General features: G+C 64.4%; 51 protein-coding genes, 1 tRNA gene and 2 pseudogenes. 36 read left to right on the top strand and 18 right to left on the bottom strand.

Translation table 11 applies throughout. The features are described from left to right. The first annotated feature begins 96 nt into the window (after window positions 1–96). The gene (locus tag ACW5DN_RS09760) at window positions 97–1428 is read left to right on the top strand and encodes a tryptophan--tRNA ligase (RefSeq protein ID WP_456962484.1); all 1332 of its coding nucleotides are present in this window, start codon (window positions 97–99) and stop codon (window positions 1426–1428) included. A gap of 57 nt (window positions 1429–1485) precedes the next feature. On the opposite strand, the gene ACW5DN_RS09755 is transcribed toward ACW5DN_RS09760, so the two are convergent. The 3 genes from ACW5DN_RS09755 to pdhA form a co-directional block, all read right to left on the bottom strand. Next, window positions 1486–2877, bottom strand: a complete 1392-nt coding sequence (locus tag ACW5DN_RS09755; protein WP_456962483.1) for a dihydrolipoamide acetyltransferase family protein — start codon at window positions 2875–2877, stop codon at window positions 1486–1488. Window positions 2878–2945: 68 nt separating this feature from the next. Beyond that, complete coding sequence (locus ACW5DN_RS09750) at window positions 2946–3977, bottom strand: alpha-ketoacid dehydrogenase subunit beta (protein WP_456962482.1); 1032 nt, start codon at window positions 3975–3977, stop codon at window positions 2946–2948. After that, a complete protein-coding gene (gene pdhA, locus ACW5DN_RS09745; RefSeq protein ID WP_456962481.1) occupies window positions 3974–5047 on the bottom strand; it encodes a pyruvate dehydrogenase (acetyl-transferring) E1 component subunit alpha in 1074 nt (357 codons plus the stop codon). The genes ACW5DN_RS09750 and pdhA overlap by 4 nt, the downstream gene beginning before the upstream one ends. 146 nt (window positions 5048–5193) lie before the next feature. Here pdhA and ACW5DN_RS09740 point away from each other — a divergent pair, with 146 nt between their 5' ends. Beyond that, the gene (locus tag ACW5DN_RS09740) at window positions 5194–6081 is read left to right on the top strand and encodes a tryptophan 2,3-dioxygenase (protein WP_456962480.1); all 888 of its coding nucleotides are present in this window, start codon (window positions 5194–5196) and stop codon (window positions 6079–6081) included. A gap of 219 nt (window positions 6082–6300) precedes the next feature. After that, the gene (locus ACW5DN_RS09735; RefSeq protein WP_456962479.1) at window positions 6301–7920 is read left to right on the top strand and encodes a peptide MFS transporter; all 1620 of its coding nucleotides are present in this window, start codon (window positions 6301–6303) and stop codon (window positions 7918–7920) included. Between the two features lie 183 nt (window positions 7921–8103). On the opposite strand, the gene ACW5DN_RS09730 is transcribed toward ACW5DN_RS09735, so the two are convergent. After that, window positions 8104–8619: a MarR family winged helix-turn-helix transcriptional regulator gene (locus ACW5DN_RS09730; RefSeq protein WP_456962478.1), complete on the bottom strand. Its 516-nt coding sequence runs from the start codon at window positions 8617–8619 to the stop codon at window positions 8104–8106. A 142-nt stretch (window positions 8620–8761) separates the two neighbouring features. On the opposite strand from ACW5DN_RS09730, the gene hppD reads away from it, so the two are divergent. The 4 genes from hppD to ACW5DN_RS09710 all read left to right on the top strand — a co-directional run bounded on the left by hppD (window position 8762) and on the right by ACW5DN_RS09710 (window position 13124). Next, window positions 8762–9853, top strand: coding sequence for a 4-hydroxyphenylpyruvate dioxygenase (gene hppD, locus ACW5DN_RS09725; protein WP_456962477.1), 1092 nt, complete (start codon window positions 8762–8764; stop codon window positions 9851–9853). A 31-nt stretch (window positions 9854–9884) separates the two neighbouring features. After that, window positions 9885–11189, top strand: a complete 1305-nt coding sequence (gene hmgA, locus ACW5DN_RS09720) for a homogentisate 1,2-dioxygenase (RefSeq protein WP_456962476.1) — start codon at window positions 9885–9887, stop codon at window positions 11187–11189. Window positions 11190–11297: 108 nt separating this feature from the next. After that, complete coding sequence (locus ACW5DN_RS09715) at window positions 11298–11984, top strand: lectin (protein ID WP_456962475.1); 687 nt, start codon at window positions 11298–11300, stop codon at window positions 11982–11984. Between the two features lie 189 nt (window positions 11985–12173). Then, window positions 12174–13124: a calcium/sodium antiporter gene (locus ACW5DN_RS09710; RefSeq protein ID WP_456963028.1), complete on the top strand. Its 951-nt coding sequence runs from the start codon at window positions 12174–12176 to the stop codon at window positions 13122–13124. Window positions 13125–13140: 16 nt separating this feature from the next. On the opposite strand, the gene ACW5DN_RS09705 is transcribed toward ACW5DN_RS09710, so the two are convergent. From ACW5DN_RS09705 to ACW5DN_RS09680, 6 genes are read right to left on the bottom strand one after another with little or no spacing between them, the layout of a single operon-like run. Further along, a complete protein-coding gene (locus ACW5DN_RS09705; protein ID WP_456962474.1) occupies window positions 13141–13527 on the bottom strand; it encodes a Na+/H+ antiporter subunit G in 387 nt (128 codons plus the stop codon). Next, a complete protein-coding gene (locus tag ACW5DN_RS09700; RefSeq protein WP_456963027.1) occupies window positions 13524–13766 on the bottom strand; it encodes a K+/H+ antiporter subunit F in 243 nt (80 codons plus the stop codon). Before ACW5DN_RS09700 ends, ACW5DN_RS09705 begins: the two co-directional genes overlap by 4 nt. 53 nt (window positions 13767–13819) lie before the next feature. Further along, complete coding sequence (locus ACW5DN_RS09695) at window positions 13820–14311, bottom strand: Na+/H+ antiporter subunit E (protein ID WP_456962473.1); 492 nt, start codon at window positions 14309–14311, stop codon at window positions 13820–13822. Beyond that, window positions 14308–15861 carry a monovalent cation/H+ antiporter subunit D gene (locus tag ACW5DN_RS09690; protein ID WP_456962472.1) on the bottom strand — a complete coding sequence of 518 codons (1554 nt, stop codon included), beginning with the start codon at window positions 15859–15861 and terminating at the stop codon, window positions 14308–14310. Before ACW5DN_RS09690 ends, ACW5DN_RS09695 begins: the two co-directional genes overlap by 4 nt. Continuing rightward, window positions 15858–16226: a Na+/H+ antiporter subunit C gene (locus tag ACW5DN_RS09685; RefSeq protein ID WP_456962471.1), complete on the bottom strand. Its 369-nt coding sequence runs from the start codon at window positions 16224–16226 to the stop codon at window positions 15858–15860. The genes ACW5DN_RS09690 and ACW5DN_RS09685 overlap by 4 nt, the downstream gene beginning before the upstream one ends. Continuing rightward, entirely contained in the window at window positions 16226–19054 is a 2829-nt protein-coding gene (locus tag ACW5DN_RS09680; protein WP_456963026.1) for a monovalent cation/H+ antiporter subunit A, read from the bottom strand. Before ACW5DN_RS09680 ends, ACW5DN_RS09685 begins: the two co-directional genes overlap by 1 nt. Window positions 19055–19235: 181 nt before the next feature. On the opposite strand from ACW5DN_RS09680, the gene ACW5DN_RS09675 reads away from it, so the two are divergent. Beyond that, the gene (locus ACW5DN_RS09675) at window positions 19236–20099 is read left to right on the top strand and encodes an NAD-dependent epimerase/dehydratase family protein (protein WP_456962470.1); all 864 of its coding nucleotides are present in this window, start codon (window positions 19236–19238) and stop codon (window positions 20097–20099) included. 42 nt (window positions 20100–20141) lie between these two features. On the opposite strand, the gene ACW5DN_RS09670 is transcribed toward ACW5DN_RS09675, so the two are convergent. From ACW5DN_RS09670 to ACW5DN_RS09660, 3 genes are all read right to left on the bottom strand, one after another. Continuing rightward, window positions 20142–21029: a DMT family transporter gene (locus ACW5DN_RS09670; protein ID WP_456962469.1), complete on the bottom strand. Its 888-nt coding sequence runs from the start codon at window positions 21027–21029 to the stop codon at window positions 20142–20144. Between the two features lie 129 nt (window positions 21030–21158). Continuing rightward, window positions 21159–21635: an Mpo1 family 2-hydroxy fatty acid dioxygenase gene (locus tag ACW5DN_RS09665; RefSeq protein ID WP_456962468.1), complete on the bottom strand. Its 477-nt coding sequence runs from the start codon at window positions 21633–21635 to the stop codon at window positions 21159–21161. Window positions 21636–21654: 19 nt separating this feature from the next. Next, complete coding sequence (locus ACW5DN_RS09660; RefSeq protein WP_456962467.1) at window positions 21655–22596, bottom strand: phosphoribosylaminoimidazolesuccinocarboxamide synthase; 942 nt, start codon at window positions 22594–22596, stop codon at window positions 21655–21657. Window positions 22597–22754: 158 nt separating this feature from the next. Between ACW5DN_RS09660 and ACW5DN_RS09655 the strand changes: the two genes are divergently transcribed. The 8 genes from ACW5DN_RS09655 (at window position 22755) to ACW5DN_RS09620 (ending at window position 29863) form a co-directional block, all read left to right on the top strand. Beyond that, on the top strand, window positions 22755–23090 hold the full coding sequence (locus ACW5DN_RS09655; RefSeq protein WP_456962466.1) for a J domain-containing protein: 336 nt from the start codon (window positions 22755–22757) through the stop codon (window positions 23088–23090). A gap of 59 nt (window positions 23091–23149) precedes the next feature. Then, window positions 23150–23824, top strand: coding sequence for a ribulose-phosphate 3-epimerase (gene rpe / locus ACW5DN_RS09650; protein WP_456962465.1), 675 nt, complete (start codon window positions 23150–23152; stop codon window positions 23822–23824). Window positions 23825–23865: 41 nt separating this feature from the next. After that, entirely contained in the window at window positions 23866–24924 is a 1059-nt protein-coding gene (yegS, locus tag ACW5DN_RS09645; RefSeq protein WP_456962464.1) for a lipid kinase YegS, read from the top strand. A gap of 168 nt (window positions 24925–25092) precedes the next feature. Further along, the gene (gene trpE / locus ACW5DN_RS09640; RefSeq protein ID WP_456962463.1) at window positions 25093–26655 is read left to right on the top strand and encodes an anthranilate synthase component I; all 1563 of its coding nucleotides are present in this window, start codon (window positions 25093–25095) and stop codon (window positions 26653–26655) included. Between the two features lies 1 nt (window position 26656). Continuing rightward, entirely contained in the window at window positions 26657–27235 is a 579-nt protein-coding gene (locus ACW5DN_RS09635) for an anthranilate synthase component II (RefSeq protein WP_456962462.1), read from the top strand. Between the two features lie 5 nt (window positions 27236–27240). Next, window positions 27241–28275, top strand: a complete 1035-nt coding sequence (gene trpD / locus ACW5DN_RS09630; RefSeq protein WP_456962461.1) for an anthranilate phosphoribosyltransferase — start codon at window positions 27241–27243, stop codon at window positions 28273–28275. Between the two features lie 35 nt (window positions 28276–28310). Next, the gene (trpC, locus tag ACW5DN_RS09625) at window positions 28311–29102 is read left to right on the top strand and encodes an indole-3-glycerol phosphate synthase TrpC (RefSeq protein WP_456962460.1); all 792 of its coding nucleotides are present in this window, start codon (window positions 28311–28313) and stop codon (window positions 29100–29102) included. Next, window positions 29099–29863, top strand: coding sequence for a haloacid dehalogenase-like hydrolase (locus ACW5DN_RS09620; protein ID WP_456962459.1), 765 nt, complete (start codon window positions 29099–29101; stop codon window positions 29861–29863). The genes trpC and ACW5DN_RS09620 overlap by 4 nt, the downstream gene beginning before the upstream one ends. An 8-nt stretch (window positions 29864–29871) precedes the next feature. Here ACW5DN_RS09620 and crp read toward each other — a convergent pair whose 3' ends face one another. Beyond that, a complete protein-coding gene (gene crp, locus ACW5DN_RS09615) occupies window positions 29872–30561 on the bottom strand; it encodes a cAMP-activated global transcriptional regulator CRP (protein ID WP_456962458.1) in 690 nt (229 codons plus the stop codon). A 179-nt stretch (window positions 30562–30740) separates the two neighbouring features. On the opposite strand from crp, the gene speD reads away from it, so the two are divergent. Next, entirely contained in the window at window positions 30741–31532 is a 792-nt protein-coding gene (speD, locus tag ACW5DN_RS09610; protein WP_456963025.1) for an adenosylmethionine decarboxylase, read from the top strand. Window positions 31533–31784: 252 nt separating this feature from the next. Here speD and coq7 read toward each other — a convergent pair whose 3' ends face one another. The 3 genes and pseudogenes from coq7 to ACW5DN_RS09595 form a co-directional block, all read right to left on the bottom strand. After that, window positions 31785–32426, bottom strand: coding sequence for a 2-polyprenyl-3-methyl-6-methoxy-1,4-benzoquinone monooxygenase (coq7, locus tag ACW5DN_RS09605; RefSeq protein WP_456962457.1), 642 nt, complete (start codon window positions 32424–32426; stop codon window positions 31785–31787). Between the two features lie 202 nt (window positions 32427–32628). After that, a pseudogene (locus tag ACW5DN_RS09600) lies at window positions 32629–33297 on the bottom strand ((Fe-S)-binding protein); the annotation flags it as partial. A 381-nt stretch (window positions 33298–33678) separates the two neighbouring features. Further along, window positions 33679–33921, bottom strand: a pseudogene (locus tag ACW5DN_RS09595) (4Fe-4S dicluster domain-containing protein); the annotation flags it as partial. A 199-nt stretch (window positions 33922–34120) separates the two neighbouring features. On the opposite strand from ACW5DN_RS09595, the gene rplM reads away from it, so the two are divergent. From rplM to maiA, 5 genes are all read left to right on the top strand, one after another. Then, on the top strand, window positions 34121–34549 hold the full coding sequence (gene rplM / locus ACW5DN_RS09590) for a 50S ribosomal protein L13 (RefSeq protein ID WP_456962456.1): 429 nt from the start codon (window positions 34121–34123) through the stop codon (window positions 34547–34549). Window positions 34550–34559: 10 nt separating this feature from the next. Beyond that, complete coding sequence (gene rpsI, locus ACW5DN_RS09585; protein ID WP_456962455.1) at window positions 34560–34952, top strand: 30S ribosomal protein S9; 393 nt, start codon at window positions 34560–34562, stop codon at window positions 34950–34952. A gap of 25 nt (window positions 34953–34977) precedes the next feature. Next, window positions 34978–35052, top strand: a tRNA-Gln gene (locus tag ACW5DN_RS09580). Window positions 35053–35155: 103 nt separating this feature from the next. Further along, window positions 35156–36142, top strand: a complete 987-nt coding sequence (locus tag ACW5DN_RS09575) for a fumarylacetoacetate hydrolase family protein (RefSeq protein ID WP_456962453.1) — start codon at window positions 35156–35158, stop codon at window positions 36140–36142. A 102-nt stretch (window positions 36143–36244) separates the two neighbouring features. Then, window positions 36245–36910: a maleylacetoacetate isomerase gene (maiA, locus tag ACW5DN_RS09570; RefSeq protein ID WP_456962452.1), complete on the top strand. Its 666-nt coding sequence runs from the start codon at window positions 36245–36247 to the stop codon at window positions 36908–36910. Window positions 36911–37200: 290 nt separating this feature from the next. Here the strand turns inward: maiA and ACW5DN_RS09565 are convergent, their stop codons facing one another. Further along, complete coding sequence (locus ACW5DN_RS09565) at window positions 37201–38304, bottom strand: PilT/PilU family type 4a pilus ATPase (RefSeq protein ID WP_456962451.1); 1104 nt, start codon at window positions 38302–38304, stop codon at window positions 37201–37203. A gap of 164 nt (window positions 38305–38468) precedes the next feature. Here ACW5DN_RS09565 and ACW5DN_RS09560 point away from each other — a divergent pair, with 164 nt between their 5' ends. The 14 genes from ACW5DN_RS09560 (at window position 38469) to ACW5DN_RS09495 (ending at window position 56782) form a co-directional block, all read left to right on the top strand. Then, a complete protein-coding gene (locus ACW5DN_RS09560) occupies window positions 38469–38777 on the top strand; it encodes a DUF4398 domain-containing protein (protein WP_456962450.1) in 309 nt (102 codons plus the stop codon). Continuing rightward, window positions 38774–39367 (top strand): hypothetical protein, encoded by a 594-nt coding sequence (locus ACW5DN_RS09555; RefSeq protein ID WP_456962449.1) that lies wholly within the window; start codon window positions 38774–38776, stop codon window positions 39365–39367. The genes ACW5DN_RS09560 and ACW5DN_RS09555 overlap by 4 nt, the downstream gene beginning before the upstream one ends. Window positions 39368–39942: 575 nt before the next feature. After that, on the top strand, window positions 39943–40155 hold the full coding sequence (locus ACW5DN_RS09550; RefSeq protein WP_456962448.1) for a YdcH family protein: 213 nt from the start codon (window positions 39943–39945) through the stop codon (window positions 40153–40155). Between the two features lie 119 nt (window positions 40156–40274). Next, complete coding sequence (locus tag ACW5DN_RS09545; protein ID WP_456962447.1) at window positions 40275–41651, top strand: pyridoxal-phosphate dependent enzyme; 1377 nt, start codon at window positions 40275–40277, stop codon at window positions 41649–41651. Between the two features lie 82 nt (window positions 41652–41733). After that, window positions 41734–42918, top strand: coding sequence for a cystathionine gamma-synthase (locus tag ACW5DN_RS09540; protein WP_456962446.1), 1185 nt, complete (start codon window positions 41734–41736; stop codon window positions 42916–42918). After that, the gene (locus ACW5DN_RS09535) at window positions 42918–43751 is read left to right on the top strand and encodes an ABC transporter permease (protein WP_456962445.1); all 834 of its coding nucleotides are present in this window, start codon (window positions 42918–42920) and stop codon (window positions 43749–43751) included. The genes ACW5DN_RS09540 and ACW5DN_RS09535 overlap by 1 nt, the downstream gene beginning before the upstream one ends. Window positions 43752–43761: 10 nt before the next feature. Continuing rightward, complete coding sequence (locus ACW5DN_RS09530) at window positions 43762–44598, top strand: ABC transporter ATP-binding protein (RefSeq protein WP_456962444.1); 837 nt, start codon at window positions 43762–43764, stop codon at window positions 44596–44598. 47 nt (window positions 44599–44645) lie between these two features. Next, entirely contained in the window at window positions 44646–45956 is a 1311-nt protein-coding gene (locus ACW5DN_RS09525) for a glycosyltransferase (RefSeq protein WP_456962443.1), read from the top strand. A 43-nt stretch (window positions 45957–45999) separates the two neighbouring features. Continuing rightward, complete coding sequence (wecC, locus tag ACW5DN_RS09520; protein WP_456962442.1) at window positions 46000–47283, top strand: UDP-N-acetyl-D-mannosamine dehydrogenase; 1284 nt, start codon at window positions 46000–46002, stop codon at window positions 47281–47283. A gap of 44 nt (window positions 47284–47327) precedes the next feature. Beyond that, window positions 47328–52238 carry a glycosyltransferase family protein gene (locus ACW5DN_RS09515; protein WP_456962441.1) on the top strand — a complete coding sequence of 1637 codons (4911 nt, stop codon included), beginning with the start codon at window positions 47328–47330 and terminating at the stop codon, window positions 52236–52238. 2 nt (window positions 52239–52240) lie between these two features. Next, on the top strand, window positions 52241–53941 hold the full coding sequence (locus tag ACW5DN_RS09510; protein WP_456963024.1) for a heparinase II/III domain-containing protein: 1701 nt from the start codon (window positions 52241–52243) through the stop codon (window positions 53939–53941). A gap of 17 nt (window positions 53942–53958) precedes the next feature. After that, window positions 53959–55077, top strand: a complete 1119-nt coding sequence (locus ACW5DN_RS09505) for a hypothetical protein (RefSeq protein ID WP_456962440.1) — start codon at window positions 53959–53961, stop codon at window positions 55075–55077. After that, complete coding sequence (locus tag ACW5DN_RS09500; RefSeq protein ID WP_456962439.1) at window positions 55074–56489, top strand: MBOAT family O-acyltransferase; 1416 nt, start codon at window positions 55074–55076, stop codon at window positions 56487–56489. The genes ACW5DN_RS09505 and ACW5DN_RS09500 overlap by 4 nt, the downstream gene beginning before the upstream one ends. A 152-nt stretch (window positions 56490–56641) precedes the next feature. After that, window positions 56642–56782, top strand: coding sequence for an NAD-dependent epimerase/dehydratase family protein (locus ACW5DN_RS09495; protein WP_456962438.1), 141 nt, complete (start codon window positions 56642–56644; stop codon window positions 56780–56782). The last annotated feature ends 185 nt before the right edge of the window (window positions 56783–56967 follow it).

Below are 56967 nucleotides of genomic sequence, written 5' to 3'. Positions count from 1 at the left end.
TTTCTCGTTGCGTTGCGTTGGCGCGTGGGTGCGGGTGGCAGCCGGTAAAAACCTGCTGCGGGTAAACTGGTCGGCCGTACTCCAAGTCGACTCACCATGCAGCACACTCGCGTCCTCACCGGCATCACCACTTCTGGCACGCCGCACCTGGGCAACTACGTTGGCGCGATCCGCCCCGCTGTTGCTGCCAGCCGTATCGCCGGGGTGGAAAGCTTCTACTTCCTTGCCGACTACCACGCCCTGATCAAGGTGCAGGATCCGGCGCGGGTGCAGCGCTCGACCCTGGAGATCGCCGCGACCTGGCTGGCGTGTGGCCTGGAGCCGGACAAGGTCTGGTTCTACCGCCAATCCGACGTGCCCGAAACCACCGAGTTGACTTGGCTGCTGACCTGCGTTGCCGGCAAGGGGCTGCTCAACCGTGCCCACGCTTACAAGGCCTCGGTCGACAAGAACCGGGAGACCGGTGAGGACGACGATGCCGGGATCACCGCCGGCTTGTTCATGTACCCGGTGCTGATGGCGGCCGATATCCTGCTGTTCAACGCGCACAAGGTGCCGGTCGGCCGCGACCAGATCCAGCACATCGAGATGGCGCGCGACATCGGCCAGCGATTCAACCATCTATATGGCGCGCCGGTGGGTCGCGAGTATTTCACCCTGCCCGAGGCGCAGATCGATGAGCAAGTAGCGACCCTGCCCGGCCTCGATGGCCGCAAGATGAGTAAGAGCTACGACAACACGATTCCGTTGTTCACCCCGCGCGCGCAATTGAAGAAACTGATCTATTCGATCGTCACCGATTCGCGCGCACCCGGTGAGCCCAAGAATGCCGACGATTCCAATGTGTTCCAGCTGTACCAGGCGTTTGCCTCCGCCGCGGAAACCGAGGCGATGCGCCAGGCGTTTCGCGACGGCATTGCGTGGGGCGAGGCCAAGCAGGCGTTGTTCGAGCGTATCGATGCCGAGGTGGCGCCGCTGCGGGAGAAATACGAGGTACTGATGGCCCGGCCGGCGGAGATCGAGGCGATCCTGCGCGATGGAGCGACGCGCCTGCGAGCGGAGCGCGCCGTGCCGGCACTGGCAACCCTGCGCGAGGCGGTCGGTTTACGTGACCTGTCAAAGGCGTCTGCCGAAGCCGTCGGCAAGCTCGCGGTGAAGGGCGTGCTGCCGTCGCTCAAGCAGTATCGCGAAGGCGATGGCAAGTTTTATTTCAAGCTGGTCGATGGCGACCGCGTGCTGCTGCAAAGCGCGGGTTTCGATTCGCCGAAGGGCGCCGGGCAGTGTATTGCCGTGCTCAAGCGCGAAGGTTTCGCGGCGGCCGATGCAACCTTGATGCTGGGCGATGGTGTGACGGTTGACGAGGTCAGGGCCACGCTCGGTGAGATTGCCGAGGCCGAAGCGGCCAAGGCCGCTGCCAAGCGCGTCTAGCGCATCTGATCCGAGTTGGCGCCGGGCCCGCCGACAGGCAGGCCCGGTGCACATGCCTCAGTTCGGCGCGGACAGGTCGTCCAGCAGTGCCTTCAGGAACCGCGCCGCTTCGCCGCCGGTGGCCGCGCGGTGATCGAAGGTCAGCGAGATCGGCATCCGGCGATGAACCTCGATGCCACCCATCACCGCGACCACGTCATGGGAGAGCTTGCCGGCACCGACGATTGCGACAGTCGGCGGCACCACCACCGGCGTCGCGTAACGGCCGGCGAACATGCCGAAGTTGGACAGCGAGATGGTGTAGCCGGACAGTTCGCTGGCCGGGATCGAGCGATCCTCGACCTGCGCGCGCAGGCGCTTGATGGCGCCACGCACGCCGGTCGCATCGAGCATGTCGGCATTGCGCAACGCCGGCACGAACAAGCCGTCATCGGTGTCCACCGCGATGCCGATATCGACATGCGGGTGCATCGTGCGCACCAGCTTGTCGCCGTCGAACCAGGCGTTGAGCGCCGGCACCGCCTTGCACGCGGCCACGATCGAGCGGATCAGCCGCGCGGTGATGTCCTGCTTGCCGATCCAGGCGTGCAGGTCGGCGTCGTCGACCAGCGTGGTTGGCACCACCTTGGCGTGGGCGTCGGCCATGACCCGGGCCATGTTGCGGCGCACGCCCTTGAGCTGCTCGGGCTGGCCACTGGCAGGCACGCCCGGTGGCTGGGTGCGCATCGGCTTGCCGGCCTGCGACAGGGTGCTGCGTTGCGCCGGCGCGGCGGACGGTGCCGGCGCGCGATCGGCGGCACGCGCCACCGGGGCGGCACCGAGCTTGGCCGAACCATCGGCGGCCGCCTGCTTGACGTCGCCCATGGTGATCACGTCATCGGCGCCGGTGGCGGTGACCCGTGACAGGTCAACCTTGAGCTTGCGCGCCAGGGCGCGAACCGCCGGCATCGCCTTGACCCCGCCGGCGTTGCTGGCCTGCTCGCTACGGACCGTGTCGGAGGATTGCATCGCACCGACCACGGTACCGCTGTCCTTGCGCGGCTCGCCCTTGGGGGCCTCGCCGTTCTCCTCGATGGCGCCGCCTTCGTCGGAGGCGACCACGCGGTCGTCCGGCGCCGGATCCGGGCTGCCGACGCTCGTGTCGGGTTGCGCACCACCGTGGCCATGGCCGGTGTCCTGGCCCGCCGCGCGCTGTGGCATCGAGGGGTCAACCTCGAACTGCGCCAGCATCGCGCCGGTGATGATCACGTCGCCAGCCGCGCCGGCCAGCTTCAGTACCTTGCCGGAGACCGGCGAGGGCACCTCGACGATTGCCTTGGCGGTTTCCATCGACACCAGGGCGTCATCCAGGCGGATCGTGTCGCCGACCTTGACCGACCACTCCACGATGGTGGCGTCAGGTAGGCCTTCACCGAGGTCTGGCAGGTAGAACGTGTTCTGTGCGGTCATGAGCATTGTCTTCGTCAAGAATGATCGTCTATTCCCGCGGACGCGGGAATCCCAGTGTCTCGTTTGCCTCAGCCCGCAGCCATGGCGCGCTTCGCCGCCTCGACCACGCGAGCAACGCTGGGCAGGTACTTCATTTCCAGCCGGAACAGCGGGATATGGGTGTCATAGCCGGTGACGCGCTCGACCGGGGCGACCAGGTCGTACATCGACTCCTCCGCCAGGCGGGCGGCGATCTCTGCGCCAAAACCGGCGGTCTTCGGGGCTTCGTGCACGATCACGCAGCGACCGGTCTTGCTGACCGACTCGGCAATCGTGGCGAAGTCCAGCGGACGCAGGGTGGCGACGTCGATGACTTCGGCGCTGATGCCTTCTTCGGCCAGCTTGTCGGCGGCCTCCAGGGCCTCCTTGACCTGCGCGCCCCAGGTCACCAGGGTCACGTCGGTGCCGTCGCGCAGCACGTAGCACACGTCCAGCGGCAGCGCCTCGCCGTCGTCGGGCACCAGCTCCTTGTACTGCCGGTAGATGCGCTTGGGCTCGAAGAAGATCACCGGATCGGGCTCGCGGATCGCCGCCAGCAACATGCCGTAGGCACGCTGCGGCGAGGACGGCATGACCACGCGCAGGCCGGGCACGTTGGTGAAGATCGACTCGTTGGCCTCGCTGTGGTGCTCCGGCGCGCGGATGCCGCCGCCCCACGGCACCCGCAGCACCATCGGGCATGACAACCGGCCGCGGGTGCGGTAACGCATGCGCGCGGCGTGGCAGACGATGAAGTCGACCATCGGGTACATGAAGCCGTCGAACTGGGCCTCGGCCACCGGCTTCATGCCCTGGCTGGCCATGCCGACGGTGAGGCCGGCAATGGTGGTCTCGTCCAGCGGGGTGTCGATGATCCGCTCGGAGCCGAATTGCGCGTGCAGGCCGGCAGTGGCACGGAACACGCCGCCGTTGACACCGACGTCCTCGCCCAGCACCACGACGGCGTCGTCGGCACGGATCTCGTAGGCCAGCGCCTGGGTGATCGCCTCGATCAGGGTGATGGCGGCAGCGGTCTTGGGCGCTTGGGCGGCGTTGGTGGCCGGTTTGGTGGTGGTGCTCATGCGCGGCCCTCCCGGTCGATGGCTTGTTGGCGTTGTTCCAGCAGGTCGGCCGGTGGATCGGCGTAGAGATAGTCGAACATGGCTTCCACCGGCTGCACCGGGGTCTCCAGATAGGCGTTGATCTCGATGTCGACCAACCGTCCGCACTCCTCGATCCAGGCGGCTTCCTCGGCCTCCGACCACAGGCCCTGGTCGGTGAGGTAGGTCCGCAGGCGCAGCATCGGCTCGCGGGTCCAGCCGGCCTTGACCTCGGCGGCGTCGCGGTAGCGGGTCGCATCGTCGGCGGTGGTGTGGTCGTGCAGGCGGTAGGTCATGAACTCGATCACGCTGCCGCCGCCACCGCTGCGGGCGCGCTCGGTGGCCCGGCGCATGGCTTCCAGCACCGCGATCAGGTCGTTGCCGTCCACTTGCAGGCAATGCAGGCCGCCGGCGATACCCTTCTGGGCCAGCGTTTCCGCGCCGGTCTGGGAGCTGCGAGGTACCGAGATCGCCCAACCGTTGTTGATCACGCACAACACCAGCGGCGACTTGAATGCGCCGGCCGAGTTCAACGCGGCGTAGAAGTCGGTCTTCGACGAGCCGCCATCGCCGCAGCAGGCCACCGCGACGCGGTCGAGTTTGCGCAGCTTGAACGACAGTGCCGCGCCGGCCGCCATCAGGCACTGGGTCGAGATCGGCACGCACCACGGATAGTCGTGCGGGGCGTGGGCAAAGTCGTTGCCGCGCTCATCGCCACCCCAGTACAGCAACACCTCGCGCGGCTGTACGCCGCGCATGAACTGCGCGCCGTACTCGCGGTAGCTGGGAGCGAACACGTCTTCGGGGCGCATCGAAGCGCCGATGCCGACATGGGTCGCTTCATGCCCAAGGCTGGCGGCATAGGTGCCCAGCTTGCCGGTGCGCTGCAGCTTGATCGACTTGCTGTCGAAGGTGCGCACGAACAGCATCTGCTTGAACAATGGCAGCAGCACCTTGGGATCGCGAAACGCCTCGGGCAGCTCGCCGACGAGCTTGCCGTCCTCGCCAAGGTATTGCAGGTACTCGATTTCAAATGTCGCAGCGACCGTCATTACATGCTTCCCGGGACCATACGAAGGGCGCCAATCATACCCGGCCCGGTGAAAAAAGCCGTTGTGTGGTGCGGCAAGCGGGGTCAGGGCGTGGAGGTTGGGGCAGGCCCATGCGCTACCCTTGCCGTCCACCTCAGGAGCATGCGATGAGCGCGGACAAGAACGAGCGCCAGCTGGAAACCGGCATCCACACCGATTTGTCGGGGCGGATGAGCTATGCGGGGTATCTGCACCTGGATCGGCTGCTGGATGCGCAGCATCCGTTGTCCAGTCCGGCCGAGCACGACGAGCTGTTGTTCATCGTCCAGCACCAAGTCTCCGAGTTGTGGATGAAGCTGATGATCCACGAACTCAAGGCCGCCGCCGGGCACCTGCGCGACGATAACGTGGGCGCTTGCCAGAAGGCGTTGGCGCGGTGCAAGAAGGTGCTCCATCAGCTGACCGAGATGTGGTCGGTACTGGAAACGCTGACGCCATCGGATTACATGCGGTTCCGCGACATCCTGGGACCGTCGTCGGGCTTCCAGTCGCTGCAGTACCGCCAGATCGAGTTCCTGCTGGGCAACAAGAATGCCGCGATGCTGAAGGTGTTCGCGCACGATCCGGCGGCGGAGGCAAGCTTGCGTGAGGTGCTGGAAAGCCCCGGGCTATATGACGAAGCGCTGAGCTATCTGAGCCGCCATGGCCATGCCGTGCCGGCGCATTTGTTGCAACGTGACTGGTCGCTGGCGCATGTCTCCGATCCCGGGCTGATCCCGGTGTTCGCGCGCATCTACGAGGATTCGGCGACCCATTGGCAGGCCTACCACCTGTGCGAGGATCTGGTGGACCTGGAAAGCCAGTTCCAGCTGTGGCGGTTCCGGCACATGAGCACGGTGTTGCGGATCATCGGCTTCAAGCGCGGTACCGGAGGGTCGTCGGGCGTGGGCTTCCTCAAGCAGGCGCTGGAGTTGACGTTTTTCCCCGAGCTGTTCGAGGTTCGCACCACCATTGGCACCAAACCGGGCAAGGCGCCCGCCGCAGCCGGCCCGTAACCGGCTTTACATCGGACAAATACCCCTGACGGATTGGTGCATTGCATCATAGCCCCATTCATTTGACGGACACGCAGGGAACCGGTTACACCTACGCGCTTCCGCCCGGTGCGAGTGCCGGGTGGTTCGCTCCGTACTGCGTGCCGTGAACCGGCCAGTGCAAGTCCAGACAGACAGTCCGCAGGGCCGTCGACCACCGTTTCGGGAGTAGCAAAACCAGTGGCCAGCAATCCAGCACCGTTCGGGGAAGGCAAGACCTTCCTGGGCCATCCACGCGGTCTTTTCGTACTGTTCTTCGCCGAGATGTGGGAGCGCTTCTCCTACTACGGCATGCGCGCGATCCTGATCTTCTATTTGCTGCAGCACTGGCTGTTCGCGGAGGAAAAGGCCTACATCATCTACGGCGCGTACACCGCGCTGGTCTACATCACTCCGGTGGTGGGCGGTTACATCGCCGATCGCTGGCTCGGGCAGCGCAAGGCGGTACAGTTCGGCGCCATCCTGCTGGTGATCGGCCACGGACTGATGGCGTTCGAAGGGCCCGGACCGGCAAGCGGCCTGGGTGCGGCGGAGATGCAGGGTTCGACCTACATCGAGGTGTTCTGGCTGGCACTGGCCTTCATCATCATGGGCGTCGGCTTCCTGAAGGCGAATATTTCGGTGATCGTGGGTCAGTTGTACGGCCAGGGCGATCCGCGTCGCGACCCGGCGTTCACGATCTTCTACATGGGCATCAACGTCGGCGCGGCCCTGGGCTCGTTGCTGGTTGCCTACCTGGGACAGACCTACGGCTGGGGCTGGGGCTTCGGCGCCGCTGGTGTCGGCATGCTCCTCGGCTTGATCGTGTTCGTCTGGGGGCGGCCGCACTTGCTCGGTCACGGTGAGGCGCCCGACGCCGACGCGCTCAAGCGCCCGGTGCTGGGCATTCCCCTGGAGTGGATGCTCTACGTGTCCGGCCTGGTCGGCGTGGTGATCGTCTGGGCGCTGGTTCAGTACCAGTCCGTCGTCGGTGGGCTGCTGGGCCTTACGGGCGCGGCCGTGGTGGCCTGGTTGCTGTACAACGCGGTGTTCAAGCTGGACAAGATCGATCGCGACCGGATTCTCGCGGCGCTGTTCCTGATCGCGCTGCAACCGCTGTTCTGGGCCCTGTTCGAGCAGGCCGGTTCCTCGCTGAACGTCTATACCGATGAAAACGTCAACCGGGAGCTGTTCGGGTGGACCGTACCGTCGGGCATGTTCCAGTCGCTCAACTCGATGTATATCATCCTGCTCGCGCCGGTGTTCGCCTGGTTGTGGCTATGGCTGGCAAGGCGTGGGCTGGAGCCTTCGACGCCGGCAAAGTTTGGTCTTGGCCTGATTCAGCTCGGTGCCGGGTTCCTGGTGCTGGTGGCCGGCGTGGTGGCGACCGGGACCGGCAATCCGACCCCGGTGATCTTCATCTTCCTGATCTACCTGCTGCACACGATGGGTGAGTTGTGCCTGTCGCCGGTGGGTTTGTCGGCCATGACCAAGCTGGCGCCGGCCAGCATGGTGAGCCTGATGATGGGTACGTGGTTCCTGGCCAGCGCGGCCGGCAACTTCATCGCCGGGCTGATTGCCCAGGCGACCAGTGGCAGTGCGGCCGGAGCCATCGAGGGGGCGACGCCGGTGATGGACGTCTACGGCCGGATCGGCTGGATCGCGATCGGGGTGGGTGTCGTGGTGATCCTGATCTCGCCATTCATCAAACGCCTGATGCATGAAGACGTCAAAGACCACCACAACCAGGAGTTGGCCGGTCAGAGCGAAATCGGCGAGCCGGCCGCGGCCGGTACCCGTCCGGACAAGGAACTCAGGTAACACCAGTCTGGTCTCAGCGCGGCCGGTGAATCGGCCGCGCAATCAAAAAGAAAACGGCGACCTCGGTCGCCGTTTTTGTTGCTCGTCATCCTCGCGAAGGCGGGGATCCATGGACTTTGATAGTCACGCACGTAACGTCCATGGGTTCCCGCCTTCGCGGGAATGACGGCACTTGCTCAGACATCAGACGCTTCCCTGCGACGGCGCCGCAGCGATGTCGATTTCCATCTCGTCCAGGCGATCCAGCCACTGGAACAACTGCTTGCGTTGTCCCGGATCCATGCCGCCGAACAAGCGCTGCTCGAACTCCAGTGCCATCGGTGCCACCTCGTCGTAGACGCGGTAGCCGGCCGCGCTCAGGCGCAGTATCGAGCGCCGACGGTCGTTCTCGTGCAGGGTCCGCTCCAGCCAGTCGGCCTCGATCAGTCGCGCTACCGCCCGGCTGACGGCGACCTTGTCCATCGCGGTGCGCTGGGTGACCTGGTTGGCCGACAGGTCCGGGTACCGCCCCAGCACCGCCATGACCCGCCATTCGGTCATCGCCAGCGAAAACCGGTCTGCATACAGTTGCGCGATTGCGGTGCTGAGCCGGTTGGACAGCACCGACAGCCGGTAGGGGAGGAAATGCTCCAGATCGAGTTGTGCATGATCCAGTTGTGGATGACCGCGTTGTGCGTGGCCCGGCTGGTCGCTGTTCATGTTGCACTGCGCCTTGCTTATGGTTTCATATGAAACTATAACCTTAAGCAGCGAGTCTGATGCAAAGCCCGCACATTCCGATGCGCGAGGCGTCCCCTATATCCGGTCAATAGTCCGGCCAACGTAATTCCAGGAGTCCCCCATGAGCGCCCAGCCCAACCTTGGCATGCAAGTCACCACGTTCGAAAACCCGCTTGGCATCGACGGCTTCGAGTTCGTCGAGTTCGCCGCGCCCCAAGGTCAGGGCGAGCAGCTGCATGAGTACTTCCGCAAGATGGGCTTCACCGCAGTGATGCACCACAAGACCCGTCCGATCACGCTGTACCGGCAGGGCGGGGTGAACTTCCTGGTCAATGACGACCCCGACAGCTTCGCGGCCGACTTCGCCAAGGCCCACGGCCCGTGTGCGACCGGTTTCGCGATCCGCTTCAAGCAACCGGCCGACAAGGTCTGCCAGACCGTGCTCGGCAATGGTGGCGAGTCGGTGGTGGACAAGGCCGACACCAAGGCGGTGGATGCGCCGGTGGTGAAGGGTATCGGCGATTGCATGCTGTACCTGGTCGATCGCTATGGCGACAAGGGCAGCGTCTATGAGGACTTCCTGCCGGTGCAGGGCGCCGACCAGGACCCGAAGGGGTTCGGCCTGACCTTCATCGACCACCTGACACACAACCTGTACTTCGGCAACATGGCCAAGTGGTCGGAGTACTACGAGAAGCTGTTCAACTTCCGCGAGATCAAGTACTTCGACATCAAGGGCGCCAAGACCGGGCTGGTGTCGAAGGCGATGACCGCGCCCGACGGCGTGGTGCGCATTCCGCTCAACGAGTCCAACGATCCCAAGAGCCAGATCAACGAGTATCTGGACGCCTACAAGGGCGAGGGCATCCAGCACATCGCCTGCTTCACCGACGACATCTACACCACGGTCGAAGCGATGCGAGCGTCGGGGATCGAGTTCCTGGACACCCCGGACACCTATTTCGATGTGATCGACCAGCGCGTCCCGAACCACGGTGAGGACGTGCCGCGCCTGCAGAGGAACAAGATCCTGCTCGACGCCGACCTGGAAACCAAGAAGCGCCTGCTGTTGCAGATCTTCACCACCAATGCGATCGGCCCGATCTTCTTCGAGATCATCCAGCGCAAGGGCAATGAAGGCTTCGGCGAAGGCAACTTCCAGGCACTGTTCGAGAGCATCGAGCGCGACCAGATCAAGCGCGGCGTGCTGTAAACCGCGCGGTAAAACAAGGTAGCAATTCGCCATGAAGTCGAACGGTTATCAATCGGGGTTTGGCAACGAGTTCGCGACCGAGGCGGTGGCGGGGACGCTGCCGATCGGTCGCAATTCGCCGCAGAAGGTCGCCCACGGCCTGTACGCCGAGCAGTTGTCCGGCACCGCGTTCACCGCACCGCGCCACGTCAACCGCCGCAGCTGGCTGTACCGGATCCGCCCGGCGGCGATGCACGGGCCGTTCTCGTTGCACGAGCAGCCGCGGCTGCACAGTGACTTCCAGTCCGGGCCGGTCACCCCGGACCAGTTGCGCTGGGATCCATTGCCACTGCCCGAGCAACCGACCGACTTTGTCGACGGCTTGTTCACGGTGGCGGGCAACGGCTCGCCCAGCGCCCAGACCGGCATCGGCATCCATCTGTATGCCGCCAACCGGTCGATGCAGGGGCGGTTTTTCTACGATGCCGATGGCGAGCTGCTGATCGTCCCGCAGCTCGGCCGGCTGCGCATCGCCACCGAGCTGGGGGTGCTGGAGGTCGAACCTCAGGAGATCGCGGTAATCCCGCGCGGGCTGCGATTCCGGGTCGAGCTGCTCGATCCGCAGGCCCGCGGCTACGTGTGCGAGAACTTCGGCGCGCTGCTGCAGTTGCCCGACCTGGGCCCGATCGGCAGCAATGGGCTGGCGAATTCGCGTGATTTCCTGACCCCCAACGCGGCCTTCGAGGACATCGACGCCCCGGCTGATGCGCCGTTCGAGCTGATCGGCAAGTTCCAGGGCCACCTGTGGCGTGCGGATATCGACCACTCGCCGCTGGATGTGGTCGGCTGGCACGGCAACTACGCGCCGTACAAATACGACCTGCGCCGGTTCAACGCGATCGGCTCGATCAGTTTCGACCATCCCGACCCGAGCATCTTCCTGGTGTTGCATTCGCCCAGCGACACGCCCGGCACCAGCAACATCGATTTCGCGATCTTCCCGCCGCGCTGGCTGGTGGCCCAGGATACGTTCCGGCCGCCGTGGTTCCATCGCAACATTGCCAGCGAGTTCATGGGGCTGGTGCAGGGCGCCTACGATGCGAAGGCGGAGGGTTTCGCACCCGGGGGATGCTCGCTGCACAACTCGATGACCGGCCACGGTCCCGATGCGGCAACCTTCGACAAGGCGAGTCGTGCCGAGCTGGACAAACCCGATGTGATTACCGACACGATGGCGTTCATGTTCGAGACCCGTGCGGTGATCCGGCCCACCAGCCAAGCAATGGCTGCGCCGCATCGCCAACGCGACTACCAGGCCTGCTGGTCCGGCTTGCAGAAGCGCTTCGATCCTGGTTGAGTCCGGCACGCCGAGTCCGGCACGCGCGCGCATGGGTACGCGCGGTGCTTCGCGCCGCATTCACGCCGCCTCGGTAGCCTGCGTCCATCACTGGACGTGGAGTTGTTGATGAAGCCTGGCCTGCCGAACTCGACCGTGCTGTCGCTCGCCCTCGCATTTGCGGTCGCCTTGACCATGGCCGGCTGCAGCGCCGACCGCGATGATGATCCCGGCTTCGCGGACGCGACGACGTCGCCGGCCGACCAGGCGGCGGTACTGGATCAGCCCGGCGAGGACATTCCGCCGGCTACCGCGCCACCGGGCACCGTGATGCCCGGCGAACTGCCGCAGGCCACTGATCCGGCGCCCGCCAAGGCCCGCTTCGATGGGTACGCCAATGTCGATTTCGGCATGGATACCGAGCAGGTCAGGCAGCTGTGGGACGCCGAGTTGAGCGGCAATCCAGCCGAGGGCGAATCGTGTTTTCACCTCAACCCGGTCGGCCAGCCGAGCATCGCCTATTTCGCGCTGATGTTCGTGGACGGGCGGTTTGCGCGCTACTCGGTCGCCAACGACGAGATGGTGGCGCCCGGTGGCGGCCAGCACGGAATGGATCGCAAGCAGATCGAACAACTTTATTCCGGCAGGATTGAGCAGACCCCGCACAAGTACGTCCCGGATGGCCAGTACCTGCGGATCAAGAATCCCGAAGGTGGCGACGGGGTGCTGGTATTCGCAACCGATGCCGATGGCATCGTCACCGAGTGGCGGGTCGGCGTCCCGCCTGCGGTCGACTACGTCGAGGGTTGTGCCTAGCGGGGCGTCCCGCTAGTTTTCTGACTCGTCATTCCCGTTTTTTGACTCGTCATCCCCGCGCAGGCGGGGATCCATGGACTTTGCCTTCAGTGAGTTAATCGGGGCGTTTGACCGACCGCGGCCGCCGGACGCTTCGGCAGGCGGACGTCAGGATAGAATCAGGAATCATTGACCACGGGGATCACCGGGATGCTGGAAACCGTCGGCTTGTTCGTAGCGGGATTGGTGCTGCTCGGTCTGGGCGGCGACTCCATCGTCAAGGGTGCTTCCGGACTGGCGCGCCATTGGGGGCTGTCGCCCTTCGTGGCCGGGTTGATGCTGGTGGCGTTCGGCACCTCGTTGCCGGAACTGGCGGTCAACCTGCAGGCGATCGCCAACGGCCAGCCTGGACTTGCGCTGGGCAACGCGGTGGGCAGCAACATTGTCAACTTCGGCCTGACCCTGGGCGCGGCCGCGCTGGCGGCACCGTTGCTGATCCAGTGGCGGGCGCTGTCGCCGCTGTTGCTGTGCCTGATCATCGGCACACTGCTGACCATCGTGCTGGGCTGGGATGGTCGCCTGGGGCGGATCGATGGCCTGGTCCTGCTGGCCGCGTTCGTGGCCACGGTGGCATTTGCGCTGGCGCGATCCCGGCGGGAATCCACTGAATTGCGCGAGCGCATCGAGGCATTCACCCGCACCGGTAGCGATCTTGGCCTGAACCTGCTTCGCTTCGGCATCGCCGCCGCGCTGCTGTACTTCGGCTCGCGCTGGGTGGTCGCCAGCGCGCCGGCCATCGGCGCCGAGCTGGGCATGCTGCCGCTGATGACCGGTTTGCTGCCGGTGGCGATCGGCACCGCGCTGCCCGAGGTCGCCGCGGCCGTGATGGCCGCGCGCCGGGGACAGGGCGACATGGTGGTCGGCCACGTGATCGGGTCCAGCCTGTTCAACCTGTTGCTGATCGTGGGCGGAATGGCGGCGTGGAGCACGTTGGCGCTGCCCGGCTCGTTTGTGCGCTTCGAGTTGCCGGCGGCGCTGGTGCTGGCGCTGATGCTGTATCCGATGCTGCGTGGCGACCTGTCGATCAATCGCCGTGAAGGCGCGATCCTGCTGCTGGCATTCGTGGCCTGGCTTGCCTACGAGCTGTTGACGCTGGCCTGACCGGGTCGTCGGGCCGTCAATGAGTGCCGTCAGGCTCACCGTCCGGACGCGGTGGCACGTGGGTGTCTTCGGGCTTGCCGGGCAATTGCGGGCGCTCGTCCATGCGCAACGACAACGCCGCCTTGGCCATCAGCTGCGCGCTGATCGGCGCGGTGATCAACAGGAACACGCTGATCAACAGCTCGCGCGGCTGCGGGTCGGTCCCGGCGAACGCGTGGTAGCCGACCGACGCCGCCAGCAGGCAGGCGACGCCCAGGGTGCTGGCCTTGGTCGGGCCATGCAGGCGCTTGAAGAACTCCGACAGTTTGACCAGGCTGAAGGCGCCCATGACGGTAAAGAAGCTGCCAACCAGCAGCAACAGCACCAGAGCCAGCTCAAACACGACCTGCAATACCGCGCTCATTCGACGATGTCCCGGCGCAGCACGTACTTGCACAACACCACGGTACTGCTGAAGCCGAGCATGGCGATGATCAATGCCGCCTCGAAATACACTGGCGTGCCCAGGTAGATGCCAAACAGCACCAGCTCGGCGATCGCGGTGACATTGAGCGTATCCAGGGCGAGGATGCGGTCCGGCACGGTCGGGCCACGCAACAGCCGCCACAATGCAAACAGCATCGCCAGTCCGATCATGCACATCGAGGCGACCACCGCCGCGCCCAGCAGGCTGGTACCAAAGACCTGGATACCGGTCACGGGAAGATCTCCATCAACGGGGTTTCATAACGACGCTTGATATTGTTGACCAGTTCCCGGGCGTCCTTTAGGTTCAGCACATGGATCAGCAGGTACCTGCGGTCGTCCGACAGCGCGGAGGTGACGGTGCCGGGGGTCAGGGTGATGAAGCTGGTCAAAACCGAGATGCCGTGGATGTTGTCGATGTCCAGTGGAAACCAGACGAATCCGGGGGTGATCGTGCTTTCGCGGCCGAGCACCAGGCGGGCGACCTCGATGTTGGACATCAGCACGTCCCAGGCCAGGATCCCCAGCATCCTGGGCACCAGCCGCAGGCTTCCGATGCGCGCGAACTCACGATCCAGCCGCGCGGCGAACAGCGGGATGAGCAGCCCCAGCAGGATCGCCAGTGAGAACTGGGCCGCACTGATCTCCGAGACCATCACCAGCCAGAACGCAATGACGGTCAGGGTCAGCGACGGCGAGGGTAGCCAACGCTTCCTGTTCACGGGCTCCTCCGTAGTGGCGAAGTCCCGCGTAACTGGTCGATGTAGTCGGTTGGAGACATCAACTGATGACCAGCAGCGCGGGTGTAATCAAGGATGGGAGCAGCGGCCAGGCTCATCGCAATACCGTAACCGAGCAGCAGGACGATCGCCGTGGTTTCCAGCCAGCGGGTGCCCGGGATGCGCCTTGCCGTGCCGATAGTGCCATCGGCGGCCATCGGCGGATGCTCCTCCGTGCGCCAGAACACACGGCTGCCGGCGCGCGCAAGGCCGACGATCACCATCAAGCTGGTGACCAGGATGGCGGTCCAGACCCAACCCACATCGGCGGCGGGTACTGCCTGCAGGAACGCCAGTTTGCCGATGAACCCGGACAGCGGCGGTATCCCGGCTACCGACATCGCCGCCACCAGGAACAGCATGCCGACCAGGCTGCGCGGTGGCGTCGGCGCGGGCAGTTCGGTGAAATCGCCGGCGTCGCCGCGGCCCTGACGGACCAGATCGGCGATCAGGAACAGTGCGGCAACCGCGAACACGCTGTGGGCCAGGTAATACAACCCGGCGCCAATAGTGTCGGGCTGGCGCAGGCCGAACATGATCAACAACGTCGCTGCCGACAACAGGACCAGGTAGGCCGCCAGCATCCGCAGCCGGGAAGCCGCCATGACCCCCAGCGCGGACACCGCCAGCGTCGCCAGTGCGGCGGGTATCAGCCAGTCCCAGCCATACCCGGCCAGGGTGCCGGCAGGCTCGCCCAGCATCAACGAACCCATCCGCAGCACCGCGTAGATGCCGACCTTGGTCATCACCACGAACAGTGCCGCCACCGCCGCGGGTGCGCGAGTGTAGGTTTCCGGCAGCCACAGGTACAACGGCAGCAGCGCGGCCTTGGCGCAGAACACCACCAGCAGCAGGCCGATGGTGGCCTTCAGCAGGGCCTGGTCGTGCGCCGGCACCTGGGCGATCTTGCCCGCCAGCTCGGCCATGTTGAGCGTGCCCAGCAGGCCATACAGCAACCCCAGGGCAATCAGGAACAGGGTCGAGGCGGCGACGTTGAAGGCGACGTAATGCAGGCCAGCGGCCATCCGTACCCCGCGCCCGCCGCTGAGCAGCAGGCCGTAGGAGGCGATCAGCAGGACCTCGAAGAACACGAACAGGTTGAAGATGTCGCCGGTCAGGAATGCGCCATTGAGGCCCATCAACTGGAACTGGAACAGGGCGTGGAAATGCGGCGCCCGCCGGTCCCAGCCCGAGCACGCGTGCAGCAGGCAGGCAACCGCGAGCAGGCCGGCGACCAGCACCATCAGCGCCGACAGGCGGTCGACCATCAACACGATGCCCAGCCGCGAGGGCCAGTCGCCCAGCAGATAGACAAGGATCTCGCCGTCGGCGGAGTGCGCCACCAGGGCGATTGCCGCGGCCAGGGTCGCCAGCATCGACACCCACGACACCGAACGCTGCACGGTGGTGCCGACCCGCCGATGCTCGACGAACAGCGAGAGTGCCGCGCCCAACAGCGGGATCAGTACCGGCAGGATCGCCAGGTGGTTCATGGCCGGCCCTCGCGGCCGGTCGGCGGCTCGGGCTCACGACCATTGACGTGGTCGGTGTTGTTGTCGGCGCGGCTGCGCATCGCCAGCACGATGATTACCGCGGTCATCGCGAAGGCGATCACGATCGCGGTCAGCACCAGCGCCTGGGGCAACGGGTCGGTGTAATGCTCCAGCGTGGCGGCAACCCCGTCCCGGATCACCGGCGGAGCGCCAACCACCGGCCGGCCGCCGGAAAAGATCAGCAGGTTGGTCGCATACGTCAGCAGGGTCAGGCCGAGGATCACGTCGAAACTGCGCGCGCGCAGGATCAGGTACACCGCGGCGGCCACGAGAATGCCAATTGCGCTGGCGATCGCCAATTCCATCACGCCACCTCCCCGGTTGCAGCCGAGCGGGTCGCCAGGTCGATCGTTCCGCGACGGGAGAGCATCTTCTTGGACGGCTTCAGGGTGCCCATCATCGACAGGATCAGCATCGTGCTGCCAAACACCACCAGATAGACGCCGACATCGAATGCGCTGGCACTGGCGAGGCCGATCGTGCCCAGCCACGGCAGCGTCAGGTCGTAATGCCCGCTGGTCAGGAACGGGTATCCCAGCGCCATCGAGGCGGCGCCGCTGAGCGCGGCCACGAGCAAGCCAATGCCGATGCAGCGGATGTAGTCAAACCCGAAGCGTGATTCCACCGAATTGGCACCCTGGATCACGTACTGCACCAGCACGGGTACCGCCAGGGTCAGGCCGGCGATGAAGCCGCCGCCGGGTGCGTTGTGGCCGCGCAGGAACAGGAAGATCGATACCACCAGGGTCAGTGGGAACAGTACCTGGGCCAGATCGGCCGGGACCGGCAGTTTGACCGGCTCGCCGGGCATGATTTTCTCCGGGGCGATCCGCGCGCGCCGTAGCATGGCATGCACGACCAGCCCGGCAATCGCGAACACGGTGATCTCGCCAAAGGTATCGAAGCCGCGGAAATCGACCAGGATCACGTTGACCACGTTGGCGCCGAACGCCTCGGGCAACGACCGCGCCAGCATCTCCCCGGCGATCGTGTCGGCTGGCCGGGTCATCATGGCCCAGGCCAGTGCGCCGACCCCGCCGCCGGCCACCACCGCGATCAGTCCGTCCCGGCCGCGACGCAGCCTGGAGCGCTCGGGCGGCGAATCCTTGGGCAGGTAGTGCAGGCCTAGCAGCATCAGCGACAGGGTGACCGTTTCGACCAGCAACTGGGTCAGCGCCAGGTCCGGCGCGGATAGCGCGACGAAGGTCAGGCTTACCGACAGGCCGACCCCGCTCATTGCGATCAACGCCAGCAGCCGGTGGCGGTACAGTGCCACGGCGGTCACCGCGCAGCCGACCATCAGCAACCACAGCACCCAGGCCACCAGCGGCATCGACTGGGTGATCCGGTCGACGGGCAGCGGTTGCGGATCGCCCCACGCCGCCACAAACGGAGCCGCGCCGGCGGCAATCGACACCAGCACCAGCGCCAGCATGCTGCGTTGCACGCTGTCGTTGGCCAGCATGTGGGTGAAACGCCGCGCCAGGTGGAACAAGGCGTCCACGTTGAAATGGAACAGCCGTCGGCCCAGGGAATTGCGCACGTTGGCGTGCAGGTCGATCAGCCGGCGCAGGCCGAAATACAGTACGACCCCGCCCAGTATCCCGCCCAGGCTCATCACCAGCGGCCGGTTGAAGCCATGCCAGACCGCCAGGCTGTAGGCCGGAACCTGGTCGCCAAGCACGCCATGAGCGGCCGCCGCCAGCAGCGGGCCGACCGTCCACTGCGGCGCGATGCCGACCGCCACGCAGGTCACCGCCAGGATCGCGACCGGCACCTGCATGAAGCGGGGTGGCTCGTGGATATCCCGGTCGACAGCACGCGGCCCGGCGCCGAAGAAGGTCTCATGCACGAAACGCAGGCTGTAGGCGACGCCGAACACCGCGAACGCGAGCGCGGCCAGGCTGACCGCCAGTCGCGTCGCATCCGGGCCCGGGAGCTCCAGCGCCTGGGCGAAGAACATCTCCTTGGACAGGAAGCCGTTGAGCAACGGGATGCCCGCCATTGCCAGGCTCGCCACGATCGCCAGCGCGCTGGTGTAGGGCAGGTAGCGACGCAGGTTGCCCAGCCGCCGCATGTCGCGGGTTCCGGTCTCGTGGTCGATGATCCCCGAGGCCATGAACAGCGAGGCCTTGAAGGTAGCGTGGTTGAGGATGTGGAACAGCCCGGCGACCACCGCGAAGGGCGTCGACAGGCCAAACAGCAAGGTGATCAGGCCCAGGTGGGAGATGGTCGAGTACGCCAGCAGGCCTTTCAGGTCGTTCTGGAAGATCGCGCTCCACGCGCCCACCAGCATCGTGATCGCGCCCACCGAACTGACCACGTAGAAGAACAGGTCGGTGCCGGCCAGCACCGGATGCAACCGCGCCAGCAGGAACACGCCGGCCTTCACCATCGTCGCCGAATGCAGGTAGGCCGACACCGGGGTCGGCGCGGCCATCGCATGCGGCAACCAGAACTGGAACGGGAACTGCGCGCTCTTGGTGAATACCCCGCCCAGCACCAGCGCCAGCACCCACGGATACAGCGCGTGGGCACGGATCGTATCGCCGGCCAGCAGTACCGCGTCCAGCTCGTAGCTGCCCACGATGTGGCCGATCATGATCACCCCGGCCAGCAATGCCAGGCCGCCGCCGGCAGTGATGGCCAGTGCCATCTTCGCGCCTTCGCGGGCGTCCTCGCGGTGGTTCCAGAAGCCGATCAACAAGAATGAAGTGATCGAGGTCAGCTCCCAGAACACCATCAGCAGCAACAGGTTGCCGGCGATCACCATGCCCAGCATCGAGCCCATGAACAGCAGCAGGAACGCGTAGAACCGGCGCGCCTTCTCCTGCGACCCCAGGTAGTAATGCGAATACATCACCACCAGCCCGCCAACCCCCAGCACCATCGCGGCGAACATCCACGCCAAGCCGTCCAGCCGCAACGACAGCGCCAGCCCCAGTTGCGGGATCCACGGCACGCTGAAGCGCAAGACCTCGCCGGCCAACACCTGCGGCGCCATCGCGACCAACGCCAGCATGCCCAGCAGCGGCGGACCGCCCGCCAGCCACGCCGTGGTCCGCCGGCTTGCACCACGGGCCAATATCACCCAGGCGGCGAAAGCGAATGGCAGGGCTAGCACGAGTGGCAGCAATGTGACTCCAGTAGATGCGTATGCGGTCGCCGCTACTGCGACGCGATACGGGATCGCCGATTCTAACTGACATGCGCCAACTGATTCGTCCCGATTTTCCCTCCGGATTCGCCGCGCTGGATGCCGAGCCAGTACCCGCGGTTATGCTGGTGCGCCACGAGCGGTGCAGGAAAAGTCCATGGGTGAGGCACTGATGTTTGGCGGCAGCGGCCAGATCGGCCGCGCGGTGCTGTCGTGCCTGCCGACCGAAACGTGGCGGGTGCTCGCCGTCTCGCGCCATCCCCGCAGTGGCGAGGATGACGATGGTGTGCGCTGGCTGCCGGGTGAACTGGACGCTCCTCCACCATTGCCTGCCCGGGTCGACGTGATTTTCAGCTGCGGCCCACTGGATGGGTTTGCCCGCTGGTATCGCAAGACCGGGATCCGGGCCAACCGGGTGATCGCGTTCGGCTCCACCAGCGTGGAGTCCAAACAGGACTCGGTTGAGCCGGGCGAGCGGAACCTCGCCAACCGCCTGGCACAGGCCGAGCAACAGGTGTTCGACATCGCTGCCGCGCGCGGGGCCGCCGCCACGGTGTTGCGGCCGACGCTGGTCTACGGTGCCGGGCGCGATGCCAGCCTGACCCGGATTGCCTCACTGGGCCAACGCTGGGGCCGGTTCCCGCTTCCCCGCGGGGCTGGTGGACTGCGCCAGCCGGTGCACGTGGACGACCTGGCGGCCGCTGCCGTCGCCTGCCTGGATCAGCCCGCCAGCCATGGCCACGCCTATGCCTTGCCCGGCGGGGAAACCCTGCCGTATCGCGAGATGGTTGCGCGGGTGCTGGCGGCCTTGCAGCCTCCTGCGCGATTGCTGGAGTTGCCAGCGCCGGTGTTCACCCTGGCGCTGCGGCTGGCCCAGGCCGGTGGACTGGGCAGTGGTCTGGGCGCCGCCGCAGTTGCCCGCATGCGGTGCGACCTGGTGTTCGATATCGAGCCGGCGCGACGTGACCTGGGGTACGCGCCGCGGCGGTTTCAACCGGTTGCGGCGATGTTCCAGCCATAGCCGCAGCGACGGCGGGCCAGCCCGTCGCAGGAAACCGATGCGCTAGATATCGCGCGCCTGCGGCATCGTCCGCGACTTCTTCAGTGCACGGATGGCGACCCCAAGCACGCCGCCGAGCACCATCGCTCCGCCGATGAAAAGCCGCGGGCCCGGCTGGTCACCGTAAAACGCGATACCCAGCCCCACGGCGATCACCGGCACCAGCAACATCCACGGCGTGACCTGGGCCACCGGATAGCGCTGGACCAGCATGTAATACAAGCCATGGCCGAGCAGTGACGAGACGAACGCGGCATAGGCCACGCCGACCCAGCCGACCCAGCTCACCGTTGCCAGCGACACGATCCCGCCGGGCTCCAGCCACGCGCTGATCGCCAGCAACGGCAGCACTGCGATGGCCGCCGTCCAGCCCTGCATGCTGAAGGCATCCACGCCGCGCAAGCCCTTCATCAGTACTGTGCCGATGGCCAGGAACGCGGCCGCGAACAACATCAGCACCACCGCCTCCCACTGCTCCAGTACCGACGGATCCAGGCCGAGCACCAGCACGCCGCCGAAACTGATTGCGATCGCCAGGCCGGTACGCCAGGCAAACCGCTCGCCCAGCACTACCCACGCCAGCAGCGCGGTCATCGGGATATAGCTCTGGACCACGATCGCCGGCGATGACAGATCCCCGGCCATCTTCAGGGCGAGGAAGCTGAGCCCGAAGTGCAGCACGCCCACGCAGATGCAGATCGCGATCAGCCGTGTCCACTGGCCCGGTGGCGGCCGCTTCATCCAGAACATCAGCGGCAACCCCAGTGCAATGAAGCGCAACGCGGTGTACAGGAACGGAGGGATCTCCTGCAGCGCAAAGGCCGAGGTCAGGAAGTTCCCCGCCCAGGCCACGCAGACCAGCAGAATCAAAACGATATCGCGCGGAGACATGCAAAGGTTTCCAGTTGGTTGGCCCGTGGGTGCGGGCCGGAGGGCAAAACAGGGGCACGGTCAGTAGCTTGCCAACCGAAGATGACGGCGGTGGGTGCCCCGAAGCTGTTGGCGACAATGCGCCCGGTGTCAGTACTTCCAGCCCAGCTTGCGGTAGAGCTTGGACAGTACCCAGGCAGGGCCAATCAGGAGATAGGTCAGGTCGGTCAGGAAGCTGGGTTTGCGGCCCTCGTACTTATGGCCAATGAACTGGCCGATCCAGGCCACCACGAACACGCCGACACCCGCCCACAACAGGGTCATGACCCCGTAGGCATCGAAGATCCAGCGACTGACAAAGGCCATCAGCACGAACATCGCCAGCATCCCCAATCCAAGCGGTCGCGACTGGCGGTAATAAAACAGGGTCGCGGCGAATATCGCCACCCCGGCCCAGAAGCCGTCCCGGAACCAGCTGCCGGGCGCCGGGATGCACCACAACAGCGCGACCACGCTCCACGCAATGGCCGGCACGCAAACCACGTGGATCCACTGGTTGGTGGCGTTGCGGTGGTCACCGGAATAATGGGCGAACCAGCGATCAATCGGGCGTTGTGTCGTAGCCATGGTGTGCCTGCCTGTCCAGTCAGTCGATGTTGATTCCCGCCAGCCTCTGCAAGGCGTCAGCGTAACGTGCCCGGGTGCGGTCAATCACCTCGGCCGGCAGCGAAGGACCGGGCGCCGTCTTGTCCCAGTCCACGGTTTCCAGGTAATCGCGCACGATCTGCTTGTCGTAGCTGGGTGGGCTGGTACCCGGCTGGTATTCGTCAGCCGGCCAATAGCGCGACGAGTCCGGGGTCAGCATCTCGTCCATCACGTACAAATGACCATCCGCGTCGGTACCGAACTCGAACTTGGTATCGGCCAGCAGGATGCCGCGCTCGGCCGCGTAGTCGGCGGCAAACCGGTACAGCCGCAGCGTCGCGTCGCGTACCGCCTCGGCCAACTCGGCACCGCACAGGCGTACCGCGGTGTCGAAATCGATGTTCTCGTCGTGCTCGCCCACCCCGGCCTTGGTCGACGGGGTGAAGATCGGTTCGGCCAGCTTGCCCGCTTGTGGCAGGCCATCGGGCAGTGCGATGCCGCTGATCCGACCGGTGCGCTGGTAGTCCTTCCAGCCGCTGCCGATCACGTAGCCGCGGGCGATGCACTCGATGGGCACCGGCTTCAGGCGTTTGGCCACCACCGCGCGCTTCTGGTAGATGCTGGCGTCGACGCCGGCCGGCAACACCGTCGCCACGTCGATGCCGGTCAGGTGGTTGCGCACGATGTGGGCGGTCTTGTCGAACCAGAAATTGCTGATCTGGCACAGCATCTCGCCCTTGCCGGGGATCGGGTCGGGCAGCACGACGTCGAAGGCACTCAACCGGTCGGTGGCGACCATCAACAGGTAGTCGCCGGGTGGGGTGTCCGGCGGTAAACGCTCGGCCGGCAGGTCGAACACGTCGCGAACCTTGCCGCGGTGACGCAGTGGCAGGCCGGGAAGGTCGGATTCGGAAAGCGATCGTCGCAGCAGTGTCGTGGACAATTGGAGCCCCTCGGTGGTACGCGCAGCATGGCAGAACCTGCCGCGGGGCACCGCTGGCTTTCGCGCACGGGGCGCGACAGGGTCGAGCAGTGTACGCCGGCTCGCGCATGCGTGCAGGTACACTGACCTGTCTGACCACAAGTACGTCCCGGGGCTTGATGAAACGTTGGTACGGAAAATTGCTGGGCGTCTTCGCCGGCGCCGCCCTGGTGCGGTTCAACCCCTTGCTGGGCGGACTGATCGGGCTATTGATCGGGCACGCCTTTGATGTCGACTGGTTCCGGCTGCGGCGCGACGACCCCTACGCCGCGCTGGGACTGACGGCGCAGGCCTCGGATGTGGAAATCGACCGCGCCTACCGCCGCCTGATTTCCCAGTACCACCCTGATCGCCTGGAGGGCGCTGCCAGCGAGTTGCGCCAGCAGGCCGAGCACAAGGCGCGCCAGATCAACGGCGCCTATGACCGCATCAAGACCCTGCGCAAGCGCAAATAGCCGGCGCAAGTCGCCAGCGCCAACACTTGTCGTCGAGCCCCCGCCCATCGAGTCCCGCCATGCAGCCGACCATCATTTCCCCGTCGATCCTTTCCGCCGATTTCGCACGCCTGGGCGAGGAGGTCGACAACGTCATCGCCGCCGGCGCCGACTGGGTCCATTTCGACGTGATGGACAACCACTACGTGCCCAACCTGACCATCGGGCCGATGGTCTGCCAGGCACTGCGCAAGCATGGCGTGACCGCACCGATCGACGTCCATCTGATGGTCGAGCCGGTCGACCGCATCGTGCCGGACTTCGCCCAGGCCGGGGCGAACATGATCAGCTTCCATCCCGAGGCCGTGCGTCACGTTCATCGCACCATCCAGTTGATCAAGTCGCACGGTTGCCAGGCCGGCGTGGTGTTGAACCCGGCGACCTCGCTGGACGTGCTGGACTGGGTGTTGGAGGACGTGGACATGGTGCTGCTGATGTCGGTCAACCCGGGGTTTGGTGGCCAGTCGTTCATCCCGTCCACGCTGGCCAAGCTGCGTCAGGTGCGCGAGCGGATTGATGCCAGCGGCCGGGCAATCCGGCTCGAAGTCGACGGCGGGGTCAAGCCCGACAACATCGCCGATATTGCCGCCGCCGGGGCCGACACCTTCGTGGCCGGCTCGGCGATCTTCAACGCCGGCGACTACGCCGAGGTGATCGGTCGGATGAAGGCCGCGGTAGCCGACGCGCGTCGCTGAACAGAGCGCCACCTTCACCACTGCATTGCTAGTGTCCTGTCATGAACGCACCCACGAACATTGAGTCGAATCCGGTCGGATCCGGGCAGCGTTGGCGGTTGATCCTCAATGGCAAGTCCGCCGGCGATGAGGCGTTGCGCGCCGCAGTCATGACGATGCGCGAACACGGCGTCGCGCTCAGCGTGCGGGTGACCTGGGAAAGCGGCGACGCCGAGCGCTACGTGGCCGAGGCCATTGCGGACGGCGTCGACACGATCGTGGCGGCCGGCGGCGATGGCACGCTCAGTGCGGTGGCGACCACTCTTGCACATCGCGACGAAGCCGCCGAAAACCTGCCTACCCTCGGCCTGGTGCCGATGGGCACCGCGAACGATTTTGCCACCGTGGCGCAGATCCCGGTCGAGGCCGAGGCCGCGCTGGAGCTGGTACGAGTCACCGCCGCGCAGCCGATCGACTTGCTGCGGATCGACAGTGCGGAGCAGACCCACTGGTGTGCCAACCTGGTCAGCGGCGGTTTCGGCACCCAGGTCACGGTGGAGACCGACGAGGGTTTGAAGAAGATCCTTGGTGGCCTGGCCTACCTGGTGACCGGCATCGCCAAGCTCGGCCGGATCGAGGCGATTCCGGCACGGATCCATGCAACCACCGTGGCGGGCGACGAGTTCAACTGGGAAGGTGGCTTCATTGCGCTGGGGGTCGGCAACGGTCGCCAGGCGGGCGGCGGACAGGCGCTATGTCCGGACGCGGTGATCGATGACAGCCTGCTCGACCTGACCATCGTGCCGGAGCTGGAAGGTGAGGTCGGCAGCACCGTGGCCGCGCTGTTGGCGGAAGGCAAGGAGGCCGCGCTGGACCGCATTGCGGTGCGCCGGCAATTGCCCTGGGTGCAGATCGAGACTTCCGCCCCGTTGACCCTGAACCTGGATGGCGAGCCGGTGGAATCGACCCGCTTTCGGATCGACTGCGTGCCCGGTCGCATCCGCATGCACCTGCCGCCCGGTTGCCCGTTGCTGCGCCCGCCAGGGAACCCGCTGTCGTCGGCGACTGGTGAGGATGCGCCGGATCCGACTGAGCTTGCGCCTGCCCTGCTTCCGGCGTGAGTGATGCAGGACGCGCCGGCAACCCGCCCGTCGCGTACTCGCGGCGAAGCAGCTAAAGTACGCCCATGAATTTCCGGGCAAACCCGATTTCCTGCAATGCCGACACCGGTTGGCGATGGTGGCGTGCCGCCATCGTCCCCGCCCCGTCGCATCCCCAGGAAATGCCGCATGACTTCGCACGACCCGTCCACGCCCGATAACCCTTCCGACCAATTCGCCCGGCATGCTGCCGACGGCTACACCCGCATCCCGGTGGTGCGCGAGGTGTTTTCCGACCTCGACACCCCGCTGTCGGTGTACCTGAAACTCGCCGACGGCCCGCACACCTACCTGTTCGAATCGGTCGAGGGCGGCGAGCGCTTTGGCCGCTACTCGATCATCGGCCTGCCGGCGACCCGCGTGTACGCCTTCGCCGGCCATACCCTGTACGTCACCGAGCACGGCGAGCTGGTCGAGGCGCGCGAGGTCGCCGACCCGTTCGCCGAGGTCGAGCGCCTGCGCACGCAGTACTCGGTGCCGAAGATCGACGGCCTGCCGGGATTCACCGGCGGCCTGGTCGGCTGGTTCGGCTTCGAATGCATCCAGTACATCGAGCCACGCCTGGCCGGTTCGCAGCCCGGCGACGCCCGGATGCTCGACGGCGCTCCCGTGGACAGCGGCCCGGTGGACGAGCTCGGCACCCCCGACATCCTGCTGATGCTGAGCGAGGAGATCGCGGTGTTCGACAACCTCAAGGGCCGGCTGTACCTGATCGTCCATGCCGACCCGGGTGAACCGCAGGCCCATGCACGTGCCAACCGCCGGCTGGACCAGTTGGTCCATCGCCTGCGCAGCAGTGGCGCGACCTACCCGGAAACCCTGGACCCCAATGGCCTGGACGAGGCCGATTTCGTCTCCGGCTTCACCCGCGACGGCTTCATCAAGGCGGTCGAGAAGTCCAAGCAATACATTCGCGACGGCGACATCTTCCAAGTGGTGCTGAGCCAACGCCTGAGCGTGCCGTTCAAGGCCCGGCCGGTGGATGTCTACCGGGCGTTGAGGGCGCTGAATCCGTCGCCGTACATGTACTTCCTGGATGTCGGCGACATGCAGGTGGTCGGCTCCTCGCCGGAGATACTGGTGCGCCTGCAGTACGACACCGCCGGGCAGGGCAAGGTCACTGTGCGCCCGATCGCCGGCACCCGCCCGCGTGGTGCGACGCCGGCCGAGGACGACGCGCTGGAAGCCGAGCTGCTGGCCGACCCGAAGGAGCGCGCCGAGCACCTGATGCTGATCGACCTGGGACGCAACGATGTCGGCAAGGTCAGCCAGCCGGGCACGGTCGAGGTCGGCGAGCAGTTCGTTATCGAACGTTACAGCCACGTCATGCACATCGTCAGCGAGGTCACCGGCACCTTGAAGCCGGGTCTCAGCTACGCCGACGTGCTGCGCGCGACCTTCCCGGCCGGCACGGTGTCCGGCGCGCCGAAGATCCGGGCGCTTGAGGTGATCCGCGAGCTGGAGCCGATCAAGCGCAATGTCTATGCCGGCAGCATCGGCTACCTGGGCTGGCACGGCGATGCCGACACCGCCATCGCGATCCGCACCGCGGTGATCCAGGACGGCAAGCTGCACGTGCAGGCCGGCGCCGGCATCGTGCACGACTCCGATCCGCAGAAGGAATGGGAAGAGACCATGAGCAAGGGCCGGGCATTGTTCCGCGCGGTGGCCGAAGCGGCGCGAGGGCTTTGACGTGCTGCTGATGATCGACAACTACGACAGCTTCACCTGGAACATCGTGCAGTACCTGCAAACGCTGGGGGCCGAGGTCAAGGTGATCCGCAATGACGAGCTGTCGGTGCCGCAGATCGCGGCGCTGGCGCCGGAGCGCATCGTGATCTCGCCGGGGCCCTGCACGCCCAATGAGGCCGGAGTGTCGGTCGATCTGATCCGCCAGTTGGGCCCGCGTACGCCGATCCTGGGTGTGTGCCTGGGCCACCAGGCCCTGGGCCAGTGTTACGGCGGCGACGTGGTGCGTGCGAAGACGATCATGCACGGCAAGACCTCGCGCATCCGGCACGAGGGCAAGGGCGTGTTCGCCGGCCTGCCGGATGCCTACGAAGCCACCCGATATCACTCACTGGTGGTCTCGCGCGAGACATTGCCGGCCTGTCTTGAGATCACCGCCTGGACCGACCATGCGGACGGCAGCTTTGATGAAATCATGGGCCTGCGCCACCGTGAGCATCCGGTCGAGGGCGTGCAGTTCCATCCCGAGTCGATCCTGACCGAACACGGACACGCGTTGTTGAAGAATTTCCTGGAGCGTTGAGAGTCATGCCGATTACCCCACAAGAAGCCCTGCAACGCGTGATCGAGCACCGCGAAATCTTCCATGACGAGATGGTCGACCTGATGCGCATGATCATGCGTGGGGAGGTGTCGCCACTGATGACCGCGGCGATCATCACCGGGCTGCGGGTGAAGAAGGAAACCGTCGGCGAGATCGCCGGTGCCGCGCAGGTAATGCGTGAGTTCGCGCTGCCGGTCGAGGTCGCCGACCGCACCCACCTGATCGACATCGTCGGCACCGGCGGCGACGGTGCCAACACCTTCAACATCTCCACCGCCAGCAGCTTCGTGATCGCCGCCGCCGGTGGCCGGGTCGCCAAGCATGGGGGCCGCAGCGTGTCGTCCAAGTCCGGCAGCGCGGATGCGTTTGAAGCCCTGGGCGCGGCGATCGAGTTGCAGCCCGCGCAGGTGGCGCAATGCATCGAGCGCACCGGCATCGGCTTCATGTACGCACCGCTGCACCACCCGGCGATGAAGGTGGTCGCGCCGGTGCGCCGCGAGATGGGCGTGCGTACCTTGTTCAACATCCTCGGCCCGCTGACCAACCCGGCCAACGCCCCGAATATCTTGATGGGCGTGTTCCACCCCGACCTGGTCGGCATCCAGGTTCGGGTATTGAAGAAGATGGGCGCGCAGCGCGCACTGGTGGTGTGGGGCCGTGACGGCATGGACGAGCTGTCACTCGGCGCCGGCTCGCTGGTGGGCGAATTGCGCGATGGTGAGGTGCGCGAGTACGAGGTGCACCCGGAGGATTACGGCATCGCGATGGCGGCCAGCCGCAACCTGCAGGTCGCCAACCCGACCGAGTCGAAGGACATGTTGTTGCAGGCGCTGGACAGCGTCGATGGCCTGCCGCGTGAAATCGTCGCCCTGAACGCCGGCGCGGCGCTGTACGTGGCCGGCGTCGCCGAGAGCATCAGCGACGGCATCGGGCTGGCGCGAAACGCGATCGCCACCGGCGCCGCGCGCGCCAAACTGGACGAGTTCGTGACCACTACCCGCGAACTCGCGGGACAGTAAGATCGCATCGTCATGACGGGAGCCAGCAACAAGCAATGACCGACATCCTGCAAAAAATCCTCGCCCGCAAGCATGAGGAGATCCGCCAGCGCAGCCAGATCCGCACGCTCGACAGCGTCCGCGCCCGCGCCGGCAACCAGCCGCCGACGCGTGGCTTCGTCGATGCGATCCGGCGCAAGCACGCGGCGGGGGAGGCGGCGGTGATCGCCGAGGTCAAGAAAGCCAGCCCGTCCAAGGGCCTGATCCGCAAGGATTTTGATCCCGCTGCGATCGCCCGCAGCTACGAAGCCGGCGGTGCTGCGTGTTTGTCCGTCCTCACCGACGTCGATTTCTTCCAGGGCAGCAACCGCTACCTCGGCGAGGCCCGTGACGCCTGCGCCCTGCCGGTGCTGCGCAAGGACTTCATCGTCGACCCGTACCAGGTCTATGAAGCGCGCATGATCGGCGCCGACTGCATCCTGCTGATCGTCGCCGCGCTGGAGGACGGGCCGCTGGTGGAGATGGCCAACCTCGCCCACGAGCTGGACATGGACGTGCTGGTCGAAGTCCACGACATCGACGAGCTGGAGCGTGCGCTGCAGGCCGACTGCGAGTTGATCGGCGTCAACAACCGCGACCTGCGCACCTTCGAGGTGTCGCTCGACACCTCGCTGCAACTGAAGGACGTGGTGCCGCCGGACCGCACCATGGTCACCGAGAGCGGCATCGCCAGCCGCGACGACGTGGCGCGGTTGCGTGGCGCCGACATCCACACCTTCCTGATCGGCGAGTCGTTCATGCGCGAGCGCGACCCGGGTGCGGCCCTGCAGCGGATGTTCGCGCCGTGACCCTCGCCGGTCCCGCGCCGCACGCCGCGACTCCCGGCGGCCGCGAGGACGCGCCACTGGTGGTGTTCGATTTCGACCACACGCTCTACGACGGGGATTCCGGCGGCCATCTGTTCCGCTGGCTGATCATGCGCGACTGGTGGCGGATCGCCTTGGCGGCGCTGATCGCACCGGTGTTCGGGCCGATGGTCGCGCTGCTGCCAACGCGCCGGGTCGGGATTTCCGGCTTTGTCTGGGCCGGCACGGTCGGCCTGCACCGGCGCCGGGACCTCGACATGGAAATCGATCGTTACGTCCAGATCCATGCCGCCCAACTCCAGGCGCGGCTGTTGCCGGTCGCGCTGGAGGTATTGCAGGCGCACCGCACGGCGGGTGACGAGGTGGTGATTGCCACGGGTGCGCCGCCGGAGCTGGCCCGCGCGATCCTCGCCTTCGTCGCCCAGCAAGACCTGCCGGTGGTCGGCACCCTGGTCGGTCCGCGACTGGGAGGCATCGGTGCCAAGCGCCATTGCCATGCGGAAATGAAGATGACGATGCTGCGCGAGGCGGGGTTTACCGCGCCCGTGGCGATCGCCTATTCCGACAGCAGCGCCGACCTGCCACTGCTCAAGGCCGCGCAAAAGCCCGTCGTGGTGAATCCCAAGCAGAGCCGGGTGGCCATGTTCCGCCGGGTGCTACCGGCCGGTACGCCGATCCTCAACTGGGGTTGCGTGGATCGCGGCGGCGATCCGGTTCCGGCGCGCGACGCGGCGTTGCCGTAAGGCCGGCGTCAGCGCGTGCCGTACAGGACCACGGTCTTGCCGCGCGCGTGTAATTTGCCGTCGATCTGCAGCTTCTTCAGCACCCGGCCGGCCATCTCGCGCGAGCAACCCACCAGGCGCGAAAGCTCTTGGCGGGACACCCGCAGTTGGGTACCGTCGGGGTGGGTCATCGCCTCGGGTTCCTTCGCCAGGTCGTGCAGGGCGCGGACGATGCGGTCGGTGACGTCCAGGAATGCCAGGCTGCCGGCCTTTCGGCTGGTATCGAGCAAACGCTGGGAGATCTGTGAGGCGATCGCGTACAACAGTTTTGGCGCGTCGGGAGCCAGGCGTGACAGCAGCAGGTCGTAGACGCGCTCGTGGCCGATTTCCGCGAGCTCGCAGGGCGTGCGGGTGCGCAGGATCACCTCGCGTTGATCGCTCTCGACGAACAATCCCAGCTCACCAACGAACTCGCCGGGACCAAAGTACCCCAGCACCAATTCGCGGTCGTCGTCTTCCTCGGTGATGATGCTGACCGAGCCGGAGACGATGTAATACAGCGTGCTGGCCGGGTCACCGGGACGGAATACATCCGTTCGTGACGGATAGCGTCGGCGGTGGCAGTGGGCGAGGAAGCGTTCGATGGTCGCGCCATCGGGAGTCAACGGGCTATGGGTTCGGCGCAATGCAGTCACAGGGTCTACCGGGTTGGCTGACATGTCAGTGGGGTTCAGGTTATCAACCGGAGCTTAGGATGAACTGGCGCTAAGTAGCAAACCTTGACCCAGATTGGCATCTCGGCCGGTGAATCGGGGCTGGTTGTCGGGCCCGCTGCGTTTTCAACGCGGGGACAATTGCCGCATAATCCGCCGTTCCTGTCGTGTCCGGGTCATGCATAGTGGTCAAGCCGTTGCCGCGCCTGAGGTTGCAGGGTTTCAACAACCTCACCAAAGCGCTCTCGTTCAACATCTATGACGTCAGTTTTGCCGCCTCCGAGGAGGAACGGCAACGCTACATCGAGTACATCGACGAGGAGTACAACGCCGATCGCCTGACCCAGATCCTGACGGATGTGGCGGACATCATCGGTGCCAACATCCTCAACATCGCGCGCCAGGACTACGATCCTCAGGGCGCGTCGGTGACGATCCTGATCTCCGAGGAGCCGGTGGTCGACAAGTCCGATGCCAAGGGCGTGATCTCCGAGGCGGTGGTCGCGCACATGGACAAGTCGCACATCACCGTGCACACGTATCCGGAGACGCATCCCGACAACGGCATCGCGACCTTCCGTGCCGACATCGACGTGGCGACCTGCGGGGTGATCTCGCCGCTGAAGGCGTTGAACTACCTGATCGAGAGTCTGGAGTCGGACATCGTGGTGATGGACTACCGCGTGCGTGGCTTCACCCGCGACATCAAGGGCAAGAAGCACTACATCGACCACCGGATCAATTCGATCCAGGACTACCTGGCCAAGAACATCAAGTCGCGCTACGAGATGCTCGACGTGAATGTCTATCAGGAAAACATCTTCCACACCAAGATGCACCTGAAGGACTTCGACCTGGACCAGTACCTGTTCGAGGAGAAGGCGCGCAACCTGTCATTCAAGGAGCGCATGAAGATCGAGGCGAGGCTCAAGCGCGAGATCGAGGAGCTGTACCACGGGCGCAACCTGGTCGACTGATCGGGTCGCCAAGGCCTCAGGCAACACACGCGAAGCGCCGGCAACCCCGGCGCTTCTGCTTTCCGGGACTCCAGTGGCCAGCCAAAGCAACAGGGGTTGCGGGGACGGAAGCGGGCCCGCGCAGGCATTGCTCCAGCCTCCGTCGGCGCAATCCTGCGCCGAGTCGGCCGCCGGCCATCCATGGCCGGCTGTTACGCAATACCTGCACGGGCCCGCTTCCTCCGTAGCAATCTGGGAGGCTGCGGGTGCGCCTTACACCCGGTAGGCGATCGTCTTCATCACCTTGGATGCCGCGGCCATGATGCTCGGGATCGGCGGCGGCAGGACTCGCGCACCGGCGGCTTCGGCGTTGTCGGCGTGGCGGGCTTCGTCGGCCTTCATCACCTCCAGGATGGCGCGGCTGCGGGCGTCTTCAGGCGGCAGCGATTGCAGGTGCTCGTCGATATGCGCCTCGACCTGGCGCTCGGTCTCGACAACGAACCCCAGGTTCCAGCCATCGCCGCGCAAGCCGGCCAATACGCCGATGGCGTAGCTGCCGCCGTACCACACCGGGTTGAGCAGGCTGGGACGATCGTCGAGTTCGCGCAGACGGTCGCCGCACCAGGCCAGGTGGTCGGTTTCTTCCTGCGCCGCTTCCAGCAGGTGCGCCCGCGTGGCCGGATCGCGGGCCACGGCCGCCTGGCCGCAATACAGCGCCTGCGCGCAGACCTCGCCGACGTGGTTGACCCGCATCAGCCCGGCGGCATGGCGACGCTGGGCGTCGTCCAGCACGACTTCGGGGTCGTTTGCGCCCGGGTTGGGCCGCATCGCCGGCGGTGCGCCGAACACGGTTTCCAGCGCGCGCTGGGCGTCGTCGATAAAGCGATCAATGGCGGTCAGGCGGCGTGCGTTCATGCGGTCGATTCCGGTGGGCGGGCTGTGGTGGGTTTTTGCCCGTCATTCCCGCGAACGAGGGAATCCATGGACGTTAGCCCATTGAGTGCAAAGTCCATGGATCCCCGCCTGCGCGGGGATGACAGTTCTTGTTGTGAATGATGGGGACTGGACTCCCGCCTTCGCGGGGATGACGGATGAAAGTTTCTTGCGGGACATCACACTAGTGGACTGAGGTCGTGGCATCGCCCGGAATAACCAACGCGTCGGCCAGGAACGCCAACGGATGCTGCACCTCCAGTGCGGTGCCGCCGGCCAGGTGCAGCCGGCAGCCGATGTTGGCGCTGAGCAGACGCGTGGCACCACTGGCGGCCAATTGGGCCAGCAGCGGCTGGCGGTACGACTCGGCGCGTTCGGGGTCGGTCAGCATCTGGCTGCCGGCCGCGCCGCAACAGCCGTAGCCGGCGTCGAGCTCGACCACCACCAGCCCCGGCACCCGGGCCAGCAGGCGTCGCAGCGCGGGCACGGTGCCGACCACGTTGCGCTGGGTGCAGGGCAGGTGCAGGCCGATGCGTTCGTGGCGCTCGGCAAACGTCAACCGTTCCCGGTGCTCGTCCAGGAACGCCAGTGCATCCACGGCCGCCCCGTCCAGCGCGCCGGCCACCGATTCGTGGCAGCCGCTGGCGAGGGTCAGTACCTGCCGGTAGCCGGCGAAGGCGGTGTGGTTGATCGCCGACAGTCGCGACGCCTGGGCGAGATTGCCGGCGTGGGCATGGATCGCGCCGCAGCACGTCTGTCCCGCAGGCGTCACCAGTTCGATCGACAGCGCCGCGCATAGTCGGCCCAGCGCGGCACGGACATCCGCTTCATACGCATTGGCAACACAGCCGACGAACACGGCGACAGGAGCGTGGGCGCCGGGGTGTTGGCGATCTCCGCGACCAGGTCCAGGCTCGAGCCATCCGGCAGCCGCATGTCGGTCAGGCACAGGCCGTACTGGTTGCGTGCCAGCTGGGTCATCGGTCGGCGAGGCGGCGGACGTCGTGGTGGGTGGATTGGTGACGGATGGATTGGGGCGCGGCGGACGCGGCAATGCCCGCAGCCCGTTCGGAAGCAGGGTATAGATGCGCCGATACATGCCGAGCAGCCCGGTCAGCAGGCGCGGTCGTGCGGTGAGCGCTTCCAGCAGGCGCTGCACCAGGCCGCTGCCGCGTCGCTGGCGCTGGCGTCCGCGCGCGGTGACCAGCAACGCGCCATACTCCACGCCCGCCGGGCACACCGCTTCGCAGGCGCGGCACGCCAGGCAGTGGTCAAGATGGTCGTCGCCGGTCGCGCCCGGCTCGATGGTTTCCAGCGACCAGGCGCGTACCAGGGCGATCCGGCCGCGCGGGGATTCCGTCTCCAGCCGGTCGCGTGCATAGGTGGGGCAAACCGGTAGGCACAGCCCGCATTGCACGCAACGGTCGGCCAACGCTACCAACGGGTCGAGAGCAGGCGGACGGTTGGCAGCGAGCATGAGGGCGATGCTAACATGGGCGGTTCGGCGACTTGCGGTGCGCCGCCGATCCCGCTATCATTCCGCCTCTTTCGTTCCGCACTTCGGTGCGAGGCGAGAATTCCGCACTCCAACGCGTGGCGAAATTCCGGAGCTGTCGTTGACCGCTTATGCAGTCGACCGCCGGAATCAGCCCGACCAGGTACCCATAGATATAGCCATGAAGACCTTCACCGCCAAGAACGAGACCGTCCAGCGCGACTGGTACCTGGTCGACGCCGCCGGCAAGACCCTCGGCCGCCTGTCCGCCGAACTGGCCCACCGCCTGCGCGGCAAGCACAAGCCCGTGTACACCCCGCACGTCGATACCGGCGACTACCTGGTAGTCATCAACGCCGAGAAGATCGTGGTCACCGGCAACAAGCTGGCCGACAAGAAGTACCACCGGTTCACCGGCTACATCGGCAACCTGAAGACCGAGACCCTCGCCCAGGCGCTTGAGCGCCATCCCGAGCGCGTCATCGAGATCGCGGTCAAGGGCATGCTGCCGAAGAATCCCCTCGGCCGCGCCATGTACCGCAAGCTCAAGGTCTATGCAGGCCCCGAGCATCCGCACACCGCCCAGCAGCCGCAGCCGCTGGATATCTAAGGGCACCGATATGGCAATCCAGCAGAATTACGGCACCGGCCGCCGCAAGTCCTCCACCGCCCGCGTGTACCTGCGCAAGGGCGAGGGCACCATCACCATCAACAAGCGCACGATCGAGGAGTTCTTCGGTCGTGAGACGGCCCGCATGATCGTGCGCCAGCCGCTCGAGCTGACCCAGTCGACCGACAAGTTCGACGTCAACGTCACCGTTGCCGGCGGCGGCACCACCGGCCAGGCCGGCGCGATCCGCCTGGGCATCTCCCGTGCGCTGGTCGAGTACGACGAGTCGTTGAAGTCCGAATTGCGCAAGGCCGGTTTCATGACCCGCGATGCACGCGAAGTCGAGCGCAAGAAGGTCGGTCTGCACAAGGCCCGCCGTGCGACCCAGTTCTCCAAGCGCTAATTTTTAGCGTTACAATCTGCTTCATAGCCCCGTCGCCAAGCGGTAAGGCATCTGCCTCTGACGCAGACATTCGGTGGTTCGAATCCATCCGGGGCTGCCATACCATCAAGAAACCCGCCTTTGCCGGCGGGTTTTTTGTTGCCCGGTGAAGGCGGTTACAATTGAAACCATCGCGCGCAGGCGCTGCACTCAAGGAGATCCCGATGAAGCTTGGTTCGCTGAAAGAAGGCGGTCGTGACGGCACCCTGGTGGTGGTATCGCGCGATCTCAAGCACGCGGTTCGCGCGGCCGGAATTGCCGACACCCTGCAGCGCGCCCTGGAGGACTGGAGCAACATCGCCCCGCGCCTGAACGCGCTGTCGGAGGCGTTGAACGCCGGCAATGCCGAGGGCGCGTTCGAGTTGGACACAGCCCAGTTGGCGGCGCCGATGCCGCGCGCCTACGAGTTCGTCGATGGCAGCGCCTACCTGCCGCACGTGGAGCGCGTGCGCCGGGCGCGCGGTGCTCAGGTGCCGGAGAGCTTCTACACCGACCCGCTGATGTACCAGGGCGTGAGCGCCGGCTTCCTCGGCCCGCGCGATCCGGTGCGGGTTCCCAGCGAGGAACACGGCATCGACCTGGAAGCCGAACTGGTGGTGGTCACCGACGACGTCCCGATGGCGGTGACGCCGGAGCAGGCGGCCGGGCACATCCAGTTGGTCGGACTGATCAATGACGTCTCGCTGCGCAACCTGATCCCGGGTGAACTGGCCAAGGGCTTCGGCTTCCTGCAATCCAAGCCGCGCTCGACGCTGAGCCCGGTGCTGGTGACCCCCGACGAGCTGGGAGACAACTGGCGCGACAGCAAGCTGCATTTGCCGATGCTGACCCACGTCAACGGCAAGTGGTTCGGTGCCCCTTTGGCCGGCGTCGACATGCAGTTCAACTTCGGCCAGTTGATCGCCCATGCGGCCCGGACACGGCCATTGTGCGCCGGTGCGATTATCGGCTCGGGCACCATCGCCAACGAGGACACCAGCCTGGGCGCATCATGTTTTGCCGAGCTGCGCACGGTGGAGACCTTGCGCGATGGCAAGCCGACTACGCCCTTCATGAGCTACGGTGATACGGTTCGCATCGAGATGCTGGATGCCGACGGGAACAGCATCTTCGGTGCGATCGATCAACGTATCGAGCGCTACGAAGGCTGACCGACGGTCGCGCGCCGGTTCTTTCGGCCGGTGCGCAGTCACCAGCGCGGACTCAACCGAGGCGCACCAGCAGGGATGTCGACGATGCGGGGTAGGGAAGAGATGGCGGATCAACTACAGCTGTATTCCTATTGGCGCTCCAGCGCAGCCTATCGCGTGCGCATCGGCCTGAACCTCAAGGGCCTCGCGTACGAGACCGTACCGGTGCATCTGGTTCGCGATGGCGGGCAGCAGCACGCGGACAGCTACCGTCAGCTGAACCCGCAAGAGCTGGTGCCGGTGTTGAAGCACGGCGACCGCGTCCTGCGCCAGTCGGTCGCGATCCTGGAGTATCTCGACGAGACCTGGCCGACCCCGGCCTTGTTGCCCGCCGGCAGCCGCGACCGCCAACGCGTGCGCGCGATCGCCCAAGCGGTGGCCTGCGATATCCATCCGCTCAACAACCTGCGGGTACTGCAGTACTTCGACCGGACCTGGAACGTGCCGCCACCCGAGCGCGATGAGTGGGTAAGGCACTGGGTCGTCGACGGATTTGCCGCGATCGAGGCCATGCTGAATGACCATCCCGCCACCGGTGAGTTCTGCGAGGGCGACATCCCCGGCATGGCCGATTGCTGCCTGATCCCGCAGGTCTACAACGCGCGGCGTTTCGGCGTGGACGTCAGCCGGTTCCCCACCATCGCCCGGATCGACCGCGCCTGCCTGGCGTTACCCGCATTCGACCAGGCGCGTCCGGAATTGCAGCCCGACGCCCCGCAGCCGAACTGAGCCGGCGGCGGCCGGCAGCAGCAACACCACCCCGTCACTCCAAGGCCCCTGCAGTTCCAAGGTTCCGTCACTCCTGCAACTGCCGTCATTCCCGCGAAAGCGGGAACCTAGTGACTTCAAGCCGCTGAAAGGCAGAGGCGCTGGGTTCCCGCTTTCGCGGGAATGACGGGGGCTTTGGAATGACGGCAGTTGCAGGGATGACGACGATTCACGGGGATGACGACCCGCCGGGATGACGGCCCGTCGGCACGCCCACCAGTCACGGAGATAACGGCAGCTATGCCGCCCCCCTAGCTGGAAAACACCTCGGCGTACGGGTCGTGTTCCTCGCCAGCGCCTTCCGACAGGCGGAACTTCAGCGCCAGGCCATCGCGTGAATCGGCCGCCTGCAGCGCTTCCTCCATGTCGATCAGGCCCGACTTCTGCAGCCGGAACAGGCACTGGTCGAAGCTTTCCATGCCGGCCTCCAGCGACTCCTCCATCGCCTGCTTGATCTCGTGGACCTGGCCGCGACGCATCAGGTCGCGGATGTGCGGCGTGTTGATCAGCACCTCGGCCGCGGGCAACCGGCGTCCATCGGTGCCGATCACCAGCCGCTGCGAAACCACGGCCTTGAGGTTCAGGGACAGGTTCATCAGCACGTTCTTGTGCGCACCCTCGGGGAAGAAGTTGAGGATGCGCTCGATGGTCTGGTCGGCATTGTTGGAGTGCAGCGTGGCCAGGCACAGATGCCCCGTCTCCGCGAAGGAGATCGCCGCCTCCATGGTGGTCTGGTCGAGGATCTCGCCGATCAGGATCACATCGGGCGCCTCACGCATCGCGTTTTTCAGTGCGCTCTGGAAATCATGGGTATCCAGGCCTACCTCGCGCTGGTTGACCAGTGAGCGCTTGTGCCGGTGCAGGTACTCGATCGGATCCTCGATGGTGAGGATATGACCGGAGACGTTGCTGTTGCGGTGGTCGATCATCGACGCCAGCGTGGTCGACTTGCCCGAGCCGGTGGAACCTACGATCAGCACCAGCCCACGTGGCTCCAGGATGATGTTCTTGAGCACCTGCGGCAGCTGCAGCTCCTCGATCGACGGGATCACGCTGCGGATCGCGCGGATCACCATGCCAACCTCGCCGCGCTGCTTGAACACGTTGATGCGGAAACGGCCCGTGTCGGGCAATGCATAGGCCATGTTCAGCTCCAGCTCGCGCTCGAACTGGGGCACCTGGCCCTCGCCCATCAGCGAGTAGGCGATCTTCTTGACCAGCCCCGGCGGCAAGCCGGTATTGCCCAACGGATGCAGCCGGCCTTCGATCTTGATGTACACCGGCGCGCCGGTGCTCAAGAACATGTCCGACGCATTTTTCTCCGTCATCAGCTTCAGGAAATAGCCGATGTCCATGCACGCACTCCCCGTTTACCTGGCGTATTGTTGCATCCCACGCGCAGGCCTGATCACAATGACCCGCGACAGACTATTGCCACGGCCCCCATATGCATCCCAGCTTCGCACAAATCCGCCCCCTGCTACTGGGCACAGTTCTCGCTTGTGCACTTGGCGCATGCGTGACCTTGCCTCCACCGACCGCCGAACTCAATAGCGCCCAGCAAGCGGTGGTGCGCGCCGCCGGTGCCGACGCCGACCAGTACGCCGATGAACAGCTGGCGCTGGCCCGCGAAGGATTATCCCGGGCCCAGCGTGCCATGGCCGAGGGCAAGCACGATGTCGCCCGCGCACTGGCCCTGGCGTCGCAGTCCGACGCGGATCTGGCGTACGCGCTGAGCCGCGAGGCCTTGGCGAACACCGAGCTGGCCCAGCGCCAGGCCGAAGTCGATCGCTTGCGGCAGCGTGTTGAAGGAGGCCGTGGCCAATGAAACTGCAGACATCCGTGCTGATTACCGCCCTTGCGCTCGCCGCCGGCCTGGCCATCGTGCCGGCCCACGCCCAGGACACCGAGGTCGCCCAGTTGAGCCAGCAGTTGGCCAGTCTCGATGCCGATCCGGACACCGCCTCGTTGGCGGCGTACGAGCGGTTGCAGGCGCGACAGGCCATCGAAACGCTCGCCAACGCCCGAAGCAGCCAAGCCGATGGCGCTCGTTACGTCGCCCAGCGACGGGTGCGGATTGCCGAGGTGGCGGCGAGCACCGCGGCGATGGAGCAGCAGATCCGCCAACTCGATCGTGAGCGCAGCGAACTGCTGGTCGAGGCCAGCCGTCGCGATGCAGCCCAGGCCCGAGCCGAGGCCGAGCGCCTGCGCGTCATGACCCAGATCCAGGCCGAAGAAGCCGCCCGCCTGCGCCAGCAAACCGTCAGCGACGCCGACGCCATGGCGGACGTCGAATCCGCGTTGAAAGACGTGGCCGGCGCCCAGGCAGCCCGACTCAAGGCAGCCCGAGCACGCGAGGCCGAACTGGCTCGCCAGGAAGCGGCCTTGATGGGCGAACAACCGGAAGACGACCAATAGGGAAGGCCTGATGTCTTGAGGTTCCCGCCCCTCACATCGTCATCCCCGCCCCCATCGTCGTTCCCGCCTCCATCGTCGTTCCGCCCCACATCGTCGTTCCACCCCACCCCGTCATCCCCGCGAAGGCGGGGATCCATGGACTTTGACCGTCAAGCATTAACGTCCATGGATTCCCGCCTTCGCGGGAATGACGGTGCATAACTGAGACCGCTTCCGCACTGCATAGCCTTCCACGATATTGTCAAAATATCGTTATTCATCAATCACTTGGTTAGGTGAAGGCGTGCGGTGGCACGGTTTCCCGGTGTCGCGGCAGGCCAGTGGCCGCATTCAGTAATTTGCGCCGCCACTGCACCTCCAAATGACCCTTGCCGAGCTTCCGGGGCTGGAGTAGGGTCAGTTATCCAGGCAGCGGCTTCCCCGCCTGCGATGAGCCCCGCAAATGAAGCAGATTCCCGATCCAGACAGCGCAACGGCATACAGAGCCGCCGCCGTCTGTGTGATCCCGCAACACCCCATGACGCCTCGGCCACCCGGCCGGGGCGTTTGTTCATGTGATGATGAAGGAGGCTTCAATGTTCGATGACCAAGCGCAGCCGGAAATAGAGGCATTGATCAACGCCAACCCCGAATTCAAGCAGCTCTACCAGCGCCACAAGAAGCTCGACAAGAAGGTGATGGACGCCGAACTGGGCGTATCGGCGGTCGATGACGTCACTCTGACCCAGATGAAGCGGGAGAAGCTTGCGGCCAAAGATCGGCTCAGTCGGATGTACGCCTCCCAATAAGCAACAAGGTTGTATCGGGCCGTGGGCGATGGTGGCCATCCTCGTCGGTCGCCATCGCCCGCATCCCTTAGAATCACTGGTGTCTGCCGCATCCGACGGCGCCAGGGTTCTTTTCCCGCATGTCCATCTCCACCTCCGTACTCGACCTGGTCGGCAACACCCCGATCGTCAAGGCCCAGAATCTCGACACCGGCGTCTGCGAGCTGTACTTCAAGCTTGAATCGCAGAATCCAGGCGGCTCCATCAAGGATCGCATCGGCCTGCAGATGATCGACGCCGCGCAGGCCCGCGGCGATATCAAGCCCGGCGACACCCTGGTGGAAGGCACCGCCGGCAATACCGGCCTGGGCTTGGCGCTGGTGGCCCGGCAGCGCGGCTACAAGCTGATCCTGGTCGTGCCCGACAAGATGAGCCGGGAAAAAATCTTCAACCTCAAGGCAATGGGTGCGCAGGTCGTGCTGACCCGCTCCGACGTGGCCAAGGGCCACCCGGATTACTACCAAGACCTGGCCGAGCGGCTCGCGCGCGAGACCCCGGGCGCCTACTTCATCAACCAGTTCGGCAACCCCGACAACCCGGCCGCACACGAGCAGGGCACCGGGCCGGAGATCCTCGCCCAGATGGCGGAGGTTGGCGGCCTGGACGCGGTGGTGTTCGGCTGCGGCAGCTCCGGCACCATGACCGGCCTGTCGCGCTGCTTCGCCGAAAAATCCCCCGATACCGAGTTGATCCTGGCCGATCCGGTCGGCTCGATCCTGGCCGAGTACATCAACGAAGGCACCCTGAGCGACAAGTCCGCCAGCTGGATGGTCGAGGGCATCGGCGAGGACTTCCTGCCGTCCATCTCTGACTTCAGCCGGGTCACCAAGGCGTATGCGATCAGCGACAAGGAGAGCTTCCTGACCGCGCGCATGCTGCTTGAGACCGAAGGCATCCTGGCGGGCTCATCCACCGGCACCCAGTTGGCCGCCGCGCTGAAGTACTGCCACGAGCAGACCACTCCGAAACGGGTATTGGTGCTGGTCTGCGACACCGGCAACAAGTACCTGTCGAAGATGTACAACGACTACTGGATGCTCGACAACGGCTTCCTGGAGCGCGAGCAGCACGGCGACCTGCGTGACCTGATCGTGCGCCCGTTCTCCCAGCGCGACACCGTGGTGGTCGGCCCCGACGATCTGCTGGTCACCGCCTACCAGCGCATGAAGCTGTACGACGTCAGCCAATTGCCGGTGATGGCCGAGGACCAGCTGGTCGGCATCATCGACGAGTCCGATGCCCTGCTGCACGTCTACGGCGACGAGGCCCGCTTCCGTGATCCGGTCTCCACCGCGATGGTCAGCAAGCTCGACACGATCGACATGCGCGCACCGATCGAGTCATTGCTGCCGGTGTTCGACCGCGGCCACGTGGCGATCATTGCCGACGGCGAGCACTTCCTCGGCCTGATCACCCGGATCGACCTGCTGAACCACTTGCGACGGCGGGTGGAGTGAGCCCGGGCAGGTTCAGCTTTGGGCCGCCCCGGCCAATGCTAAACTTGCTGGTCGCGTATCACCGTCCAACGAGCACCCCACCATGAGCGAAAACACCTCTGGCGATCCCGGCCGCAAGCATGGCCTGGGCACCCTGGCCATCCATGCCGGCCAGTCTCCCGACCCCAGCACCGGCGCGGTGATGACGCCGATCTACCAGACCTCGACCTACGTGCAGTCCAGCCCGGGCGTGCACCAGGGCTTCGAGTACACCCGCAGCCACAACCCGACCCGGTTCGCCTACGAGCGCTGTGTTGCCGCGCTGGAGTCGGGCACCCGCGGGTTTGCGTTCGCTTCCGGCATGGCCGCGACCTCGACCATCCTGGAGCTGCTGGATTCCGGCAGCCACGTGATCGCGATGGACGATGTCTACGGCGGCAGCTACCGCCTGTTCGAGCGTGTCCGCCGCCGCAGCGCCGGCCTCGATTTCAGCTGGATCGACCTGTCCGATGCGGCTGCGTTCGAGGCCGCAATCCGGCCCGAGACCAAAATGGTCTGGATCGAGACCCCGACCAACCCGCTGCTGAAGCTGGTCGATGTCGCCCAGATCGCCGCGATCGCCCGCAAGCGCGGACTGATCGTGGTGGTCGACAACACCTTTTCCTCGCCGATTCTGCAACGCCCGATCGAGCTGGGCGCGCACATCGTCATGCATTCGGCGACCAAGTACCTCAACGGCCACTCCGACATGGTTGGCGGCATCGCGGTGGTTGGCGATGATGCAGAACTGGCCGAGCAGATGGCGTTCCTGCAGAACTCCATCGGTGCGGTACAAGGCCCATTCGACAGCTTCCTCGCGCTACGCGGTCTGAAGACCCTGCACCTGCGGATGAAGGCGCACTGCGAGAACGCGCAAGTGCTGGCGGAATGGTTGGAAGGCCACCCGGCGATCGAGAAAGTGCTTTATCCGGGACTCAAGTCGCACCCGCAGCATGAGCTTGCCAAGCAGCAGATGGACGGTTTCGGCGGCATGGTGTCGATCTACCTCAAGGGCGGCGTCGACGCGGCGATGCGGTTCTGCGAGCGGACGAACCTGTTTGCGCTGGCCGAGTCACTGGGCGGCGTGGAGAGCCTGGTGAATCATCCGGCGATCATGACCCATGCCAGCGTGCCGGTGGAACGGCGGGCTGAGCTGGGGGTTAGCGACAATCTGGTGCGGCTGAGTGTGGGGGTCGAAGCCCATGCCGATCTGCGCTATGACCTGAACACGGCGCTCGAGACCCTCTAATGACCCGTTCAAATCGGATTGCGGTCGGCGGAAAGGTCGGCAGCGGTGGGATGGTGGCCAGCCTGATAGCCGGCTTCAAGTCTCCGTCATTCTGGGCGTACTCCAGCTGGCTGGACTTGGTCACCCGCTACCGTGGGTCCTTGCTTGGATTGGCTTGGCTGTGTCTCCCCACCCTCATCTTCGTGGTCCTGCTCGGCAACGTATATTCCCGGTTGATGGGTCATGACATAGAGGTGTACATGCCGTACCTGGCCACCGGTTACGTGGTTTGGCGGTTCATGTTGCAAGTGATCAACGATTCCGCCGGCGCCTTCCATTCACACAAGGCGTTCATCATGGATGGCCGGGTGCGTTTAACAGATTTTCTGTTGCGATCGTTTGCAAAGGCTGGCCTGCAGTTGCTTTTCGGCATGCTGGTGGTCATCGGCGTGGTGTTATGGTTCCAGTCGTGGGGTGGTTTGGCGTCGATCGCGACCATTGCCGTGACCATGCCGCTTCTACTCTTGAATCTGTTCTGGGTTTCCGTCTGCGTCGGGCTGGTCGGCGCTCGCTTTCCGGATACCCGCGACGCCATCGGAACAGTGCTGGTGGCCGGCTTCCTGCTCACGCCGATCCTGTGGATGATTGACCGCTTCCCACCGGATTCCCTCCGTGGGTTTTTGGCCCGGTTAAACCCTGCGTATCACATGATCGAGATCGTGCGCGCGCCGATGCTGGGGAAGATGCCCGAACAGGTTTCCATCATCACCGCGCTGGTGATGCCCGTGTTTGGTTGGATACTGGCCAGTTGGCTATATCGGCGCTATGCGCGATTCGTGCCGTTGTGGGTTTAAGGACATGCCAGTGAGCGCCAATATCTCGGTACGGAACTTGTCGTTGAAGGTTCCAAACTATATTCAACGTACGCCGACTGCTTCGGGCTGGGTGAGGGAAATACTTGCGGAGGCCTTCGTGCGGTCTTCGCGCGAGTATCGGACCATCCTCGACGGCATCGCATTCGACTTGAAAGATGGTGACCGGGTCGCGATCCTTGGCCGCAACGGTGCGGGCAAAACCACCCTGCTGCGCGTGCTCAGCGGCGCATTCCAGCCAACAGAGGGTGTCCTGAGGGTGGAGGGGACGCGTCAGGCCCTGCTCAACCTCAACCTGGGCTTCAATGCGAACGCAACCGTCCGTGAGAATATTTACCTGCGCGGCACGGCGATGGGCATGCAACTGTCAGCGATGACGGACTTGGTAGACTCGATCCTGGAGTTCGCGGAGCTGGGGGGCGTGGCGCAGCACCGCCTGCTGACGCTGTCGTCGGGACAGCGGATGCGGCTTGGTTTTGCCATCTCTACCTCGATACAGCACGACATCATGCTGATGGACGAGTGGTTCGGCGCCGGTGATGCCGGCTTCGTCAACAAGGCACGCGCGCGGCTGTCGGATCGCGTCGATGGCTGCAGGATCATGGTCCTGGCCAGCCACAGCCTCCAGACAGTGCGCAAGACCTGCTCGCTGGGGCTGGTGCTTGATGGCGGTCGTCAAGTCTTTCTTGGCCCGGTCGAGGACGCCATCAACACCTATAAAGCGATCTACCAATCACTGCCGGGTTATGTGCCTAGACGCGACAAGGAGCCGGTCGCCAAGCCAGCAAAGAAACCTGCGCGGAGTCGGAAGGCGAAGGTTTCGAAGTGATGGGCCGATTAGCGTGCTCGCTCGACGGAGTTGCCGGTAGGCAGCCCATGAGCGTTCTCCTTGCCGCCTATGAGTTTCCCCCGTCGCCTTCGCCGCAATCGCTGCGCTGGGCTTATCTATGTCGCGAGATGGTTGTTGCCGGAGCGGAAGTGACGGTAATCGCTCCGCGCCTGGGGGCGCTCGGGCATGGCTTGCCCGACTATTCCGGGTGTTATGTGCAGCGAACCTTTCCTGGCCCGTTCATGGGTGTGGTGGGCTGGTTGCGCAGGTTATCGAAAGTGCCGGTGTCTGTGGCTGCCACGGAAGCGTCGCCGGGTGGCGACCGTATCGAATCCTCCCCGGGGCCCGTCACTTTGAACTGGAAGGGTAGGCTGGTCGAATGCATGCAGGCGTTGCCGGGCGTAATCCTGTTTCCCGATATCCGGGCGGAATGGAATCCTTGGGCGCGACGCGCAGTACGCCGCCGACTAATGCAAGGTGGTATCGATGTACTGGTCACCTCACACGAACCGGCGAGCGTATTGGCGCTGGGACGGGAGGCGCGCCGTGCCGGGGTGAAATGGGTTGTTGACCTGGGTGACCCGATTCACGCCTCCTACACGCCCCGCCGGTGGCAGCGCCGGGCTTTCGATCTCGAGCGAGAGGTGTGCCGGCACGCCGATCATGTCACCGTGACCACCGAGGCCACCCGGGAGTTGCTGGCGAGACGCCATGGTGTTGCGCCTAACCGGATCAGCGTGGTCACCCAGGGCTTTGACCAGCGGCAAGGGGCGGCTCCGAGCAGGCCGGAAAATGGAGGCCGACTGGAACTGCTTTATACGGGTAGCCTATATAGTTTTCGTCGGCCAGAGGTACTGCTTGAGGCCGTAGCAGGAACCCCCGGCGTGCGCCTGTCGATTGCGTCACGACAAACGCCCGAAGACCTACTGAAGTGGGCGCGTCAACATCCGCAAAGCGTCCGTCTGCTGGGATCACTACCGCACCAGTCTGTGCTGGAACTCCAGCGTCGGGCCGACGTCTTGGTCGACCTTGGTAACGAGCAGGTTGAACAAGTGCCAGGGAAGTTTTACGAGTATCTCGGCGCCATGAAGCCCATCCTGTATATTGGCCCGCCGGATTCGTCCGCCGCCACGTACCTGACAGGCATCCGGCGCGGCTGGGTGCGCGATGCAGATATAGGGAGCGTATCGAGCCTGTTGGAACACCTCGTCGGATTGAAAGCGGCGGGACAGCTCGAGGCCGGCCTCGAGCTGGGGCCATCGACGGTCTCGGAACACAGCTGGCAGTTTCTATCGACAAAGATGCTGGGGATACTCTGTGCCGTTACAGGAAGGGTGCCCTCGGGCTCTCTGGATTGACTCCAGAACACGCTCAACCAAGTTTCGCAACAGGAAATATTGCATGAATCAGCAAATTGACACCATCGGAACCAAGCGCCAGGACGGCCACAACACCCTCGCGGTGATCGGCTTGGGTTACATCGGGTTGCCAACCGCAGCGATGTTCGCCTCGACCGGCATCGACGTCACCGGGGTGGACATCAGCCCCAAGGCAGTAGCCGCAGTCAACGCCGGTACCGCGCACATTGAAGAAGGCGAGCTTGACGAGCTGGTGGGCCGTTGCGTGGCGGCCGGCCGACTGCGTGCGACCACGTCCCCGGTAGTGGCGGACAACTTCATTATCGCGGTGCCGACGCCGGTGGGGCACGATGCCAACCACTCCCCCGACGTCGCTTACGTGCGTTCGGCCGGCGAGTCGATCGCACCAGTGCTGAAGAAGGGCGACCTGGTCATCCTGGAGTCGACTTCCCCGGTCGGAACCACGGGCATGTTGGCCGATCTGCTAGCCCGTGCGCGCCCGGATCTGAGCTTCCCACAGCAAGTGGGCGACGAAGCCGACGTATGCGTAGCCTATTGTCCCGAGCGCATTATTCCGGGCCGCATGTTGCAGGAGTTGGTCGAGAACGATCGCATCATCGGTGGCATGACGCCGCGCTGTTCGGAGCGGGCGGCGGACCTGTACAAGGTGTTCGTGCGCGGTACCTGCCATATCAGCGATGATCGCACCGCCGAGATGGTGAAGCTGACTGAAAACGCGTTTCGTGACGTCAATATCGCGTTCGCCAACGAGTTGTCGATGATCTGCTCGGATCTCGACCTGGACCCATGGAAGGTCATTGAGTTCGCCAACCGGCATCCGCGCGTGAATATCCTCAACCCGGGCCCTGGCGTGGGCGGACATTGCATTGCCGTTGATCCTTGGTTCATCGTCGCCAGCGCGCCCGAACGGGCTCGCCTGATTCGCATGACCCGCGAAATCAACGATGGCAAGACCGACTTCGTCATCGCGCAGGTCGAGCAGGCAATGACTGAACTGCCGGATGCCAAGGTAGCCTGCCTGGGCTTGGCCTACAAACCGGACGTGGACGATTTCCGCGAGAGCCCGGCGTTTTCCATCGCCGCTCGCCTCAGCGCTCGTCATGGTGCACGCGTGTTATGCAGCGATCCATATGCCGACGCTTTGGCCGAGGATGTCCGGAAAAAGGCAGCACTGAACATGGTGCCGCCGGAACAAGCCTTGGCGGACGCGGAGATCATCGTGCTGCTGGTGGCTCATACTGCGTTTCGCGCGCTCCCGCGCCCCCAAGGGAAGCGTGTGCTGGATACCGTCGGCTACTGGCGCTGACGGTCCCACCTGGCAACGTGCATATAACCCGCTAGCGAGCAGTCATGCAGGAAGATACGGAAAATATGGTCACCACGGACCGGAGCGAAAGTCCCGGAAGGGGCGATCTTGCTGTGATCGAAGCCAGTCTGCTGACGCGCGAGGAGGAAGTGAAGCGGCTGTCGAGCAAGCTTGACGAGCAACTCCGTTATCGGGCGCGACTCAACCAGTCGCTTGCACGGCAGAAGAACCAGTGCGACGCAGCCGTGGCGGAAGTCGTGATGCTGCGCGGTTCCTTCGCATTCCGGATCGGCAGCATGATGGTGAAAACTGCGCGCAGTCCCTGGAAGATATTCCTGCTGCCTGTCGAAGCATTCCGCTTGTTGCGTGAGGCGTGGCCCAGGATCAGCAGGCGGATTCTCCGCGGCGTGGCGCCGGCGAAGGTGGACGGCAAGCCCGATCTTGGGCCAGGCATGGCATTGACCGGAGATGCGGCCAATTGGGTGACCCGTTCCGGTGCGGAAGCCGTGCCGATCAAGCGGATGCTGGCAGGCAGCGACACCGCTCCCCAACTGCCGGATGATCTGGCGGGAATGCGCATTGCCACGGTGATGGATGAGTTCTCGTTCAACGCCTATCGCCATTGTGGTGACCTGCGCCAGATCGGCGCGGACGACTGGCGCAGTGAGGTCGAGGAATTCGGGCCTCAAATGCTAATGGTCGAATCCGCATGGAAGGGGCGGGATGAGAGCTGGGCGCGCAGGGTCTATCCGCTGTCGCGGGAGATGGTCGAGCTGGTTGCCTGGTGCCGGGAGCGCCAGATCCCGACGGTATTCTGGAACAAGGAGGATCCGGTCCACCTGAGCGTTTTCATGCGTACCGCGCGCCAGTTTGATTTCGTGTTCACCACCGACATCGACTGCGTGCGTGCCTACAAGGCCGCGCTTGGCCATGATCAAGTGTACTGGTTGCCGTTTGCCTGTCAGCCCGCCGAACACAATCCGATTGAGGAGTACCAGCGCAAGGACGGATTCTGCTTCGCAGGCTCGTTCTACGCGAAGTATCCGGAGCGCCAGCACGACTTCGCCACGATCGTCGAGTCGATGGAAAGCTTGCGACCGGTGGAAATCTACGACCGCAATGCCGGCACGGCCGATCCGGCCTTGGCCTATCCGGATGCCTACGCCCCGATGATCCGGGGTGCGTTGCCACACGACCGTATTTCCCTTGCCTATAAAGGCTATCGGTATGGCATCAACATCAACACGGTCAAGCAATCACAGAGCATGTTCGCCAGGCGTGCGTTCGATCTTTTAGCTTGCAACACGGTCACCGTCAGCAACTTCTCGCGTGGCATGAGAATGCTGCTGGGTGACCTTGTAATCTGCTCGGACGACGGCGGGGAACTGGCCGAGCGCGTCCGCCCACTGATCAACGACGATCACGTCTATCGCAAGTTCCGTCTGGCAGGGCTGCGCAAGGTGATGTCCGAACACACCTATCAGGACCGGCTGCGCTACGTACTCGAGAAGGTCGGCGGCAAACCGGTAGGAGATGGCCTGCCCCGTGTCGTGGTGGTAGCGCAGGCAACGAGTGACGAGCAAGCGGCGGGGTTGTGGGCAGCGTTTGCCCGTCAGCAGTACGAGCACAAGGAGCTGGCACTGGTCGTCACGGAGACTGTCGGACCACTAGCCGAGAGAGTGGGTCTCACGATAATTGGCGAAGCCGATGCGGAGCGAATGGAACTCCAGCAGTGTTGGCCCGATTGTTGGCTTGCTTGTTTCCACCCCGACGATCATTACGGCGCTCATTACCTGACCGACTTGGCACTGGCGACGCGTTACTCCGATGCCGATGTCATAGGCAAGGCCGCGTACCATGAGCGCCGGGAGGATCGCATCCGACTGCTGGATGTGGATCGCGCCTATCAGCTCAATCAGGTCATCGCATTGCGCCGCGCGATTGTTCGATCCGCAGCGGCCCCGGTCGGCAATCTGCGGGCATTTGCCGCCCACGCCGTCGGCATGACCGCGCGCGATGCCTGCGCTATCGACGAGTTCAACTATTGTGCCAACGGTGCTGGCATCAATGGCAAGGATGTCGACGACATCCAGGGACTGCGAACCGGCATTTCGTTGCAGCGCCTGCACCGTCTGGCCGAGACCGCCACAGCGGCCGACTTGGTGGCGGCGGAGCAGCTGACCAGCCCGGCGATGGATGCCGCTGCCTTGGCGGAGGTCCTCCCGACAGGCGAGCACGCCGATGGTTGCGTGCGCCTCACCAGAGGGCATGGAAGCCTTCAGTTAGGATCCAAACTTGCCGGCGACAAGCATGCGTATCTTTACGCCGCCAAGCCTCTTCCTGTCGAGGAACTCTTCGACGGCGACATCGGCAAGTTCAACCTCATCGTCGACACCGAGATGTTGGTCAGCTTCGTTCTTATCTTCCTCGATAGGGAGCACAAGCGCATCGGGCACGCTATCCGTGCCTGCAGCTCCAACCTGAGTATTTCCGCCCCGGCGGGAGCCCGCTACGTGCGATTGGGACTCCGCGTCCAAGGACCAGGCACGGCCGTTGTCAAAAAACTGGTGCTGGGCCATGTGCCGTCAGCCGCAGCGGGAATTCCTGCCCGTGGCAGGCACCTGGTCGTAAGTCGCGGCTACCCTTCTTACGAGAATCTGTACAGCTACGCTTACGTACACCGCCGGATCCGCGGGTATGCCGATGCCGGTGTGTCGGTCGACGTCTTCCGCCTCAGTGAGAACATGATTGCCTTCAGTGAGTTCGAAGGTGTCGATGTCGTGTCCGGCCAATTGTCCGACCTGGAGTTGATGATCCGCAGCAATCTGTATCGGACCCTGATGGTGCACTCGCTCGATCGTGCGCTGTGGTCCGTGCTCAAGGAACATGCGGTCGACCGTGAGTTGTTGGTGTGGGTGCACGGTGCCGAAATCCAGCCGTGGTACCGGCGCGACTTCAGTTTCCTTGACGAGCGCGACCGCGAGCGTGGGATCCAGCGCAGCAATGATCGGATGGCATTTTGGCGGGATCTGTTCATCGAACCACCTCCCAACGTGAAGTTTGTATTCGTCTCCAAGCATCTGGTTCGCGAGGCGTTCAGAGACATTGGGGTGGAGCTCGACCCATCGCGTTACGTGGTCATCCACAATCACATCGACGGCGAGCTGTTTACCTACGAGCCGAAGCCCGTCGAGCAGCGTAACCGGCTGCTGTCGATCCGCCCCTACAGCCGCCCGACTTATGCCAACGACCTCACCATCAAGGCGATCTTGGATCTTGTGGACGAGCCATTCTTTTCCGATCTGGAGTTTCGTCTGATTGGCGATGGCCGGCTGTTTGACGAAACGCTTGACCCGGTGCGTCACCTGCCCAACGTAATCATCGAAAAGCGATTCCTCAGCCAGGATGAAATCGCCGCGGTTCACAAGGACTACGGGGTATTTCTGTCGCCGAGCCGGATCGATTCCCAAGGCGTGTCTCGCGATGAAGCTATGGCATCGGGATTGGTGCCGATCACCAACCGAGTTTCGGCAATTCCCGAGTTCGTCGACGACGCCAGTGCGCTGGTGGTCGAGCCGGAAGACTGGCGTGGCATGGCAGATGCCATCCGGCGCCTGCAAGCCGAGCCGGAGACCTTCATTGCGATGTCGTCGGCCGCCGCGGCGCGTGTCCGCCGGCAGAGTGCCAGTGCCACGACGCTGCTAACGGAGGTGGCGCTGATCGAGCCAGAAGACCCGACTGCCGCTGCTTTGCCAACAGCCACCGAAACGTCCGAATGTGCGGAGCGCAAGCGCATCGCCCTATATGGCGATATGGACCTCAACCTGATTGACGGGTCGGCGGTGTGGGTAGTGTCGCTTGCCAAGGTGCTGGCGGGGGATGATGAAGCAGGCGTGGACTTGTTCCTGAAGGCTCCAATCAAGCACACGCACGTGATCAAGGATCTATTGGGCATGGTGAATGTGCGCCTGATCGAACCGCCCGCAGATATGTTGCGGCGGCAGCCGGCCGATGCACTGGACAGCATCATCGAAGCCGATCATCGCCGCGGATACGACGCGATAGTACTGCGTGGTTTCGATCTTGCACTCGAGGCGGTCGCACGGCCGGAATTGTCGGGCCGCTTGTGGATATATCTCACCGACATTCCGCAGAGGGAAGAAGACTTCTCACCCGACCGTTTGGGGGCGCTGCGGAAGGTTGCCGATGGCGCTGCCATCCTGCTGTCCCAGACCCGGCAGTTGGAACGGCATCTCGTTGCGATGGCACCGCAGGCACGAGGCAAGACTCGACTGCTGCCACCGATGATCCCGGACGGCATCGAGGGAGCGGTGGCCCGGTCCGCGCGAAGTGGCCCATTGCGACTGGCGTATGCCGGAAAATTCGCACCGTTATGGGGTATTCGTGAACTTTTCACCACCGTGGCGGCGCTTCGCGAGCAGGGTGTGGCGATCGAGCTGCATGTGTTCGGCGACAAGATCCACAACCCCCAGGATGATCCCGGCTTTCGCCCCCATGTCAGACAACAACTGGAGAGCGGGGAAGGCGTAGTCTGGCATCGCGGTCTCGATCGCGCCGGTGTGCTTGCGCAACTGCGGACCATGGACGTGGGTTGGGCCTGGCGTCGACCCGAGTTGGAGGAGCAGACGTTCGAGTTGTCGACGAAGCTGCTCGAGTACGCCGCGAGTGGAGCGCCGCCATTGCTTGCCTCAGGGGCGGTCAACCGGGAAATGTTCGGTACGGACTACCCATTGTTCGCAACGAGCGAGCGCTTGGTCGCGTTGGTGCGGTCGCTGGCGGAAGATTCTCAACTACTCGCCGACGCACGCCAACGAGTCGCCGGCGTTGCAGGGGATTATGCTTTCAGCAATGTGCGGACGACCTATATTGCGCCCTTGATTGCTGGCTCCGGCGCCACGCTCTCAGATCACGACTTGCCCGGGATCGCCCATTGAACATGAACATTCCCCCCTCGCTGAAACGGCGGGTCGAGGGCTACCAGAGCAACGAAAAACTGGTTGATGCCGGCGGCAAGCTGGTGCGTGAAGGCATCGTCACGGTACAGGGTTTCCCCGAGGTGTCGGTTGCGCTGTTCGATAACTGGGCGGCCAATCCTCTTGGCAACCGAAGCTGGCAGTGGGCAATTGCGGCGTTCAGGTTCATCCCCGGTGTGATTGCTTACCATCTGAAGAGCGATGACGAGACCGCTCTTGATTGGGCGTTCGACGCATTGCGCTCTTGGGAGAAAGCCATCGGCGGACCGTTGAAAGACTACGAGTTCGCTAGCAATGACCACGCGGTCGCCAACCAGGCCGAGAGCCTGGTGTTCCTGCTTGCTTACCTGAAGTTGCGTGGGCTGCGCGAAGGTGACTGGGAAGAGCTCGCCGCCACCGTCCACCGTCAGGCGGATCTGCTGTCGACCGAGGACTTCTACTCGCGACACACTAACCACGGTATCGAACAAGCACGGATCCTGGGTGTCATCGCAGACTTCTTCCCCAACCATCCCCGTTCGAAGGAGCGCATGGCCCTCGCAGTGGCCCGGTTGACCGATGAGCTCGCGTTCGCGTTCACAAAGGAGGGTGTCCACGTCGAGAACAGCCCGGGTTACCACTGCTATGTCTGCCTGTCATTCATCAAGATCCTGGACTACTTCCCCCGGAAGGAGATTGGGATCTTGGCTGACCAGATCGACGCCCTGATGCCGCGGGCGATGCGGTTCTTGGCTCACATACTGCGCCCTGACGGTACGTTGCCAGTAATCGGTGACACTGTGGGGGAATTGGCGCCGAACTACTTTCGGCGCTACGAGAAAACCCGGGATTTCAATCATTTCCGCTACGCCTCGACGGATGGCGCGGCCGGCGCACCATCGCCGCATACCACCATGCTGTATCCACAGGCCGGTTACTTCATAGCGCGCGACAAGTGGTGCCCGCCCGGAGAAGGGAACAAGGCGTTTCACTTGATCTTCCGCTGCGGGTATCGCTCGCGCTACCACCGGCATGACGACGACCTCAACGTGGTGCTCTATTGCGACGGTGAAGACTGGTTGATCGACTCGGGTGCCTACAACTACGCTGAGCAGGATCCACTGCGAAAGTACATGCGTTCGAAATGGGCGCACAACGTACCGGTGGCGCCAGGGCGGGCCGCTGACAAATGGGAGTGGACTGCTCCGCATGCGGTACTGCCAATCTTGCGACTTCCTTCTATTCCGGGCGTCGGTTCGGTTCGCGGCGTGTCCCACAGCTACCCGGGACATGTCGCGATGCGTGATCTCCACGTTAATCCGGGCGCGCGGGAGTTCACCGTGGTCGATTCCCTCGTTCAATCCGGAAAGCCCGTTCGCCGGAACTATCTTTCCCTTTGGCACGTGCCGGGCGACAAGAAGATCCGGATCGCCGATCAACAGGTCACGCTGGAGTCGGAAGCCAGTGGGAAGCGGCTCGTCATCGACAACCTGGGACGCCGGGCGACCCACGTGCGACTCATCGATCCTGACGTTCCGGGAGTACAGGGCGCGGTTGCCTCGCGCTTCTCGAACCAGGTCGAGCCGGTACAGCTGATCGCGTTCGAGTGGTCCGCGAACCACTTGCACTCAATGCTGCGCTTCCGGCTGCTGGACGGCGCGGATACCGACGGAGGCGGACCGTAGTGGGGACCGAAAATATGATGTTGCCACTGGCATTTGGCCTGTTGTCGTTGCTGGTATTGCAGCTCATCGTCGTGCGTGGCCGCGCGTCTGGCCGTGGCGTGATTGGCATATTCGCGATAGGGCTATTGGTGGGTGTGATCGCAATAGGCCAATGGCTTGCGCCCCCTCGCTTCCTTCCGATCGCGTCCACCTCGGGGCTTTCCGCGGCGGTGGCCAACGACATCCGCAATGGACTGGATACGCCGGACTTGGCGGGGTTCGTCATTCTCGATGGCGGCAGCTACACCGCGCGAGGCGTGGACGATGCGTCGCTAGAAAAACGGCTGTCGAAGAAAATCGGAGCGCCAATCCAGGTGCTAACTCTTGCGCTGCCGGGGGGCAACCAGCTAGAACGCTGGTCCGTGTTGCAAAACGGCTTGGCTTTGTTGAACGAAGGTGAGCGCGACGCCTTTCTCGCATCCCGCAAGATACTGCTCCTGGAAATCCATGCGCAATACGATCGCTACCCATTGGTGCAACTGACCCGCAATCGACATACCGACCGTGCATACGCCTATCTGGGGCCGCGCGTGGCATTGGAAGCGAGCCGTCTTGACTATGGGTCGATGGACTCCAAGGCGACGGCTCAACAGTGGGTTGACGTGGCTGTTCATGCCGCGATCAACGCATTCGACGTCGGCAGTGCAACGCGCGTGGTTGAAGCGTCCACCGTCGAGCCAGGAGGTGGTTACGACCCCCTGACCAAAGCTGCCCGTGGCTTCCGATATGGGGGGATGAAACCCGTGCTGAAGAGCCTGAAGAAGGCCCCGCTGGATACGCACGCGCTGCCGCTGGCGAACATTGAGCGTCGTCGCGCTCGAATCGAGGCGTTGGTGGCTGGGGGCAGCATGTCCACGATGTATTTTTCCGTTCCTACTCCGCGGGTGTTCGATCTTCAGTACGCTCGTGCTTTTTGCAAGAATTTCGCAGGAAGCGTGTGCGTTGATCACTCACACTGGGGGCTGCTGCACCGCCTCGACAGCAAGCAGTTCTGGTACGACAACGGACATATGCAGCAGCGCGGCGCGGAGATATATACCCGATGGCTTGCACGGCAGCTCGCGCCGGAGATGAAGATGGAGGTTAAGGGCGGATGATCTTCTCGTCGGGTATTTTCCTCGCCTTCTTCACCCTCGTCTTCAGCCTGTTCTGGGGGATCCGGTCGCACCGGGCGCGAATCTGGCTGCTATTGCTTTCCAGCCAAGTATTTTACGGATGGTGGGACTACCGCTTTCTCGCGCTGATGTGGTTCGCCATCGTGACCTGCCACGTCGCGGGCCGGCTCATCGACAAGGACATAGCGCCCAAGGTCGTGACCACGACCGCGGTGGTGCTGATGCTGGGCGTGCTCGGCGTCTTCAAATACTTCAACTTCTTCGCCGACTCCTTGATGGGCCTGGCTTCAAGCGTCGGGGTCATTGTCTCCAAACCAACCCTGGAAATCCTTTTGCCGGTGGGTATCAGCTTCTTCACCTTCCAGGCACTCAGTTACGTGCTGGACGTGCGCAAGGGGACCATCCCGGCTGAACGTGACATCGTCAACACTGGCTTGTACATCTCGTTTTTCCCGCAACTGGTCGCCGGTCCGATCGTCCGTGCGTCTGACTTCCTGCCACAACTGCACGAGCCGAAGGTATTCAACACCGAACAATTCCTCGTTGGCATGAAGCTGTTCCTGGTCGGCTTCATCTACAAGTCGGTCTTTTCGGATTCCATCTCGCCGTTTGTCGACCAGGTGTATGCGGATGTCGGTGCTTTCGACGCACATTCGAAGGTCATGGCCACCGTCGGATTCTACGGGCAGATCTACTTCGATTTTGCCGGTTACTCGATGATGGGAATCGGCGTGGCACGGATGCTCGGCTTCGAGTTGATGCGCAACTTCGCCTATCCCTACATCTCCACCAGCATCACCGAGTTCTGGAGGCGTTGGCACATCTCCCTGTCTACGTGGTTGCGCGATTACCTCTACATTCCGCTCGGTGGCAACCGGGGCGGGGAGGCCAAACGCCAACGCAACCTGATGATCACCATGCTGCTGGGCGGTTTGTGGCACGGCGCCAGCTGGAATTTCGTGCTGTGGGGCGCGCTCCATGGCGCCGCCCTGTCAGTGCACAAGGCTTGGTCATCGGCCACCGCCGGCATACCCAAGCCGGCGGCGATCGGGCTGCTATGGGCCGTGTTGGCATGGGGCGTAACCCAACTCTTTGTTCTGTTAACGTGGATTCCCTTTCGTGCCCGGGACATGGGCGACACGATGGAGGTACTGCGGGCGTTCGCAGGCATGGATACCGGTGGCGCGCGTGCGGCCATTCCCTATCTGGCCATCCTGCTGCCGCTCATCGTGGACACGTTGGTAGTGGGCATCAGCTCGGCGCGATTGCGAGTAGCCTCCCGATTGCCGACCCTGTCCCCCGTTACCGCCGCCGTCATGATCGGCTGCATTGCTGCGGTGGCGCTAGCCAGCATGCCGCTGGCGGTCAAGAGCTTCATCTATTTTCAGTTTTAAGCATTCCAACACCCTCAGTCCAACTGGTAAATCATGCGAATTCGTGACCTGGCCGATGAGGAGCGCCGAAGACATGGGTCAAGAAGCAAATGAGATGGATTACCCAACACACCGGAGTTCGTTCTTTGTGAATCGATATCCAGGCTTACACCATGTCTAAATATCTAGTGACGGGCGGTTGCGGTTTCATTGGCTCTCATTTAGTTCGGGCTTTGCTGAAGCTCGGATACGAAGTGGTAGTCATCGATGATTTAAGTGCCGGAGACCCAACAAGGATTCCATTGACGGGCTAGCAACAACCGTGCGGCGCAGCACGGTCCGGACGGGGGCGGTCGACGGGTTCCCGTAGCGGGGTTCAGTACATAGCTGTGGTTGATCCAGCCTACGACATCACACAGCTGCAACAGGCCGGCAAAGGCGTGAGGTACGGAGGATGCGTCCCGCCGCGGCGGGTGTGTATTCGGGTTTGGATTGGCCA

Source organism: Lysobacter sp. A289, assembly GCF_054072675.1.
The sequence above is the reverse complement of the archived record's forward strand: the minus strand, read 5'-3'. Positions and strand labels throughout refer to the sequence as shown.

Bases quoted from the DNA above. Each gene is read 5' to 3' on its own strand.
- yegS (WP_456962464.1), top strand. From the start codon at position 23,866: ATGAACGCACCCACGAACATTGAGTCGAATCCGGTCGGATCCGGGCAG.
- trpC (WP_456962460.1), top strand. From the start codon at position 28,311: ATGACCGACATCCTGCAAAAAATCCTCGCCCGCAAGCATGAGGAGATC.
- ACW5DN_RS09705 (WP_456962474.1), bottom strand. From the start codon at position 13,527: ATGAGCGCGGTATTGCAGGTCGTGTTTGAGCTGGCTCTGGTGCTGTTG.
- ACW5DN_RS09715 (WP_456962475.1), top strand. From the start codon at position 11,298: ATGAAGCCTGGCCTGCCGAACTCGACCGTGCTGTCGCTCGCCCTCGCA.
- rpsI (WP_456962455.1), top strand. From the start codon at position 34,560: ATGGCAATCCAGCAGAATTACGGCACCGGCCGCCGCAAGTCCTCCACC.
- ACW5DN_RS09665 (WP_456962468.1), bottom strand. From the start codon at position 21,635: ATGGCTACGACACAACGCCCGATTGATCGCTGGTTCGCCCATTATTCC.
- hmgA (WP_456962476.1), top strand. From the start codon at position 9,885: ATGAAGTCGAACGGTTATCAATCGGGGTTTGGCAACGAGTTCGCGACC.
- ACW5DN_RS09675 (WP_456962470.1), top strand. From the start codon at position 19,236: ATGGGTGAGGCACTGATGTTTGGCGGCAGCGGCCAGATCGGCCGCGCG.
- ACW5DN_RS09495 (WP_456962438.1), top strand. From the start codon at position 56,642: ATGTCTAAATATCTAGTGACGGGCGGTTGCGGTTTCATTGGCTCTCAT.
- wecC (WP_456962442.1), top strand. From the start codon at position 46,000: ATGAATCAGCAAATTGACACCATCGGAACCAAGCGCCAGGACGGCCAC.
- ACW5DN_RS09510 (WP_456963024.1), top strand. From the start codon at position 52,241: ATGAACATTCCCCCCTCGCTGAAACGGCGGGTCGAGGGCTACCAGAGC.
- pdhA (WP_456962481.1), bottom strand. From the start codon at position 5,047: ATGACGGTCGCTGCGACATTTGAAATCGAGTACCTGCAATACCTTGGC.
- crp (WP_456962458.1), bottom strand. From the start codon at position 30,561: ATGTCAGCCAACCCGGTAGACCCTGTGACTGCATTGCGCCGAACCCAT.
- ACW5DN_RS09730 (WP_456962478.1), bottom strand. From the start codon at position 8,619: ATGAACAGCGACCAGCCGGGCCACGCACAACGCGGTCATCCACAACTG.
- rpe (WP_456962465.1), top strand. From the start codon at position 23,150: ATGCAGCCGACCATCATTTCCCCGTCGATCCTTTCCGCCGATTTCGCA.
- ACW5DN_RS09685 (WP_456962471.1), bottom strand. From the start codon at position 16,226: ATGGAATTGGCGATCGCCAGCGCAATTGGCATTCTCGTGGCCGCCGCG.
- ACW5DN_RS09565 (WP_456962451.1), bottom strand. From the start codon at position 38,304: ATGGACATCGGCTATTTCCTGAAGCTGATGACGGAGAAAAATGCGTCG.
- ACW5DN_RS09550 (WP_456962448.1), top strand. From the start codon at position 39,943: ATGTTCGATGACCAAGCGCAGCCGGAAATAGAGGCATTGATCAACGCC.
- ACW5DN_RS09740 (WP_456962480.1), top strand. From the start codon at position 5,194: ATGAGCGCGGACAAGAACGAGCGCCAGCTGGAAACCGGCATCCACACC.
- ACW5DN_RS09655 (WP_456962466.1), top strand. From the start codon at position 22,755: ATGAAACGTTGGTACGGAAAATTGCTGGGCGTCTTCGCCGGCGCCGCC.
- ACW5DN_RS09760 (WP_456962484.1), top strand. From the start codon at position 97: ATGCAGCACACTCGCGTCCTCACCGGCATCACCACTTCTGGCACGCCG.
- ACW5DN_RS09545 (WP_456962447.1), top strand. From the start codon at position 40,275: ATGTCCATCTCCACCTCCGTACTCGACCTGGTCGGCAACACCCCGATC.
- hppD (WP_456962477.1), top strand. From the start codon at position 8,762: ATGAGCGCCCAGCCCAACCTTGGCATGCAAGTCACCACGTTCGAAAAC.
- ACW5DN_RS09690 (WP_456962472.1), bottom strand. From the start codon at position 15,861: ATGAACCACCTGGCGATCCTGCCGGTACTGATCCCGCTGTTGGGCGCG.
- ACW5DN_RS09515 (WP_456962441.1), top strand. From the start codon at position 47,328: ATGCAGGAAGATACGGAAAATATGGTCACCACGGACCGGAGCGAAAGT.
- ACW5DN_RS09575 (WP_456962453.1), top strand. From the start codon at position 35,156: ATGAAGCTTGGTTCGCTGAAAGAAGGCGGTCGTGACGGCACCCTGGTG.
- ACW5DN_RS09750 (WP_456962482.1), bottom strand. From the start codon at position 3,977: ATGAGCACCACCACCAAACCGGCCACCAACGCCGCCCAAGCGCCCAAG.
- ACW5DN_RS09710 (WP_456963028.1), top strand. From the start codon at position 12,174: ATGCTGGAAACCGTCGGCTTGTTCGTAGCGGGATTGGTGCTGCTCGGT.
- maiA (WP_456962452.1), top strand. From the start codon at position 36,245: ATGGCGGATCAACTACAGCTGTATTCCTATTGGCGCTCCAGCGCAGCC.
- ACW5DN_RS09700 (WP_456963027.1), bottom strand. From the start codon at position 13,766: ATGTGCATGATCGGACTGGCGATGCTGTTTGCATTGTGGCGGCTGTTG.
- rplM (WP_456962456.1), top strand. From the start codon at position 34,121: ATGAAGACCTTCACCGCCAAGAACGAGACCGTCCAGCGCGACTGGTAC.
- ACW5DN_RS09540 (WP_456962446.1), top strand. From the start codon at position 41,734: ATGAGCGAAAACACCTCTGGCGATCCCGGCCGCAAGCATGGCCTGGGC.
- ACW5DN_RS09505 (WP_456962440.1), top strand. From the start codon at position 53,959: ATGTTGCCACTGGCATTTGGCCTGTTGTCGTTGCTGGTATTGCAGCTC.
- ACW5DN_RS09500 (WP_456962439.1), top strand. From the start codon at position 55,074: ATGATCTTCTCGTCGGGTATTTTCCTCGCCTTCTTCACCCTCGTCTTC.
- coq7 (WP_456962457.1), bottom strand. From the start codon at position 32,426: ATGAACGCACGCCGCCTGACCGCCATTGATCGCTTTATCGACGACGCC.
- ACW5DN_RS09525 (WP_456962443.1), top strand. From the start codon at position 44,646: ATGAGCGTTCTCCTTGCCGCCTATGAGTTTCCCCCGTCGCCTTCGCCG.
- trpE (WP_456962463.1), top strand. From the start codon at position 25,093: ATGACTTCGCACGACCCGTCCACGCCCGATAACCCTTCCGACCAATTC.
- ACW5DN_RS09555 (WP_456962449.1), top strand. From the start codon at position 38,774: ATGAAACTGCAGACATCCGTGCTGATTACCGCCCTTGCGCTCGCCGCC.
- ACW5DN_RS09535 (WP_456962445.1), top strand. From the start codon at position 42,918: ATGACCCGTTCAAATCGGATTGCGGTCGGCGGAAAGGTCGGCAGCGGT.
- trpD (WP_456962461.1), top strand. From the start codon at position 27,241: ATGCCGATTACCCCACAAGAAGCCCTGCAACGCGTGATCGAGCACCGC.
- ACW5DN_RS09755 (WP_456962483.1), bottom strand. From the start codon at position 2,877: ATGACCGCACAGAACACGTTCTACCTGCCAGACCTCGGTGAAGGCCTA.
- ACW5DN_RS09670 (WP_456962469.1), bottom strand. From the start codon at position 21,029: ATGTCTCCGCGCGATATCGTTTTGATTCTGCTGGTCTGCGTGGCCTGG.